Origin of the sequence: Mycobacterium sp. 23 (genome assembly GCF_048287075.1) — a bacterium.
Taxonomy (GTDB): Bacteria; Actinomycetota; Actinomycetes; order Mycobacteriales; family Mycobacteriaceae; genus Mycobacterium; species Mycobacterium gordonae_B.
This window is the reverse complement of the sequence record NZ_JBLVUX010000005.1, coordinates 169910-224994: the sequence shown is the minus strand read 5'-3', so window position 1 is coordinate 224994 and position 55085 is coordinate 169910. Positions and strand designations below refer to the sequence as shown.

At 65.4% G+C, this 55085-nt stretch carries 56 protein-coding genes (1 of these 56 cut by a window edge); 24 read left to right on the top strand and 32 right to left on the bottom strand.

What is annotated here, in order from left to right:
* Nucleotides 1-71, bottom strand: partial view of a hypothetical protein gene (locus tag ACNQS7_RS02465; RefSeq protein WP_418011280.1) — the 5' portion only. Its footprint begins 178 nt before the window's first position; only the first 71 of its 249 coding nucleotides appear in the window; it begins with the start codon at nt 69-71; its stop codon lies off the left edge, out of view.
* A gap of 352 nt (nt 72-423) precedes the next feature.
* Between ACNQS7_RS02465 and ACNQS7_RS02460 the strand changes: the two genes are divergently transcribed.
* Complete coding sequence (locus ACNQS7_RS02460; RefSeq protein WP_418011279.1) at nt 424-735, top strand: DUF4333 domain-containing protein; 312 nt, start codon at nt 424-426, stop codon at nt 733-735.
* On the opposite strand, the gene ACNQS7_RS02455 is transcribed toward ACNQS7_RS02460, so the two are convergent.
* From ACNQS7_RS02455 to ACNQS7_RS02440, 4 genes are read right to left on the bottom strand one after another with little or no spacing between them, the layout of a single operon-like run.
* Nucleotides 728-1666: an NAD(P)H-dependent flavin oxidoreductase gene (locus ACNQS7_RS02455; RefSeq protein ID WP_418011278.1), complete on the bottom strand. Its 939-nt coding sequence runs from the start codon at nt 1664-1666 to the stop codon at nt 728-730. The two genes, ACNQS7_RS02460 and ACNQS7_RS02455, sit on opposite strands and share 8 nt — an antisense overlap.
* Nucleotides 1656-2060: an NYN domain-containing protein gene (locus tag ACNQS7_RS02450; protein WP_418011277.1), complete on the bottom strand. Its 405-nt coding sequence runs from the start codon at nt 2058-2060 to the stop codon at nt 1656-1658. Before ACNQS7_RS02450 ends, ACNQS7_RS02455 begins: the two co-directional genes overlap by 11 nt.
* 32 nt (nt 2061-2092) lie before the next feature.
* Nucleotides 2093-2350 carry a hypothetical protein gene (locus ACNQS7_RS02445; protein WP_418011276.1) on the bottom strand — a complete coding sequence of 86 codons (258 nt, stop codon included), beginning with the start codon at nt 2348-2350 and terminating at the stop codon, nt 2093-2095.
* Between the two features lie 60 nt (nt 2351-2410).
* Entirely contained in the window at nt 2411-3061 is a 651-nt protein-coding gene (locus ACNQS7_RS02440) for a PE domain-containing protein (protein ID WP_418011275.1), read from the bottom strand.
* A gap of 300 nt (nt 3062-3361) precedes the next feature.
* On the opposite strand from ACNQS7_RS02440, the gene ACNQS7_RS02435 reads away from it, so the two are divergent.
* The 3 genes from ACNQS7_RS02435 to ACNQS7_RS02425 are packed head-to-tail and all read left to right on the top strand — an operon-like array spanning nt 3362 to nt 7960.
* Nucleotides 3362-3688: a PE family protein gene (locus tag ACNQS7_RS02435; RefSeq protein ID WP_418011274.1), complete on the top strand. Its 327-nt coding sequence runs from the start codon at nt 3362-3364 to the stop codon at nt 3686-3688.
* A 32-nt stretch (nt 3689-3720) separates the two neighbouring features.
* Nucleotides 3721-5097, top strand: coding sequence for a hypothetical protein (locus tag ACNQS7_RS02430; RefSeq protein WP_418011273.1), 1377 nt, complete (start codon nt 3721-3723; stop codon nt 5095-5097).
* Nucleotide 5098: 1 nt separating this feature from the next.
* Nucleotides 5099-7960 (top strand): RND family transporter, encoded by a 2862-nt coding sequence (locus tag ACNQS7_RS02425; RefSeq protein WP_418011272.1) that lies wholly within the window; start codon nt 5099-5101, stop codon nt 7958-7960.
* A 23-nt stretch (nt 7961-7983) separates the two neighbouring features.
* Here ACNQS7_RS02425 and ACNQS7_RS02420 read toward each other — a convergent pair whose 3' ends face one another.
* Complete coding sequence (locus tag ACNQS7_RS02420) at nt 7984-8664, bottom strand: response regulator (RefSeq protein WP_418011271.1); 681 nt, start codon at nt 8662-8664, stop codon at nt 7984-7986.
* Entirely contained in the window at nt 8646-10349 is a 1704-nt protein-coding gene (locus ACNQS7_RS02415; protein ID WP_418011270.1) for an ATP-binding protein, read from the bottom strand. The genes ACNQS7_RS02420 and ACNQS7_RS02415 overlap by 19 nt, the downstream gene beginning before the upstream one ends.
* 95 nt (nt 10350-10444) lie before the next feature.
* On the opposite strand from ACNQS7_RS02415, the gene ACNQS7_RS02410 reads away from it, so the two are divergent.
* Nucleotides 10445-11350, top strand: coding sequence for an NAD-dependent epimerase/dehydratase family protein (locus ACNQS7_RS02410; RefSeq protein WP_418011269.1), 906 nt, complete (start codon nt 10445-10447; stop codon nt 11348-11350).
* Nucleotides 11351-11360: 10 nt separating this feature from the next.
* Here the strand turns inward: ACNQS7_RS02410 and ACNQS7_RS02405 are convergent, their stop codons facing one another.
* From ACNQS7_RS02405 to ACNQS7_RS02380, 6 genes are all read right to left on the bottom strand, one after another.
* Entirely contained in the window at nt 11361-12107 is a 747-nt protein-coding gene (locus ACNQS7_RS02405; RefSeq protein ID WP_418011268.1) for an SDR family NAD(P)-dependent oxidoreductase, read from the bottom strand.
* On the bottom strand, nt 12107-12928 hold the full coding sequence (locus ACNQS7_RS02400) for a hypothetical protein (protein WP_418011267.1): 822 nt from the start codon (nt 12926-12928) through the stop codon (nt 12107-12109). The genes ACNQS7_RS02405 and ACNQS7_RS02400 overlap by 1 nt, the downstream gene beginning before the upstream one ends.
* Before the next feature lie 71 nt (nt 12929-12999).
* On the bottom strand, nt 13000-13269 hold the full coding sequence (locus ACNQS7_RS02395; protein ID WP_055576633.1) for a hypothetical protein: 270 nt from the start codon (nt 13267-13269) through the stop codon (nt 13000-13002).
* A 90-nt stretch (nt 13270-13359) separates the two neighbouring features.
* Nucleotides 13360-13779: a nitroreductase family deazaflavin-dependent oxidoreductase gene (locus ACNQS7_RS02390; RefSeq protein ID WP_418011266.1), complete on the bottom strand. Its 420-nt coding sequence runs from the start codon at nt 13777-13779 to the stop codon at nt 13360-13362.
* A complete protein-coding gene (locus ACNQS7_RS02385; protein WP_418011265.1) occupies nt 13772-15223 on the bottom strand; it encodes an amino acid permease in 1452 nt (483 codons plus the stop codon). Before ACNQS7_RS02385 ends, ACNQS7_RS02390 begins: the two co-directional genes overlap by 8 nt.
* A 144-nt stretch (nt 15224-15367) precedes the next feature.
* Nucleotides 15368-15637 (bottom strand): EF-Tu/IF-2/RF-3 family GTPase, encoded by a 270-nt coding sequence (locus ACNQS7_RS02380; protein WP_055576717.1) that lies wholly within the window; start codon nt 15635-15637, stop codon nt 15368-15370.
* A 104-nt stretch (nt 15638-15741) separates the two neighbouring features.
* On the opposite strand from ACNQS7_RS02380, the gene ACNQS7_RS02375 reads away from it, so the two are divergent.
* Entirely contained in the window at nt 15742-16110 is a 369-nt protein-coding gene (locus ACNQS7_RS02375) for a hypothetical protein (RefSeq protein ID WP_418011264.1), read from the top strand.
* A 3-nt stretch (nt 16111-16113) separates the two neighbouring features.
* Here the strand turns inward: ACNQS7_RS02375 and ACNQS7_RS02370 are convergent, their stop codons facing one another.
* A complete protein-coding gene (locus ACNQS7_RS02370; RefSeq protein ID WP_418011263.1) occupies nt 16114-17019 on the bottom strand; it encodes a haloalkane dehalogenase in 906 nt (301 codons plus the stop codon).
* Nucleotides 17020-17105: 86 nt separating this feature from the next.
* On the opposite strand from ACNQS7_RS02370, the gene ACNQS7_RS02365 reads away from it, so the two are divergent.
* The gene (locus tag ACNQS7_RS02365; RefSeq protein ID WP_418011262.1) at nt 17106-17717 is read left to right on the top strand and encodes a TetR/AcrR family transcriptional regulator; all 612 of its coding nucleotides are present in this window, start codon (nt 17106-17108) and stop codon (nt 17715-17717) included.
* On the opposite strand, the gene ACNQS7_RS02360 is transcribed toward ACNQS7_RS02365, so the two are convergent.
* Nucleotides 17714-18724: an NADP-dependent oxidoreductase gene (locus ACNQS7_RS02360; protein ID WP_418011261.1), complete on the bottom strand. Its 1011-nt coding sequence runs from the start codon at nt 18722-18724 to the stop codon at nt 17714-17716. The genes ACNQS7_RS02365 and ACNQS7_RS02360 overlap by 4 nt on opposite strands.
* A gap of 44 nt (nt 18725-18768) precedes the next feature.
* Between ACNQS7_RS02360 and ACNQS7_RS02355 the strand changes: the two genes are divergently transcribed.
* Entirely contained in the window at nt 18769-19614 is an 846-nt protein-coding gene (locus ACNQS7_RS02355) for a class I SAM-dependent methyltransferase (protein ID WP_418011260.1), read from the top strand.
* A gap of 518 nt (nt 19615-20132) precedes the next feature.
* Entirely contained in the window at nt 20133-21179 is a 1047-nt protein-coding gene (locus ACNQS7_RS02350; protein WP_418011259.1) for a M48 family metallopeptidase, read from the top strand.
* 7 nt (nt 21180-21186) lie between these two features.
* Here ACNQS7_RS02350 and ACNQS7_RS02345 read toward each other — a convergent pair whose 3' ends face one another.
* The 5 genes from ACNQS7_RS02345 to ACNQS7_RS02325 form a co-directional block, all read right to left on the bottom strand.
* On the bottom strand, nt 21187-22332 hold the full coding sequence (locus ACNQS7_RS02345) for a hypothetical protein (RefSeq protein ID WP_418011258.1): 1146 nt from the start codon (nt 22330-22332) through the stop codon (nt 21187-21189).
* 16 nt (nt 22333-22348) lie between these two features.
* Nucleotides 22349-23158 (bottom strand): family 16 glycosylhydrolase, encoded by an 810-nt coding sequence (locus tag ACNQS7_RS02340; RefSeq protein WP_418011257.1) that lies wholly within the window; start codon nt 23156-23158, stop codon nt 22349-22351.
* 51 nt (nt 23159-23209) lie between these two features.
* Nucleotides 23210-24328: a PPE family protein gene (locus ACNQS7_RS02335; RefSeq protein ID WP_418011256.1), complete on the bottom strand. Its 1119-nt coding sequence runs from the start codon at nt 24326-24328 to the stop codon at nt 23210-23212.
* An 86-nt stretch (nt 24329-24414) separates the two neighbouring features.
* Nucleotides 24415-25602 (bottom strand): PPE family protein, encoded by a 1188-nt coding sequence (locus ACNQS7_RS02330; RefSeq protein ID WP_418011255.1) that lies wholly within the window; start codon nt 25600-25602, stop codon nt 24415-24417.
* 31 nt (nt 25603-25633) lie between these two features.
* Entirely contained in the window at nt 25634-25930 is a 297-nt protein-coding gene (locus ACNQS7_RS02325) for a PE family protein (protein WP_055576646.1), read from the bottom strand.
* Between the two features lie 733 nt (nt 25931-26663).
* On the opposite strand from ACNQS7_RS02325, the gene ACNQS7_RS02320 reads away from it, so the two are divergent.
* On the top strand, nt 26664-26915 hold the full coding sequence (locus ACNQS7_RS02320) for a hypothetical protein (RefSeq protein ID WP_418011254.1): 252 nt from the start codon (nt 26664-26666) through the stop codon (nt 26913-26915).
* Between the two features lie 8 nt (nt 26916-26923).
* Here ACNQS7_RS02320 and ACNQS7_RS02315 read toward each other — a convergent pair whose 3' ends face one another.
* Nucleotides 26924-27619, bottom strand: coding sequence for a cutinase family protein (locus ACNQS7_RS02315; RefSeq protein WP_418011253.1), 696 nt, complete (start codon nt 27617-27619; stop codon nt 26924-26926).
* A 164-nt stretch (nt 27620-27783) separates the two neighbouring features.
* Here ACNQS7_RS02315 and ACNQS7_RS02310 point away from each other — a divergent pair, with 164 nt between their 5' ends.
* From ACNQS7_RS02310 to ACNQS7_RS02300, 3 genes are all read left to right on the top strand, one after another.
* Complete coding sequence (locus ACNQS7_RS02310) at nt 27784-28527, top strand: glycerophosphodiester phosphodiesterase family protein (protein WP_418015854.1); 744 nt, start codon at nt 27784-27786, stop codon at nt 28525-28527.
* A 193-nt stretch (nt 28528-28720) separates the two neighbouring features.
* A complete protein-coding gene (locus ACNQS7_RS02305; protein ID WP_418011252.1) occupies nt 28721-29497 on the top strand; it encodes a DUF1906 domain-containing protein in 777 nt (258 codons plus the stop codon).
* Complete coding sequence (locus ACNQS7_RS02300; protein ID WP_418011251.1) at nt 29479-30231, top strand: C39 family peptidase; 753 nt, start codon at nt 29479-29481, stop codon at nt 30229-30231. Before ACNQS7_RS02305 ends, ACNQS7_RS02300 begins: the two co-directional genes overlap by 19 nt.
* A gap of 88 nt (nt 30232-30319) precedes the next feature.
* On the opposite strand, the gene katG is transcribed toward ACNQS7_RS02300, so the two are convergent.
* A complete protein-coding gene (gene katG, locus ACNQS7_RS02295) occupies nt 30320-32554 on the bottom strand; it encodes a catalase/peroxidase HPI (protein WP_418011250.1) in 2235 nt (744 codons plus the stop codon).
* Between the two features lie 47 nt (nt 32555-32601).
* Nucleotides 32602-33036, bottom strand: coding sequence for a Fur family transcriptional regulator (locus ACNQS7_RS02290; RefSeq protein ID WP_418011249.1), 435 nt, complete (start codon nt 33034-33036; stop codon nt 32602-32604).
* Here ACNQS7_RS02290 and ACNQS7_RS02285 point away from each other — a divergent pair.
* On the top strand, nt 32947-34014 hold the full coding sequence (locus ACNQS7_RS02285) for an alpha/beta fold hydrolase (protein WP_418011248.1): 1068 nt from the start codon (nt 32947-32949) through the stop codon (nt 34012-34014). The genes ACNQS7_RS02290 and ACNQS7_RS02285 overlap by 90 nt on opposite strands.
* On the opposite strand, the gene ACNQS7_RS02280 is transcribed toward ACNQS7_RS02285, so the two are convergent.
* Both ACNQS7_RS02280 and ACNQS7_RS02275 read right to left on the bottom strand, forming a co-directional pair.
* A complete protein-coding gene (locus ACNQS7_RS02280; RefSeq protein WP_418011247.1) occupies nt 33986-34456 on the bottom strand; it encodes an SRPBCC family protein in 471 nt (156 codons plus the stop codon). The two genes, ACNQS7_RS02285 and ACNQS7_RS02280, sit on opposite strands and share 29 nt — an antisense overlap.
* Nucleotides 34449-35141, bottom strand: coding sequence for a DUF899 domain-containing protein (locus ACNQS7_RS02275; RefSeq protein ID WP_310767000.1), 693 nt, complete (start codon nt 35139-35141; stop codon nt 34449-34451). The genes ACNQS7_RS02280 and ACNQS7_RS02275 overlap by 8 nt, the downstream gene beginning before the upstream one ends.
* A 190-nt stretch (nt 35142-35331) precedes the next feature.
* Here ACNQS7_RS02275 and ACNQS7_RS02270 point away from each other — a divergent pair, with 190 nt between their 5' ends.
* From ACNQS7_RS02270 to ACNQS7_RS02260, 3 genes are all read left to right on the top strand, one after another.
* Nucleotides 35332-36195 carry a cyclopropane mycolic acid synthase family methyltransferase gene (locus ACNQS7_RS02270; RefSeq protein WP_055576719.1) on the top strand — a complete coding sequence of 288 codons (864 nt, stop codon included), beginning with the start codon at nt 35332-35334 and terminating at the stop codon, nt 36193-36195.
* 131 nt (nt 36196-36326) lie between these two features.
* Nucleotides 36327-36605 carry a hypothetical protein gene (locus ACNQS7_RS02265; RefSeq protein WP_055576655.1) on the top strand — a complete coding sequence of 93 codons (279 nt, stop codon included), beginning with the start codon at nt 36327-36329 and terminating at the stop codon, nt 36603-36605.
* 117 nt (nt 36606-36722) lie between these two features.
* Nucleotides 36723-37391 carry a class I SAM-dependent methyltransferase gene (locus tag ACNQS7_RS02260; protein ID WP_418011246.1) on the top strand — a complete coding sequence of 223 codons (669 nt, stop codon included), beginning with the start codon at nt 36723-36725 and terminating at the stop codon, nt 37389-37391.
* Here ACNQS7_RS02260 and ACNQS7_RS02255 read toward each other — a convergent pair.
* The 3 genes from ACNQS7_RS02255 to ACNQS7_RS02245 are packed head-to-tail and all read right to left on the bottom strand — an operon-like array spanning nt 37388 to nt 40459.
* Entirely contained in the window at nt 37388-38431 is a 1044-nt protein-coding gene (locus ACNQS7_RS02255; RefSeq protein ID WP_418015853.1) for a prenyltransferase, read from the bottom strand. The genes ACNQS7_RS02260 and ACNQS7_RS02255 overlap by 4 nt on opposite strands.
* Before the next feature lie 22 nt (nt 38432-38453).
* Nucleotides 38454-39212 carry a class I SAM-dependent methyltransferase gene (locus ACNQS7_RS02250; RefSeq protein ID WP_418011245.1) on the bottom strand — a complete coding sequence of 253 codons (759 nt, stop codon included), beginning with the start codon at nt 39210-39212 and terminating at the stop codon, nt 38454-38456.
* Nucleotides 39206-40459: a glycosyltransferase family 4 protein gene (locus ACNQS7_RS02245; protein WP_418011244.1), complete on the bottom strand. Its 1254-nt coding sequence runs from the start codon at nt 40457-40459 to the stop codon at nt 39206-39208. The genes ACNQS7_RS02250 and ACNQS7_RS02245 overlap by 7 nt, the downstream gene beginning before the upstream one ends.
* Nucleotides 40460-40893: 434 nt before the next feature.
* On the opposite strand from ACNQS7_RS02245, the gene ACNQS7_RS02240 reads away from it, so the two are divergent.
* The 3 genes from ACNQS7_RS02240 to ACNQS7_RS02230 all read left to right on the top strand — a co-directional run bounded on the left by ACNQS7_RS02240 (nt 40894) and on the right by ACNQS7_RS02230 (nt 43712).
* Complete coding sequence (locus ACNQS7_RS02240) at nt 40894-41703, top strand: 1-acyl-sn-glycerol-3-phosphate acyltransferase (RefSeq protein WP_418011243.1); 810 nt, start codon at nt 40894-40896, stop codon at nt 41701-41703.
* Nucleotide 41704: 1 nt separating this feature from the next.
* Complete coding sequence (locus ACNQS7_RS02235; protein WP_055576661.1) at nt 41705-42139, top strand: hypothetical protein; 435 nt, start codon at nt 41705-41707, stop codon at nt 42137-42139.
* 220 nt (nt 42140-42359) lie between these two features.
* A complete protein-coding gene (locus ACNQS7_RS02230; protein ID WP_418011242.1) occupies nt 42360-43712 on the top strand; it encodes a PPE family protein, SVP subgroup in 1353 nt (450 codons plus the stop codon).
* 112 nt (nt 43713-43824) lie between these two features.
* Here the strand turns inward: ACNQS7_RS02230 and ACNQS7_RS02225 are convergent, their stop codons facing one another.
* Nucleotides 43825-44472, bottom strand: a complete 648-nt coding sequence (locus ACNQS7_RS02225; RefSeq protein WP_418011241.1) for a cutinase family protein — start codon at nt 44470-44472, stop codon at nt 43825-43827.
* A gap of 78 nt (nt 44473-44550) precedes the next feature.
* A complete protein-coding gene (locus tag ACNQS7_RS02220) occupies nt 44551-45795 on the bottom strand; it encodes a PucR family transcriptional regulator (RefSeq protein WP_418011240.1) in 1245 nt (414 codons plus the stop codon).
* Between the two features lie 220 nt (nt 45796-46015).
* Between ACNQS7_RS02220 and ACNQS7_RS02215 the strand changes: the two genes are divergently transcribed.
* Nucleotides 46016-47848 (top strand): adenylate/guanylate cyclase domain-containing protein, encoded by a 1833-nt coding sequence (locus ACNQS7_RS02215; protein ID WP_418011239.1) that lies wholly within the window; start codon nt 46016-46018, stop codon nt 47846-47848.
* Nucleotides 47849-47875: 27 nt separating this feature from the next.
* Complete coding sequence (locus tag ACNQS7_RS02210) at nt 47876-48196, top strand: hypothetical protein (protein WP_418011238.1); 321 nt, start codon at nt 47876-47878, stop codon at nt 48194-48196.
* On the opposite strand, the gene ACNQS7_RS02205 is transcribed toward ACNQS7_RS02210, so the two are convergent.
* Entirely contained in the window at nt 48197-48658 is a 462-nt protein-coding gene (locus ACNQS7_RS02205; protein WP_418011237.1) for a PPOX class F420-dependent oxidoreductase, read from the bottom strand. It lies immediately after the preceding gene.
* A gap of 35 nt (nt 48659-48693) precedes the next feature.
* Between ACNQS7_RS02205 and hrpA the strand changes: the two genes are divergently transcribed.
* Nucleotides 48694-52608, top strand: coding sequence for an ATP-dependent RNA helicase HrpA (gene hrpA, locus ACNQS7_RS02200; RefSeq protein ID WP_418015852.1), 3915 nt, complete (start codon nt 48694-48696; stop codon nt 52606-52608).
* Between the two features lie 68 nt (nt 52609-52676).
* Nucleotides 52677-54182, top strand: a complete 1506-nt coding sequence (gene zwf, locus ACNQS7_RS02195) for a glucose-6-phosphate dehydrogenase (protein WP_418011236.1) — start codon at nt 52677-52679, stop codon at nt 54180-54182.
* 15 nt (nt 54183-54197) lie between these two features.
* On the opposite strand, the gene ACNQS7_RS02190 is transcribed toward zwf, so the two are convergent.
* Nucleotides 54198-55046: an aldo/keto reductase gene (locus tag ACNQS7_RS02190; RefSeq protein ID WP_418011235.1), complete on the bottom strand. Its 849-nt coding sequence runs from the start codon at nt 55044-55046 to the stop codon at nt 54198-54200.
* Nucleotides 55047-55085 lie beyond the last annotated feature (39 nt).

Here is a 55085-nt window from a genome sequence, read left to right as displayed (position 1 = left end):
GCCGCCCCTTTCCCAACAAGGACATCGCGGACGCTCATGGTGGTCTCGGTGGCATTCCGAGCATCGGTCATCTCTTACCCCACAGGAACTCGGTCACATCATCCAGATCAAGGCCGAAGTCACTCAGACCTGCTCGGGCCACCGCGCCATTGGTCTGACGATCCTCGACCCGGTAGGTACAGACAAATAGTTTGTCGAGAGTGGCGCGCCGAATGGCTACCGCCCGCCCACTTGGATCACGGCCAACACGTTCCACCACCCGGAAAAGCTGTTCGCCCCCGACCCCAACGAAGAAGACGACGAACCCGCTTGACCGTCCGCAGCAAGTCAGAACCCTGGGTTCACAGCTCAGGAACGTTGGCGTGCCGTGACTCCACTACGCTCATCGCAACAACTCGCCGCCAATGCGAAGGAGATTCGCCGATGATAAGCCTTTCCACCCGCGTGGCGGCAGGCCTGCTTGCCGGTCTGACGACACTCTTCTTGGCCGCGTGCAGCAGCAAGTCGACCATCAAACCCGAAGGGGCAGCACAATCGGTCGTCGACGTCGTCGCCAAGCGCAGCGGTTTCCGTCCGACGGACGTGAGCTGCCCGTCGGGCGTGGAAGCCAAAGTGGGCCAACAGTTCGACTGTCACTTCACCGGGCCGGAGGGCAAGCCCTACACCGCGCACATGCGCGTCATCAAAGTTGACGGCGAGCAAGTGCTGTACGACGTCGACTCCCGACCTAGTTAGGCAGCCGATCGGCGGTGGCGGCCAACACCTCCCGGCACCCCGTCCACATCCGCGCGATGATGTCGGCGGCCGGCGGAAGATCGTCGATACGTCCGGCCACCTGACCGGTATTTGCCACGCTGGCGTCCATGTCTCCCTCGAAGTAGAGCCGCTGCACCCGTTGCAGCGCCGCACCGCCTTCCTCGAAAGACCCTGCGGCATCAAGCTTTTCAGCGGCAGCCGTCCGGATCACCCGCATCATCCGTCTACCGTCGAGGGGCAGCAGCACCGTGCCCGTCTCGTCGGCGCGGACCACCGCCTGCTTGAGGTTGCCGTGCACCGGCGAGTCCGCGGAGGCCAGCAAGCGGGTGCCCATCTGCACCCCGTCAGCGCCCAGAACCAACGCGGCGGCCATCGATCGGGCGTCGCAGATGCCGCCCGCCGCCACGATCGGCACGTTGACATGTGCTGCCACCAGCGGCAATAGCACCATCGTCGAGGCTCCGAAGCGGTTCTTGAACCCGCCTCCCTCAACCCCTTCAACCACCACGCCGTCCACGCCGGCGTCCACGGCCTTCCGCGCCGCCACCAACGTGCCGACCACATGAAAAACGGTGATACCGGCGTCATGCAGCCGGGCGGTGAACAGCCCCGGGTCGCCCGCCGACGTGGTGACGAAGCGAATATTGTTGGCAACCAATAGATCTACGACCGCCGGGTCGCGATTGAAGAGCAGCGCGATGTTGGCCCCGACGGGGCGGTCGGTCAATTCGTGCACCCGCTGCACATCGGCACGGCCCTGATCCGAGGTGGTCTCGATGATGCCGAGCGCCCCTGCGTTGGACACCGCCGCCGCCAGTTGCGCACCGGCGATGTAGGTCATCGGCGCCTGGATGATCGGGATGTCGATACCCGCCAACGCACACAACCGGTTGGTCTGATCAATCGGCATGGGGCCCTCCACGTTTGGTGTCCCGCGGGTCGATCAGGTCACGGAAACCCTCAGCGCGGATCACCGACGCGCCGAGGCACCGGACCCGCTCGGTCAGCGCTCTGTCTGATGTCACGACCCGGATGTCACTGGGCCGAGGATCGGCTCGGACCAACCGGACGATCTCGTCATCCGCCGAATTGGCCGCCGCCCTTGGCGCGTACGCCACCTCGATCGTCGACGAGCCGATCGGCGTCGACGGCGGGCGCTCGAACACCACCGTGACGGCTGCCTGCTCAGCCTGAGCCCACCTGTCCAGCCTGTCCGCCAGCACCACCATGGCGCGCTGGCGATCTTTCCACCAGCCGTCCGGACGACTCCCGATCACATTCATCCCGTCGACGATCCACCGCACACCTCACGGTACGACTCTCGATGCGGCGAAGCTCAGAACCACCGACGCCGACGGGTGGTCCTGGCATAGTTCTGGGCGCTTTCCTCCAGAGCCCCCAGCGCGTTGATGATTTCCAGTTGCGACAGGATCATCAGGCCGTTCAGTTGCTTGAGCCGTTCAGGATTGGCGGCAACCGACTCTTCGTCGTCGACGTAGATGAGCAGAAAATCCCGCAGCGCCTGACTGCCCTTCATCCGCTCGGGGACCTTCATCTGCCGCAGGACAGTGGCCATCTCGGGCTCGTCGGTCACAACAGCGCTCCTTCACGTCGAGTGTCACGCGTTAGCGTAGATCCCTCGACGGAGAAAAAGTCAGAGCAGCCGCTGCCCGGCCTGGTCGTCTTCGCCGTCGCGCTGACGGTCATCGTGGTCGTCCGCGGGCGCGGTAGACGACGCCAGACTCGCTTTCGAGGCGCCGCCGGATGCGCCGGCGCCACTCATCCCACTGCCCAGCGGGGCCGCTCCGCTCATCGCTGAGGAGCCGGCGTTGGCGACCGCGGACGTCGTCGCCGGTGACGCCGCCTCAGCCGCTAACCCGGCTACCACGGGATTGCTCGCCGCCGCGCCGAGTTCGCTCTGCAACGCCGCGGCACCCAGGCCGCCACCGCCGATGCTGGCCGCGCTTGCCGACCCGAACCGCGACATGGTGGCGGTGCTGAACGCCAACGCGCCCGCCGCCGAATCGTCGGATTCGCCGTACATTCGCGCGATGTCGGTCAACGTGCTCCCGGCCCGCATCAGTTCTTCCTGAGCCGCGGCGTTCGAGGCGAGCATCGTGGCGGCCTCCTGCGCGAACGCCATGACGGCCTGCATCGAGACCTCTTCACCTCCCGCAGGTATCAGTCCCGACAACACCGACATGGCCGCCGTCGAACCGGCGCTGACGCCCTGGCTGCCCATGTCGACCAGTTGCGAACCGATGTCGCCCGCGGCCGGATCGTGGGACATGGAATCCATTGCCATCTGCGTGCTGCTCCTGTGTTTGTGCGCGGCTACCCGGCGAACCCGCCCGTCCAGCCGCGCTGGACAACATCTCAATTCTAAGGTCCCCGGGGGGGCCCTCGAAGCACTTTCTGACGCGGCCGCACCAACGATGAGCACAATGCGCAAAAGCACGAAATCGTCGCTTACTCCGACTATCGCCCACAACGGCGACACGGCGGCCATCGCGCCCTAGGTTCGCTCTCAACAACGCCGTTGATCACGCGAAATGCGGTCGCAGATCCGGAACCGCACACCCCAGGAGAACAACAGATGCAACCCATGACATTCGATCCGGTGGTCGGCGACATCGGCGCACAGGTGGTGCAGCTCGGAATCAGCAGCCTGCAGGCCGGAGAGCACGCGCAACTGTCGATCACCGGCCTGGCACCCGCCGGCGCCGACGACGTATCAGTGCAGGCCGTGGCCGCTTTCCACCAGGAAGCCGCATCGATGCTGGCGTTGCACCGAGCCGCTCAGGAAGAACTGGTGCGCACCGGCACGGCTTTCACACAGATCGCGCAGACCTACACCGACGCCGACCGGTCGGCGGCTGATTCCCTGGTTATCAATTCGCTTCCGATGTCGAATCCGTGGGCCAGCGAATAAACCCGATATTTCCCAAAAACAAGGAGTCACAAATGCGCAGCCATTGCAATTCCGGCGAAACCGTCGACAACGTTATTGATCTCGCTGACCAAGCCATGTTCCTGGGGGAGCAGGCCACCGGAGCCACCGGCCTCCTGCAGTGCGCGTGGGTCTACCACCGCACGATCGACCTCGATGGACTCCGGACGTTCCATCAGCATCTGCAGCACGGCCGCCTGCGCCGCAGCATCGAACGCTCGCCGTTGCCGTTCGGCCGCCACCGGTGGGTGGCTCCGAAGAAGTTCTCGGACATCGAGATCGCGGCGGCCGCGCGGCCGCGTGCGGAGTTCAATGCCTGGCTCGTCGAGCAGGCTCACACTCCTCTGGACGCCGAGCACGGGCCGCCGTGGCATCTCGCGGTGCTTCCGTTCGCCGAGGGCGGCGCTGGTGTAAGCCTGGTGCTCTCCCATTGCCTGGCCGACGGCCTGGGATTGTGCGAAGCGCTGGCCGACGCCGCTTCCGGCCGCGACGATGCCATCCGCTGGCCCGCGGCCCGGTCACGCCGGCGCTCGCGGGTGCTGCGGGCCGACATTCGGCAAACGGCCCGCGACCTTCCTGCTTCCGCCCGAGCCGTTGGCGCTGTCGCACGGTTAGCGTGGCGGGAACGCGGCGCCGCCGGGCCGGCGTCCACGGGGCGGTCCGTCAAGGACGAACCGATCGCGATGCCGATGACGACGGTATTCCTCGATGGCGACGAGTGGGATGCCCGCGCGCAGGCCATCGGCGGCACCACCAACACGCTGTTCGCCGCGGTGGCGGCCCGGCTCGCGCAGCGGGTGGGACGGGTGGCCGCGGACGGTTCACTGGTGCTGGCCATGCCCGTCAATGAGCGCATCCCCGGCGACACCCGGGCAAACGCGGTGACCAATGCCGACATCCTCGTCCCGCGGGTGCCTCCCGCGAATGACCTGCGCGAGATGCGGACGACGATCAAGGAAGCGCTGATCCGCCACAACGAGGTTCCCAACGAGCGATGGGCCCTGATGCCGTTGGTCCCCTTCCTGCCGAAACGATTGGTCAAGAAATTGGTCGGGGTCGCGGCCGGTACCCCGAGCACCGTCGTCACATCCAACGTCGGCGCGATCGACCCCGCGGTCACCCACGCCGACGGCACGCCGGCCGACTGCTTCGCCATGATGTCGTTGTTCCCCGGTGTGACGACATCGATGATGAGCAGCACGGGAGGACGATTGGCGTTGGCTTCCGGACGAGTGCACGGTCGACTGTTCATCTCGGTGCTTGCCTACCAGCCCGACCGGCTCAATTCGAATGACGTTCTGCGACAGGATATTCTGAGAACACTGCAGGAGTTCGCCCTGACCGCCAGCTGCGACTGGCCACACCCCGGCCCAGTCGACGAGGCCGCCTAGCATGACGATGCTGGGCCGGATGCTGGTGCGCGCGCCGTGGGTTGTGATCGGCGCCTGGCTCGCTGGGCTCGCCGTGTTGCTCGTGGCGTTCCCACCCCTGACCCAAGTGGTGGAAAGCCGCACGGTACAGCCACTTCCACCCAAGGCGATGGCTGCGGCGGAGCAGATGGCCAGAGATTTCGGCGAATCCGCACAGAACACCCTGGTGGTAGTGCTCACCGACGAGCGGGGCCTGCAACCCGGCGACGACAGTGCGTACCGCAAGCTGGCGGCCGCGTTGCGCGACGACACCGCCGACGTCACCGCCGTGCAGGACATGTACAGCGCTCCTGCCCTTCGCCAGGTCATGGTCAGCCCGGATCACAAGGCCTTCTTTCTGGCGGTGACGTTGCGCGCGCCGACCGGCTCACCGCAATCCTCACAGGCCTACCAACGGATTACGCGTATCGCCAAGCAAGCCGGCGCCGGTACTTCGCTGAGCACCGATGTGACCGGACAGCCGGCCGTGCTCGGCGATCTGTCGATCGTCACCGAGCACGACATGCATCTGATCGAGATCGCTACCGCGTTACTGGTGCTGACCATTCTGTTGGTGATCTACCGGCGTCCCGTCACCGTGCTGCTGCCGCTGGTCACCATTGGGATCTCGGTGGTCTGCGCACAGCGGGTCGTGTCCGGACTGAGCGAAATCGGCCTGGGAGTCTCGGCGCTCACGATCGTCATGATGACCGCGGTGATCGCCGGTGCCGGAACCGATTACGCCGTCTTTCTGATCAGCCGGTATCACGAGCACCTGCGGTCGGGCATGGACTCCGATGTCGCCGTTACCACTGCGTTGACTTCGATCGGAAAGGTCATCGCCGCCTCGGCAGCCACCGTCGCCGTCACGTTCTTCTCCATGGTCTTCACCCGACTGCCGGCATTCACGTGCGTCGGCCCGGCGCTTGCGGTTTCGATTGTGGTGTCGTTCGGCGCCGCCGTCACGCTGCTGCCCGCGATTCTGGTGCTGGCAGGCCGGCGAGGATGGGTGGCGTCGCGGCGCCCCCTGACCGACCGGTTGTGGCGACGCTCGGCTGCGCAGATCGTTCGGCGGCCCAAAGTCCATCTTGTGGTGAGCCTTTCGGTTCTCGTCGCATTGGCCGCCTGTGTGACGCTGCTGCGTCCGACCTTCGACGACCGTTCCCAGCTGCCGGCATCGGCGGAGAGCAACCTCGGCTTCGCGGCCATGGAACGTCACTTCGGTGCGAGCACACTACTGCCGCAGTACATTTACGTGCATTCGCCCCGAGACCTGCGTAACCCGCAAGCGTTGGCCGACCTCGAGCAGATGGCGCAACGGGTGTCTGCACTACCGGACATCGCCGCGGTTCGGGGCATCACACGGCCCGCCGGAGCCCCGCTCACCCAAACGGAGCTGAGCTTCCAGGCGGGCGAGGTCGGAACCAGACTGCAGACCGTGTCGACCCAGATCTCCGACCGCAACACCGATCTCACTGCCCTGAGCACCGGCGCTGACGAGCTTGCGAACAATCTGGCCCAGGTCCGTGATCAGGTTCAGGCTGCCGAAGGGCCGGCGACCGCACTCTCCAGCACGCTAAGCCAGGCTCAGCAGCAACTCGACGTCGCCGCCGGACTCTTGAGGACGCTGCGCGGTCTGATCGATTCCGGGCCTGGTACCGAGTCGCTCACCGGAGTGCTGGACGCGACCGGTCCGATGCTGGACGCGCTGAACAACAGCGCTCAGTGCGATGCCGACAGCCGCTGCCGCAGCGGGCGCCGCCAGCTTGAGCAGCTCGTCACCGCCCACAACAGCGGAACGGCGAGACAGACGGTTCCGGTGTTGCAGCAGTTGCAGGCTGCCCTGGACCGGCTGAGCGCCCTGCTGACCCAGGCAACCGGCCCGGTCGGCATCCAGCGCGACATCACCCGGCTACAGGACGGCGCCGGCGCGCTGGCCGCCGGCAGCCAGCGCTTGGCCCTGGGCGTGCGCACACTCGTTGATCAGACCAGGCAAATGGGCATGGGGATGAACCAGGCCGCCGATCTGCTGCTGTCGATGAAGCACGATGCCGTACGACCGTCAATGGCCGGCATGTACATCCCGCCTGCAGTGCTGGCCTCACCGGATTTCGAGAACGCCGCAAGAATGTTCATCTCGCCCGACGGGCATTCGGTGCGCTACCTCGTCGAGTCGAAGTTCGCGCCGTTCAGCGCGGCGGCTATGGATCAGGACACCGCCATCCTCAACGCGGCCCGCAGCGAGCATCACGGCACTTCCCTCGCCGACGCCGCGATCTCGGTGGCCGGCACCACCGCGATGTACGACACGACACGCAGCTACTACCACGGCGACATCCGGCTGGTCGTCATCGTGACGCTGCTGGTGGTGTTCCTGATCCTGGTCGCGGTATTGCGTGCAGTCGTCGCGCCGCTGTACCTCATTGCCTCCGTGGTGATTTCGTACTTGTCAGCGGTCGGGTTGGGTGTGCTGTTCTTCCAGTACGTCTGCCACCAACCCCTGTATTGGAATGTGTCGGCGATCGCCTTCATCATGCTGGTCGCGGTGGGCGCCGACTACAACCTGCTGCTGATCACCCGGATCAAGGAAGAGTCGAGCGTCGGTGTCCGCTCCGGCATCATCCGGGCCGTCCGCTCCACCGGGGGAGTGATCACCTCGGCCGGGGTCATTTTCGCCGCTTCGATGTTCGGGCTGCTGTTCGGCAGCATTTCGATCATGGTGCAGACCGGGTTCATCATCGGCATGGGCTTGCTGATCGACACGTTCGTGGTTCGTACCGTCACGGTGCCCGCTCTGGCTGCGATCATCGGGAAGGCGAACTGGTGGCCGCGATCAACGCCGTGATCGCGCTGCCGGATCACCCGCGATCAACGCCGTGATCGCGCTGCCGGATCACCCGCGGTGAACTCCTGTTCCGGCCGGCCCGTGGTCCCGTACCGCAAACCAACGCTGACCTCCCCGGTGGTGGCCAGCGACGCCAGGTACCGCTGCGCCGTCGCCCGCGATATTCCGATGGCACCGGCCACCTCGGCCGCCGACATCGGCGCCTCCGACGCGTGTAACGCCTGCAACACCAGTTTCTTGGTCGGCGAGGCCACCGTGGTGGGGGACTGAACCGCAACGACTTTCGGGCGCAGCGCATCCAGCGCCGAGTCCACGTCGGCGGCGCTTAGGTTCGGGCCGGAGAGTATCTTCCGGTAGCGCGCGTAGCCCGAAAGCCGGGCGGCCAGTTCGGTAGTCGCGAACGGCTTGACCAGATAGCTGACCGCACCCGCGGCCATGGCGGCCCGGACGGTGTCGGCCTCGGTTGCCGCCGTCAAAACCATGCTGTCACCACGTAATTCACGGACGAAGTCGATGCCGGATCCGTCGGGCAGGTAGACATCGACGAGTGCCAAATCCACGGCCGCGGCCCGGCGTGCGGCGGCAAGGGTGTTGGCGGTGGCGACCACTGTGAAACCCGGCATTGCGTCGACGATGCCGGCGTGCATGTTGGCGACGCGGAAATCGTCGTCGACCACCAGCACAGTCAGGTCTGTTCCACCCATTGCTCCTCCTCAGTCATCACACCCGGCAGGCGGGCGATGAACTCCGCACCCACCAGCCCCCGTTGCGCGGCGGGGTTACCCGGACTCGACAACCGGAGTTCACCGCCGAGCGCTCGGCTGATCTGGCGCGACAATGCAAGTCCGATGCCGCGCCCACCGGGTATCCCGGAGTCGGGCTTGGTGGTGGTGCCCTCGGTGAACAACTGCTCGACGAACTCGGGTGCGACGCCGTCACCGCTGTCTGCCACGGTGACATGCAAGGTCGAATCCTCCTGCAGGAGTTCGATTTCCACCTCCTTGGTGGCACTCCCACCAGTCCGGGCGGCGTCGATCGCGTTGTCGAGCAGATTGCCCACGACGGTGGTGACATCTACGGGCAGCTCGAGTCTGCCGGACACCCAGGTGTTTTCGCCGATCTTGAGCGTCACGCCGGCTTCCCGGGCGGCCGCGGCCTTGGCCCCCAGAAACGCCTGTAGGTGGTTGTCGTGGATGGCATCGATGCCCGGCAGGGCCGAACCCAGTGGACCGGATCCGAGCAACTCCTCCAGGTACTGCAGTCCCTCCTCGACGTGCCCGGTGTGTAACAACCCGTTCAACAGGTGCAACCGGTTGGCGAATTCATGACGCTGGGCACGCAAGGCGGTGCTCATCACCTGCACGGCGTCGAGTTGTCTGGTCAATGACTCGACATCGGTGCGGTCGCGTACCACCAGCACGGTGCCCAGCGGGCGGCCTTCGCGCTGCACTTTGCGGGCCGAGACGACGACGATGCGCTGGCCGACGGTGGCCAGCGCCGACGCCGAATCGGCGGCGTGGAATACATCGCGAACCCTTGGTGTCAAACCGATTTCGTCGACGCGTCCGCCGAGTTCGGTGCTGATCTCCAATAACCGGCAGGCTTCGTCGTTGACGAAGGTGATGCGTCCGGCCTCATCTGCCGCCAGCACACCTTCACCGATGCCGTGCAACACCGCAGCCTGAGTGCGGACCAGTTCGGCCATCTCGGCCGGCCGCAGGCCCAAGGTCATCCCTCGCCACCGCCGGGCCAGCGCTACCGATCCCACCACGCCGATCAGCAGCGCCGCGCCACCCAGCGGAGCCAGCACTCGCAGATTCCGGGAGAACTGTTCGTCGAACTCCTTCGTCGAGATGCCGACGCTGACCATGCCCAGCACCCGGTTCGTCCCCGGTTCCATCACCGGCACCTTAGCGACGATCGACCGTCCCAGGGTGCCCGACTGGTGGACCACCTCCTCCTGACCGCTGAGGGCTTTCGAGGGATCGGTGCTGACCCGCAGACCCAATTCGTCGCGGCGGGGATGGGCGAGTCTGATGCCCTGCGTGTTGGTGATGACGACGAACAGCACATGAGTGCGCTGTTCGACGCGGGAGGCCACCGACTGCAGTGGCCCGGTGGCGAGTTCGTTGGTCAGCGCGGGCGGCGCCGTCACGGTCGGGGTCAGCGGGATGTCCTCATAGCGCCCGATGTTGTTCAGCACGGTCGGCGAAGACGCCACGACGCGGGCGATATCTTTTGCGTGCACGCCGTATTGCAGGTCCAGCCGATGACGGTTGAACTCGGCGAACAACCCGAAAGCCACGATCAGTGTGAGTGTGACCACGACCAGTTGCAGCAACAGCACCCGGCTGGCAAGCCGCAGGTCAATGCGACCCCGGGTGGGCATGCAGGGACCCTACCACGGGGTATGAGCAGAATGCGCAAAACCATCAGCAGCATCTGCCGGACATTGCGACAACAGGGCATGGTTACCATCGGCGCATGCGCGACTCGAAGATCCTGATCACCGGGGTGACCGGACAGGTTGCCACCCCGGTTGCCACCGCACTGGCGGCTGACAACGAAGTCTGGGGCCTCGCCCGATTCACCGACGCCGCGGCGCGTACCGCTCTCGAGCAAGCGGGAGTGCGCTGCGAGACGGTCAACCTCGCCGGCGGGGATTTCCGCGGCTTGCCGTCCGACTTCGACTATGTCCTCAACCTCGCTGTCGCCAAGAGCGGCAAGTGGGACAAGGACCTGGCGGCCAACGCCGACGCGGTAGGTCTGCTGATGGCGCACTGTCGTGGCGCACAGGCCTTTCTGCACTGCTCCTCAGCGGCTGTCTACGATCCGCCCGACGATGAAATCCGTTCTGAGAGCAGCGCGCTGGGGGACAACCACAAGCCGTTGTTCCCCACCTACTCGATCTCCAAGATCGCCGGGGAGGCCGTCGCACGTTCGATGTCGCGCGTGCTGGGAGTACCCACCACGATCGCCCGGCTGAATGTTCCCTACGGCGACAACGGGGGATGGATGTTCTACCACATGGAGATGATGCTCGCTGGGATCCCGATCCCGGTGCCGCCCGGTGATCCGGCTCGCTACAACCCGATCCACCAGGACGACATCATCGCCACCATCCCCAAACTGCTTGCGGTGGCCTCGGTTCCGGCGACGACGGTCAACTGGGCCGGTGACCAGGTCGTCAGCATCCAGGAATGGTGCGCCTACCTCGGCACGCTGATCGGTCGCGAGCCGGTGTTCGACGAGAGCCCGCAGTCGCTGCGCGGCAACCCCGTTGAGGTGAGCCGGCTGCATCAACTCATCGGTACCGGCAGCACTGTCGACTGGCGAGACGGGTTGCGCCGGATGGCCGCCAAGTTCCACCCCGAACTGGTCAGTGCCTGATCTCTGATCGTCACATCACCGCGCCGCCGTTGACGCCGAGCACCTGGCCGGTGATGAAACCCGCCTCTTCCGAGCACAGGAACCCGGCCGCTGCCGCGATGTCGTCGGGAGAACCCATGTGGCCCAACGGTATAAGCTTTGCCAGCTGTTCGGGTGAGCCGAGCCGGCCCGCCGCCTGCGACTGCCGTGACATCGGCGTGTCGATACTCGACGGCGGCACATTATTGACGGTGATCCCATGCGGCGCATATTCGTTGGCGAGCGACTTGGTGAGCGTGATGACCCCGCCCTTGGCCGCCGCATAGTGAGCCATGCGCGGTGATCCCCGTTGCGCGCTCGACGACGAGATCATCACGATCCGTCCCCACCGGGCGGCAACCATATCCGGTAGTGCGACCTGACAACAGTGGAAGGTTCCGGTCAGGTTGATGTCGATGATCTCGGCCCAGGATTCCACGGTGATCTCGGCGAATGGCGAGAACGCCGCCTTTCCCGCGCTGGTCACCAGCACGGCAACAGGCCCCAATTCCTTTCTCACGGTGGCGAAGGCGCGCTCAACACCGGCCCGGTCCCGCACATCCACGTCGATACCTGTCGCAGCGACGCCCGCCGCTGCCAGATCGGCCGCGACCCGCCGTGCCGCTTCGCCGTTGATGTCCAGTACCGCGACACGGTGGCCGCGCCGGCCCAATTCGTGACACGTCGCCTCACCGATCCCCGACGCGCCACCGGTCACCACCGCAACCCGGGCAGGCATCAACTGCCTCCCCGATAGACCGATGCGACCCACGGCTGCGTACACAGCCGCTGTTGGGCAACCGCCGGGTCTATCCCGGCGGCCTGCAGCGCGGCGGTCCGTTGCGCCTTGGCCCCGGGCGGATCGTCGTCCTCGCTCAGCGCGCACAGCACATCGCCGTTGCGCACCCAGGCTCGCGACTCATCGCCCGGAGCTCCGGCCGCCTGGGTGTCCAGCACCGCAACGGTCACCAACTTGTCGTTAGCCCAGCGGTACAGGGTCACGGTTCCCGAGGCGGCACTGGAATGCGCGTAGTTTCCGAAGAAACCCTCGGTCGTCCGGTAGAAGTGCCGGAAGCCGAACATCTCGCCCGCGTGTACAAACCGGGTGCGTGAGGCGTTCAATCGCCACACCGCCATCGGTTCACCGCCGGTCCCGCCGCGGCCGGTGACCACCAGCAACACCGGCGTTGCACTGCCGTCGACGTCCTGCAGCAGCGGCGCGACCCCGGTTTGACCCACTTCCGTGGTGCGCTCCTGGAACTGCTGGAGGAGGTTGTCCCGGTTTCGCAGCGTGAACGACCAGGCCGGATCACTGGACACGTCGAGGGTCAGGTCGTCGATCGCAAGCACGCAGCGCACGTGCTGATCCGCGAGTTTCGGTTGCGCGGCAAGATGCAGGGTATCGCACGCTACCTGCTGTGCCACAACGGAATTAGTGTTGGTAGACACATGCGGTGCCGACTGCTGCGAACTGGCGCAACCGCCGATACCGATCGTCAGTGCTGCGACCAAAGCCGGCCAGACAACTCGTGCCGGCACCCCGAAACGGCTGATCCCCATCCCGGGAGCCTAACGCCCCTCAAACGACGAATGGTCCCGATGACTCGGGACCATTCGATTGCCTCAGCTCGTCAGAGTCGTTCGGCCTCGGCGCCTTTGTGGTAGCGGGTCAGGAAACCAACCGCCCCAACCGCCGCTGCAGCGCCGATCACAAGCGTGAAGACGATGGTCACCACCATGGTGGGTGCGAACGCGCCGAACGCCGCGGAGATGAAGAGCATCCAGACCAACCGGAAGAGGGAACCGGCGGCCGTCAGCGCCAGGCTGACGCCGATCCACAGGCTCCACTGCCGGTCAACACGGTTGATCTGTTCCTGGATGCCGGCGGGGACGATGTTCATGTGCGATTTTCCTTTCGTGGCGCGCCGCCTCGGTGGCGTCGTCGTTGCACGAAGTACACAGCCGCCCCACCGCTACCGATCCCAAGAACCTCAGACGCGCTGCAGTTCGATGACCGGGATCACCCGGTCGGTCTTGGACTGGTAGCCACCGAACCCCGGCGCCTGGTCGACGATCCGCGGGTACACGGCGTCGCGCTCGTCGTCCGGCAGTTCGCGGGCCCGTACGTCGTAGGCGTCGGTTCCGATTTCAATGTGTGCGACCGGGTTCGCGCGCAGGTTGTGCAGCCAGGCGGGGTCGACGTCGGCGCCGGCGTAGGAGCCGACGATCAGCAATTTCCCGTCGAAGTCGAATGTCATCACCGGGTTGATGCGCTCCTTGCCCGACTTGGCGCCCGTGGTGTGCAGCAGCAACAACGGGGCCCCTTCGAACGGACCACCGACCTTTCCGCCGTTGGCGCGAAACTCCTCGATGATCTCGTAATTTCCAGAAACATCAGGACGATCAGCCATGCTCGGGCACTCCTGTCTGCGGGTCGTTCATCTCAGCTTGGAACATCCGATATTGCTCCGCGCGCCCGGGGCGTTTCCGGACCACCAGCCAACCCGCCGCCAGCAGCAGGAACCACGCCGGGAACCAGGCCAGCGCCACGGCGGTTTCCCGATCGGTCGACAGCGTCCAGATGACGAATCCGAAGAATGCCAGGATCGCCCAGCACATCGCTACGCCGCCCGGCATCCGGTAGTGCGAATCGGCGTGCCGCCCGGGATGCCGGCGGCGGTAAACCAGGTAACTGATGACGATCATCGTCCACACGAACATGAACAACAGCGACGCGACCGTGGTGATGACCGTGAACACACCGATCACCGAGACACCCGAATAGAGCAGCGGAACCGAGATCAACAGCAGGGGAGCGGTCAGCAGGACCGCAGACCCCGGTACACCGGAGCGGTTGAGCCGTCGAAACAACGACGGAGCACTGCCCTCGTCGGCCAGCCCGAACAGCATCCGGCCGGTGGAAAAAACCCCCGAATTCGCCGACGAGGCCGCCGAAGTGATCACCACGAAGTTCACCAGTGACGCCGCGGCACCGAGGCCGGCCAGAGCGAACATCGTCACGAACGGAGACTCGCCGCCGGCGAAGTGCCGCCAGGGCACGACGGCCAGGATCGCCAGCAGTGCGCCGATGTAGAAGATCGCCACCCGCATCGGGACGGCGTTGATGGCACGCGGGAGAGTGCGGCGCGGATCAGCGGTCTCCGCCGCGGCGGTGCCGACGAGTTCCACACCCACGAACGCGAAGAACGCGATCTGAAAGCCGCTGACCATTCCCGTCAAACCGGCCGCGAAGAAGCCGCCGTCCTGCCACAGGTTCTCCAGCGCCGCGCGGTCGCCGTGCGGAGAGACGAAGCCCGTTGCCACCAGGGCGATACCGACCACGATCAGTCCCAGGATCGCCGCGACCTTGATCAACGAGAACCAGAACTCGATCTCCCCGAAGTTGCGCACACTGAACACGTTGAAGGCCAACACCAGCAGCACGGTCACCAAGGCCGGGATCCAGTCGGGAAGATCGGGCCACCAGTACTTGGAATAGCCGACGATTGCCACGATCTCGGCGATCCCGGTGACCACCCAGGCGAACCAGTAAGACCATCCGACGAAGAAACCGGCTGCTGGCCCCAGCAAGTCGGCCGCGAAATCGACGAACGACTTGTAGTTCAGATTCGACAGCAGCAATTCACCCATCGCGCGCAACACGAAGAAGACGAAGAATCCGATGACCGCGTAGACCACCAGGACCGCCGGCCCTGCCTGGGTGATCGTGCGGCCCGACCCCATGAAAAGGCCGGTGCCGATCGCGCCGCCGATCGCGATCAGCTGGATCTGGCGGTTCGAGAGGTCGCGATGCAGGTGCCGGACGGCGGCTGCGTCGTGCTCGTCAGCCGACATCGGGGCGCACCATGGTCACGACATTAGGTGCAACGTCCCTGCGCTGCCGGTGTTTTCGCGGGAATGAGGCCGAGTCAGGGCGGATCAGCCAACAGCCTGCCACCGAGATGTGCGCAATGCTGTTGTAACAGTTGATCATTCATGCTAGGCGAGATACACACCGCCGGACGTGAGCACGTCACCCGCGGCCAGATCGGTCTTCGCGAGCTTGCGGAACAGGATCCCGATGTTATCGCCGGTCGCAGCCGTATCGAGCTTCTTGCGGAACGCCTCGATCGCATCGACCCGCACTGACGGCCCGTCGTTGATCCGGACCTCATCACCGACACTCAGTTGCCCGTATTCGACCCGGCCGGTCGCCACGGTCCCACGTCCCTTGATCGAGAACACATCCTGAACGGTCATGCGAAACATGAGGGCACCGTAGTCCATCGGTGCGCGATTTCCCACCAGTTGCCCGGCGGATTATCCAACTCACCTTGGCAACAACTGAATTCACGGTCGCGTACGCTGAGCGCGTGAGTTGGTTCGAGCGAGTCAGGAGAGCCGGCGCGGGCCAGCGGGTCACGCACGCCGACAGGCAACAGGCGGCCGATACGCTGGCCGAGCTCACCGCGCTCAACGCCGAGCGGGAGCGGCTGCTGCGCGACGGGTTAGCGGGCGTCGCCACCATCGTGGGCATCCGCGAGAACGTCGCGACCACCTCGTTGGGCCGTTGGCACGAACTGGAACTTGACGTCCAACTGTCCGGCCAGGACCCATACCGTGCCACCCGTCGCGTCGCCCTCGAACTTTCGTCTGCTCCGCACATCGCGATCAACGCGCAAGTGCCGATACGCGTCGATCCCCGGGACTATTCCAAGGTTCTCGTCGTCGCGCCGCTCTAGCCCTTACGCGCTGTTCACGGCGAGCCGGGAGAGCAGTACCTCCGCGAGTTGCTCACCGCGGTCCTCCTGCAGGAAGTGCGCCGCGCCCTCGATGCGCACCTGCTCACCCGCGGTGGGGATCAGGTCGCAGAACAACTGGCCCGCCCTGGGATACGGGAAGACCGGGTCGGAATCCGAAAAGGCAACTACCGCAGGCTTATTCCAACGCGACAGCTCGTCGCTGACCGCCTGCATCCGGTCCGCGCCCGGCGCGTCCTCGGTGATCGGAACGAGCAAGGGGAACTGCGCCGCGCCGGCTTTGGACTCGGCGGTCGGGAAGGGCGCGTCATAAGCCGCGACGACATCGTCGGAGAGTTGCGTCGTGGTTGCGCCCTGTATCACGAACCCGACCGGCAGATCCGGGTTCTTCTCGGCGAAGTTGCGCCACGCCATGAAGCCCTTGGACACATGGCCGGTGAACAGTCCGGTATTCATGATCATCAGGGCGCCCACCCGGTCGGCGTTCTCGGTTGCCCATCGCAGACCGATCGGGCCGCCCCAGTCCTGAACTACGGCCGTCGCGCCGTGCAGGTCAAGGGCGCCCAGGAGCCGGGCGATCGATTCGCTGTGCCGGTCGAAGGTGTACCACCGGCGGTCGGTCGGCTTGTCGGAGCGGCCGAAGCCGACCAGGTCGGGCACTATCACCCGATGCCCGGCCGCGACCAGTGGCGGCAGCATCTTGCGGTAGAGGTAGGCCCAACTGGGTTCGCCGTGGAAACACACCACCGGCGTGCCCTCGCGAGGACCTTCGTCCAGATAGTGCATCCGCAACCCGTCGACCTCCTGGTAGTTCGGCGCAAAGCCGTACCCCGGCAAGTCCGTGAAACGAGAGTCGGGAGTACGGAAAACTTCTGGGGTGCTCGGGCTCATTTGCCGGGATCTCCGTTCATTCTGCGGGTCGACCTTCAACGTAAGTATTTTTGACCGACCAGTCAACTATCACTTACGATCGAACCATGCCGCGTACCTCGAACGCCCGCGACCGGATTGTGTCGACGGCGGCCCGCCTGTTCCTGGAGCGCAGTTACCACGACGTCGGGGTCGAGGAATTGTGCGCTGTGGCCGACGTCCGCAAAGGCAGCTTCTATCACTACTTCTCATCCAAAGCGGATCTGGCGAAAGCGGTCGTCGACCTGCACCTGGCGGTGTTCGAGGCTCGGTTGACGAGCGGGTCGGGGACGACGGCGGCCGAGCGGCTCTCGGCGATCCCGGAGGCGATCGCCGGTATCCAGTCGGGACTGCACAGTCAGTTCGGCCGGTTCGTGGGATGTCCCTTCGGCAACCTGGCCGCGGAACTGTCAACCACCGACGAGGCGGTGCGCAGCCACCTGGCCGCCCGACTGGTCGCGCTCGAGGAGCAGCTCGCCAGCATCTGCCGAGACGCCGCCGCCGATGGCACGCTGCGCGCCGACGTCGACCCGAACCGACTGGCCCATGCCCTGTTCGCGCACTACCAGGGGTTGATCCTGCTCGCGAAACTGCACGGCTCGACCATTGCCGACCTGGCGCCGGCGCTGCACGAATTCATCGCGGGTTACCTGAGCCACCCCGCCGGTGACCGCTCCTAGGTGACCTTCACCATCAACTTGCCGACGTTCTTACCGTCGAACAGCATGTTGATGGCCGTCGGCAGCTGTTCGAAGCCCTCGACCACGGTCTCGAGCGGCTTGAGCTTGCCCTCGCCGATCAGGCCGGCGATCTCGCCGATCGCCTCCGGTGCGCGGCCGAAGTGGTCGAGCACGATGAAGCCCCGCACCGTGGCGCGCTGAATCAGCAGGTTGCCGAACGCGCGTGGCCCCGGCGGCGGGTCGGCCTCGTTGTAACCGGAGATCAGACCGCAGAGCGCAACGCGCGCATTGATGTTCAGGCGGGCGAAGATCGCGTCCATGATGTCGCCACCGACGTTCTCGAAGTCGACGTCGATGCCGTTGGGAGTGGCCGCGACCAACTGGGCGTGCCAGTCCTGCGCCTTGTGGTCGACGGCCGCGTCGAAGCCGAGTTGCTCGGTCAGCAGCGCACACTTCTCGGGGCCGCCGGCGATCCCGACAACGCGGGCGCCGTCCGCCTTGGCCAGCTGGCCGGCCACCGAACCGACCGCTCCGGCCGCGGCCGAAACCACAACCGTCTCGCCCGGCTTCGGCTTACCGATGTCACGGATGCCGATCCATGCGGTCAGCCCCGTCATACCCAGCGCACCCATGTAGGCGCTGGGCGAGACGCCCTCGGCGACCTGGACCGGCATCAACGGGTTCTGGTCGGATGCCACCACGTATTCCTGCCAGCCGAGCAGGCCCTGCACGATCTGGCCGACCGGGTAATTGGGATTGTTCGACGCGATCACTTCACCGATACCGCCCGCGCGCATGACCTCGCCGATCCCGACCGGGGGGAGGTAAGTCGGCGCCTCGGTGATCCACATGCGGTTGGTCGGGTCCAGTGAGATCCAGTCGACGCGGACCAGCGCCTCACCGTCGGCGATCTCGGGGATCGGTTCCTCGCTGAGTTCGAATGTGCTGGGCCCGATGCGTCCGGTCGGACGTTCGTGCAGGAGAAAGCGGCGGTTTCGGTCAGCCATGAGCGAACCGTACCCCTGTCGGTGGCCGGTGCTATAACGCAGGTATGGCCGGTACCAACCACGTCATCACTCATGTTTCTGACACCGCGCGCTGGACGGCGTTGCACCGGGCGACCGAGTCAGCACGCCCGGACGCGCTCTTCAGGGACCCGCTCGCCAAGCGGCTCGCAGGCGAGCAGGGTCACGCGATCGTCGCCCGGGTGCCACGGTCGACGCGCAACGGCTGGTGGCTGGTCGCGCGCACGAAAATCATCGACGACGCGATTATGCAGGCGATCGGCGACGGTTGTGACCGGGTGCTGAACCTGGCCGCCGGCCTGGACACCCGCCCTTACCGATTGCCGCTGCCGGCTGATCTCACCTGGGTGGAGGCGGACCTGCCACAGCTATTGGAGGAGAAGACGCGTCTGCTCGCCGACCAGGAACCGCGATGCCGGTTGACCCGGACCGCTGTCGACCTCGCCGACCCGAGTGCTCGCGACACCTTCTTCAACGAGGCGCTGGACGGAGCCACCAAGGCGCTGGTGCTCACCGAAGGACTGCTGATGTATCTCGAAGAGGGTGACGTCGCCGCACTTTCGGGCGCACTCAACCGACCCGAGGTGGCCTGGTGGATGCTGGATTTCGCGGGACCCGGCCTCAAGCAGATGATGAACCGCAAGGTGGACGGACTGCTGCAGAATGCGCCGTTCAAATTCGCGCCGGAGAACGGGCTCGCGTATTTCGAAAACCTCGGCTGGCCGGTCGTCGAGGCTGAGTCGCTCTTCGCCGCCGCCCGCCGTTTCCATCGCTTGCCGATGCTGATGCGCGCCGCTGCCTGGCTACCTCAGCCCGATCCGCGGCGGCCCGGCCACAAACCGTGGAGCGCGGTCGCGCTGCTGGCTCGGTGAGCCTGTGTCGGCCATATGTGACGCAGGTCATGGCCCGGTTGCGAATTCACGGCAAATTCTCATCTTGGGACACGGTTAGGTCACAGTTTTGCTGGGCATCCTCAGGAACAGAGCGTCAAACCACATGGTTGTAGCTTTTGCGCAGTAATCGGAGAGGAGTTGACAATCGTGGCGAATGAATCAGAGGCGAACGTAATTTATCTCCAATCCCACCCGAAGTGGACGGCAGCACACCGGCGAGAACGTCAGCTCCAAGAGGCGATGCGCCGGCACCCCGCCTATATCGCCAGGCAGCGTGCCGCGGCCATGGGTGGTTCAGTCTCTACCGACCACCGGGGCTTCGGCCGGTACTCCACCGCCGACGCACCCGCTTGACGTTTTCGCACGACAAACGGTTAATACAGCTCCTGACCCGATCACGAATCACCCGCACGCACCGTCACGGCGTGCGGTTGTTTTGCTGCCCTATTTTCTGAGCGCAGTCCCCTTATCCTGAAACGGACAATGAGGGGACCGACATGTCTCAAACACCTGCCACCACGCGGGCCGTCTTCCCGGAGATCAGTTCACGGGCGTGGGAGCATCCGGCCGACCGGACCGCCCTGTCTGCGCTACGCCGACTCAAGGGTTTCGACCAGATTCTGAAGCTCTTGTCCGGCATGCTGCGCGAGCGCCAACACCGCTTGTTGTACCTGGCCAGCGGTGCGCGGGTGGGCCCGCGCCAGTTCGCCGACCTCGATGCGCTGCTCGAGGAGTGCGTCGACGTACTCGATGCACCGGAAAAGCCGGAACTCTTCGTGACGCAGTCACCGATTGCCAATGCCTACACGATCGGCATGGACCAGCCGTTCATCGTCATCACCTCCGGTCTGTATGACCTGATGACCCATGACGAGATGCGCTTTGTGGTAGGGCACGAACTCGGCCACGCGCTGTCCGGCCACGCCGTATACCGCACGATGATGATGCACCTCATGCGGTTGGCGGACTCCTTCGGATTCATGCCGATCGGTGGTTGGGCTTTGCGTGCAATCGTGGCGGCGCTGCTGGAATGGCAGCGCAAGTCAGAGTTGTCAGGTGACCGCGCCGGGCTGTTGTGCTGTCAGGATCTGGACACTGCGATACGGGTGGAGATGAAGCTCGCGGGCGGAAGCCGATTGGACAAGCTGGACTCGCAGGCTTTTCTCGCTCAGGCTCGTGAGTACGAACGGTCCGGGGACATGCGCGACGGGGTGCTCAAGCTGCTCAATCTGGAGCTCCAGACGCATCCGTTCTCAGTGCTGCGGGCTGCGGCGCTGACGCAGTGGGTGGATACCGGCGGCTACGCCAGGGTGATGTCGGGGGACTACCCGCGACGAGCCGACGACGATGGCGCATCCTTCGTGGACGACCTCAGCGAAGCCGCGCGCCACTACAAGGACGGTTTCGATCAGTCCGACGACCCGCTGATCAAGGGCATGCGCGACGGGCTCGGCGGGATCGTCGACGGGGTGGGCCGCGCGGCGACGAGCGCGGCCGATTCCCTGGGACGCAAGATCAGCGAGTGGCGGCAGAGACCCGAATAGCTTCCGGCTAGGTCGGCGGGCTGGTGTCGACGTCCGCCGGGTCAGCGACCCAGGCCGCGAAGACGGGAACGCCCGCCCACGGATCGCGCCGGCTCCGACCGGGCCGCTTGCCGACGCTGGCGACCACCGCGTACGGATGCCCGAAGCGCAGCACCGCGGTGCGCGAGAGACCCGTCGGCATCATCGCGCTGCGTAGCGCGACCGCGGTGACCGCGGCCGCCTCGAAACCCCACCGGTTGTAGCGCGCGACCGCCGACTGGCGGGCCTGCATGTCCGGTGCCGCCGGCAGCGCTTCGGACAGCGCCCGGCCCAACGCGCCGAAGCCAAGTTCCGGATCGGCCGTGAGGTCGTGATCGGAGGACGCCTTCCAGGCCGGCAGCACCACCCGGACCTGATCCCCACCCGCTCGCCGGTCCTCGGTGATCGTCCAGAACGGACCGTCGCCCAGCGGAAGGTCGGACAGTTTCCGCCGCCGCGGCGACGACCCGGTGGCTTGCGAAATATCGTGTGCGGCCGCAAGAACCGAATCGGCGGGGGCGCTTTCGCGCGCGATCACCGACGTCACCTGCAGGCAGTCACCGCCGACGGCGGTGTGCACCGCAACCGTGCCCAGCCCTGCGACGTCGGTGAAGTACCCGTCGGCACCGCTGAGCGCCTCGGCGACCTGGGTGCTCCAGGGGGACCGCAACTCGGCGGCTCCGGTGACGTCGTAGGGCCGCAGCCAGGCGATGCGGGTGGCCAGCGCGCTGGCCAGCACAGCCGTCATCTCCGAAACATCCACCGGAAAGCGGTCGATCATGCCGTCGGTGTGGTGGGCCGCCCACGCGTCGGCTTGCGCCTGGGTCGGAACCGGACCAGTTTCCACCGCGGCGGGCAGTTCGCCCGGCCAGGCGGGCACGCCCCACACGGCCAATGCGCTGCGAATGACTTCCGGTGGGTCGCTGAGCAACTCATCCAGTGCCCGTCGTGCACGCTTGACATCGATGCCCAGCACGTTCTCGAGGTCGTGGCGGACCGATCCGCTGGCCAGCGGTGCGGCCAGAGCGAGTAACAGCCAGGCGCCCAGCGGCGAGGACACCGAGTGCCGACCGGCATGCAACCGGCAGAAACGCTGGGCGTAACGCGTGATCAGCGGCCCTGGGGCGGCATTCATGCCCGAACTGTAGTAGCTACCAGACCCGCACGTAGTCGACGAGCATCTGCGCGGGATAATGCCCCGGCCCGGGGTCACCGCCACCGGAACCGGCGACCGCCAGGTTCAGAATCGGGAAGACCTGGTAACCGGGGCTGTTGAACGGCCAGTCCGGCAGCGAGTTGGCCGCCACGGTGAAATACGGTTGCGCGCCGTCGGTGTAGTCCTGCCAGAAGCGCATTCCGGCCTCGTCCCACTGAACCCGCCAGGTGTGCCAAGCGCTGTCCAGGGCGAGGTTGTGGGTCTTCCACTCCGAGCCGTTGGCTTTCGCGTGGACGGTTGTTGCCGACGGCCAACTGCCGTTGCCGTACCACTCGACGATGTCGATTTCGCCCTGGGCGTCGCTGGACAGCCAGAACGCGGGCCAGGCGCCGGGGGTCAGACAGTCGAACTTGATGCGGGCTTCCCAGGTGTGTCCGATACCGCCCTGCCACGGGCTGAAGACCTTGCCGCCGTAGTAGGTGGGGCCGTCCTTGGCGGCGCGGATGACAAGGTTCGAGTTTCCGTCGATGAACACGTTCTGCCGGTCGTCACGGTATTGGCCGACGTGTTCGGGCAGTTCCCAGTAGGTCGGGTCCTTGATCGTCTCGCGAGCCTTGGACACCGTCCATTTCGCCGGATCAGGCGCGGAGCCCGCGGGTCCGTCGAATTCGTCGTGGAATATGTACGGGCCTGTTGCACCGCTGGGGGCTGCTTGGGCCTTCGGAGCGGGGGCCGCCCCGAGTGCGGCCGCACCGGTCATCAGGCCCGTCATCAAGAGCATGCGGCGACGATCAATCTCGAGCATTAGCAAGGGACCCTAGCAGCCACGACGAGGCGCGCGGAAATTCACGACCGGCTATCCGGCTGCGGGCGGCCTGGTCATGAACGTCAGCCGATGCCCGTATGCGGGCGTTTTGCGGCCGTTGCCGGCGTTGAAGAACTGCCCGAACGGCGGAGCCACCGGGGTGTTTCCGGCGACAGCGCCTTCGGCCGCGGCCGGGATCGCGGTGGCGTTGCTGATCGCCGTCGCTCCCTGACCCGTCGCGGTGCCGACCGCGGAGGTCCAACTCGCCGGCACCGACAATCCGCTGAGCGGGACGGCCCTGCCCAAACCTGCGGTCACGCTGCCCACCTTCGTCCCGAGGTTGGCACCGGCCGCGCCCGCGGCCTGGGCCGCACCTGCGGCCGCCTTGGCCGCAGGTGCCAGGTTGTTCATGAAGTTGGTGATGGCAATCGAACCGCTACTGGCCTGGCCGAAGGCCTGCCCGGACTGGAATACCGCTGTGATGGCCGAAACGTAGGGCGACAGGTACTTGCTGTACAGCGGAACGATGTCGTCGAGCGGCGTGTTGGCGATCAGCCACTGGTCGATGGCGGTGCTGTTGATCGGCGTCGACAGTGTCTTGAGCACGTCGGCGACCCTGGGGTTGACCTGCCCGGCCATGTTCATCACGTTGCTGAACACGTTGTTGTACTGACCCTTGAACGCTGCGACGGCCTGGTCGGCGAGCTGGTAGGGATCCGCCACGTCGGCCGGCTCGGGCAACTCCCCGAACTGGGTCGCCGCCGCCGCACTGCCCGCGTAGTTGTACATCGCCGCGGCATCCTGAGCCCAGAACTCCGCGTACAACGCCTCGGTCGCAGCAATCGCCGCGGTGTTCTGCCCGAGAAAATTGGTGGCGACCAGCACCGTCAGCAGGGCACGGTTGGCCGCGATCACGGGGGGCGGGATGGATGCCGCGAACGCGGCCTCGTAGGCGGCAGCGGCCGCGAAGGCCTGGCTTGCCGCCTCCTCGGCTTCCGCGGCACTGCCCTCCAGGAAGCTGACGAAGGGCGTAGCGGCCGTGAGCATCGCCGCCGAAGCCGGACCCAGCCAGGGACCGCTGGTCAGCTCCGAAATCACCAACCGATGGCCCGACGCTGCGGCTTGCAGGTCGGCGGCCAGTCCACTCCACGCCGCGGCAGCGGCCAGCATCGGGCCCGCCCCCGGACCGGTATATATGCGGCCCGAATTGACTTCGGGCGGCAAAACGCCGTAGTCGACCATCTTTGCCGCGGCCGTCAACCGGCGGCTGGGGGCTTGGCCATGACAGAGGGCTTGAACCCGTACGTCGGCTGATTGCGGCCATAGCCTCCGTTGACGAACTGCCCGAACGGCGGGGCCATCGGGAAGCTGTTGCCCTCGGCGGCGGCCGGAATCGCGGTGGCAATGCCCGGATTGGTGGTGGCGTGCCACGGCACCCAGTTCGCCGGCGCGGACAGGCCGCCGATCGGGATCGCCTTGCCCAGGCCCGCGGCCACGCCGCCGAGTCCGTTGCCGACGGCTCCCGCGGCGGACTGGCCGGCGCTCGCCGCGGCAGCACCGGCGGCCGATGCGGCGCCCTCGGCTGCCTTTGCCGCCGAAGCCGCGGGCTTGGCGAAGTTGGCCATGGCGGTCAAACCGTTGCTGACCTGGCCGAAGGACTGCGTCGACTGGATCATCGCCGCCAGGGAGTTGACGTAGGGGGAGAGGTACTTGCTGTAGAGCGCCACCACGTCGTCCAGGGGCGTGTTCGCCACCAGGAACTGGTCGATCGCCGTGCCGTTGATCGGCGAAGACAGCGTCTTCAGCACATCGGAGACCCTCGAGTTGACCTGCGACGCCACATTCGTCACGTTGGTGTAGCCCGTGTTGTACTGCGCCTTGAAGACCGCGATGGCCTGGTCGGCCAGTCCGTAGGGGTCGACTACCTCAGCCGGCGCTGGCAGGTCGGCCAGCTTGGTGGCCGCGGCTGCACTGCCCGCGTAGGAGTACATAGCCCCGGAATCCTGAGCCCAGAACTCCCCGTACTGCGCCTCGAGGGTGGAGATCGCCGAACTGTTCTGACCGAGCAGGTTGGATGCGATCAATTCCTGCAACAGGGCACGGTTGGCCGCGATCAACGGCGGAGGAACGCTGGCCGCGAACGCGGTTTCATAGGCGTTCACCGCGGCGGTCGCCTGGCTTGCCGCTTGCGCGGCCTGCTCGGCACTGTTGTCCAGCCACGCGAGGAACGGGCTGACGCTGGCAGTCAACGACGCCGCGGCCGGCCCCAGCCACGGACCGCTGGTCAGCGCGGTGATCACCGATCGGTGACCCGACGCGGCCTCCTGCAGGTCGGCGGCCAGTCCACTCCATGCCGAGGCGGCGGCAAGCAACGAGCCCGCACCCGGGCCGGCGTAGATCAGCCCGGAATTGATCTCAGGCGGCAACAGGCCGTAGTCAACCATTGGTTTGTTCCCCTAAGTCTCTAGTGCAAGCTCAGACGGAAGCCGCGTTGGCTGCTTCGGTTGCCGCGTACGAGCCCGCGCTCGTGCCGAGGGTCGCCGCCAGCGCCGCCTGGATCTGGGCGGCCCGCGCCTGCAACTCCTGGAACCGTGCTGCGTGGGTGGCGAACTGCGCTGCTGTCAGGATGGAAACCTCGTCCGCTGCCGCGGGGACGACGCCGGTCGTGGGAACGGCGGCAGCCGCGTTGCCCACGTTCAGGGCAGCACCGAGCGACTGCAGATTGCTGGCGGCGGCTGCCAGGTGCTCTGGATAGGTGCGTACGAAAGACATAGGTTCCTCCGAACAAGCTGTGGGGCCGGGTTCTCACACGTCAATGTGTTGCCGTTATCTCGGTACGGTATTGACCGTCCCACCGTTCGTTCAATGCGGCTAACAACACTGAATGGGCGCTGATCTTGATGTTTAGCCAACATTCATCTTGATTTTTAGTCACACGATCTTCATAGAATCTGCGCAGCATGCTTGCAGTAAGGGGTCGCGTAATCGCCGCGCCGACCGGACGGCTCCGCGCAGGCGGTGGGCAGGCCCTGCCGGGGCGCTCACCCAAATGCTGTAGTCGGCGCCAAAAGATCTGATTGACAGGGCTTTTCGTATATCGACGCCAGCGCTGGCCAACCGACTCGTTCGCGGCACCCACCCGCCTGAACGTCTCCCGACAGCCAAAAACGGAGCACTGAAAATTTCCGGCCACGCGCACGACCCGCCGCCAACGACCGCTGGACGGGTCCGGCTATCACAACTATCAAGTCCCACTAAATACTATTGCGCTGGCTAATCATATGAATGTCGCCACCCGGCGATTAAATTCACGGTGAACATATCTCTGCGATGTGGAATAACGGAACCCCAAGGTCTTGGTTCCACCCTAATGCTCAGCATGATTTTTATTCGGATCCCGGCGTCGCCGCAGCCCCAGGCAGCTGCCGGCACGTTCGGATTTGGTGGCCGAGGCGTAGCTCTCGCGTGACCGAACCGCGACGGCGGCGAAGCAGGCTCTTCTCTTATGACGGTGCTGATTGGGCTCGCTCTGATAGTGGCCCTGTGCACCGGGTTCCAGCTGGGGCGGCGCAGCGGCTCCCGGCAGCCGTCGTGGCGGAAGCGGACTTCGCGAGTCGCCCTCGGCAGGCTCACCGCCAGCCTGGTCGTGCTGGTGGTAGCCCGCCGGATGCAGCGGATGCTGACTGTGCAACGCGCGCTGCCCGCATTCGCAGCTGTTCGCGGTCGTCCCGCACGGCGGCCGCTGCGGCGCAGGTAGCGCTGTTTTTACAGTCTGCCCGCGACGAAGTCCGCGGCCTGGTTCGCCATTCCGGCCTGAATGTAGGCGCTGGCCAGGTGCTGCGGCCAGTTGTCTTTCCAGGTGTTGGGATCGGCCGGGTTGCAAATCGGGTCGGCCCCATGACACAGCTCGATGGTCCGGTCGTTGTACAGCGGGCTGAAGTTGGTGATGGGCCCGACCCACTGGCTTCCGTTACCGAACAGGGCGACCGCGGCAATGTGCTGATCGGTGCCGTCGGGAAGCGGGCTGTCGAATCCGAACGCGGACAGCGGCACCGCCAGTACGACATCGGTGACCGCCGCGCCGAGCGAATAGCCGCCCAGCACCAGGCGGGTGTTAGGGCAGTTGTTCACCATGTATTGGATGTGCCGGCTCATGTCGTTGGCGCCGATGTCGACCTCGGTGTCGGCCGGGTATTTGACGGCGTAGGTGCCCATGCTCCGACCGCCCATCTTCGAGCTGAGCGAGTTGATGAACGCATTACCGAGCGCGCCGGGGCCTGCCGATTCGAAGCGGCCGCGCGCAAAAACGACCTCCACTTGCGGGCAGTTGGCCGCACCCGCCGATCCGACCGCTCCGGGAGTACCTGGCGGCAACACCACACCGGCGACGAGCAGCACGGCACCGGTCGCGATCGCCGCCAGGCCGCGTCCCACCGACTTCCGGGTAATTAGTTGGCGCACAGCACATCATGGTAGCGAGTGATCCGCAGCCGCGTACCGCGTACAAGTATGTTCGGTCCGGCTCGATGGCAGCTGGTTTTTCGCCGGTCGGCGGCGATACTTACCTGGTGAACGATGACGGGACCCCGGTCGTGGGGTTTCTTCGCGAGAGCGGCCCAATTGCGATGGCGCACCGAGGTTTTACCTCGTTCAAGTTTCCCATGAACAGCATGGCGGCGTTCCGGGAGGCGGTGCGACTCGGTTATCGCTATATCGAGACGGATGTACGCGCGACCCGCGACGGCGTTGCGGTGGTCTTGCATGACCGGCGACTGAGCGACGCCTGGGGCGTGCGGGGTGCGGTCGACGAGTTGGACTGGCGCGAGGTGCGTACGGCGGATCTGGGCTCGGGGGAGCCGATACCCACTCTGGAAGATCTGCTGACCGCTCACCCCACCATTCGGGTCAACATCGATATCAAGGTCGGGTCGGCTGTCGAGCCCACCGTCGATGTCATCGAGCGCACCAACGCTCACGACAGAGTTCTGGTGACATCGTTCTCTGAGCGCCGCCGACGGCGGGCTTTGCGATTACTGTCGAGGCGGGTGGCCAGCGCCGCCGGAACCGGCGCATTTCTGGCGGTGCTGGCGGCGCGGACACCGCGCGATCAGGGATACGCCTGGCGGCGCCTACGGGACAGCGACTGCCTGCAGCTACCGTCACGACTCGGAGTGGTGCCCGTGATCACCCCGGCCCTGATACGCACGGCACACGAGATGGGCCGGCAGGTGCATGCCTGGACAGTCGACGACCCCACGGAGATGGCCGCACTCTTCGATATCGGGGTGGATGGCATCATCACCGATCGCGCCGACCTGCTGCGCGACGTCCTGATGGCTCGAGGTCAGTGGCGACCCGGGCAGGTGTGATCCAGTTGAGCAAAGGCCGGTGCGATCGGTTTGGAAACTGTTTCAGGACAACGTAATACCCCAAGTTTCTACGCTGCTGCACCGATTGGCGAACTGTTCCTCGGTCCCAAGGCTGTGCCCGTGGCCCGGCATTCTGTACCCGGTCAAGTTCAATCCTCGGCGATCGCAAACGCGTGGTTGCTACCATCGCGCCGTGCCCGAATCTGTTACACCCCGCGGACCTCGTCACCTGTCACGGCGCGCAGCGTTCGGCTACGCCCTCGCGCCGGTGTTGCTCGGAGCGCTCGCGGCCACTGCCGAGGCGCCACGAGCGTCAGCCGCCGGTGGTCAACTGATCGACTTCGCACTGCAGCGAATCCCGCCGGAAGAGATCAAGGCGGCCGGCTACGACGGCGTGGTGAACTACGTGTCCGAGTCACGGCCGGGCATGAACTTCGAAGCGAAGCCGATCACCCGTCAGTACGCTGACGCGCTGCGCGCTGCGGGTCTGCATATCGTCAGCAACTTTCAGTACGGTAAGCCGGGCGGATCCGCGCCCTCGGATTTCACCCGCGGCTACGACGGCGGGGTGGCCGATGCGCAAACAGCGCTGTCGCTACACAACGCGGCCGGTGGAAGCGCCTCGGCCCCGATCTTCTTCAGCGTGGACGACAACATCGACCAGGGCACCTGGAACAGCCTTGCGCTGCCGTGGTTTCGGGGAATCAACTCGGTGCTCGGCGTGGGCCGCACGGGGATTTACGGGCATTCCCGCGCATGTTCCTGGGCGGTCAGCGACAACGTGATCGGGCAGTCGACCACGCCCGGTCACCGGTGGGCCTGGCAGACCAGGTCCTGGTCCAACGGGGACCGCGAACCGGCAGCGGTGCTGTACCAGGGCGTGGTCAACGGTCCGCTGCTCGCGGGTGTGCAGATTGACATCGATGATGTCCTCGCAGCCGATTACGGGCAATGGGATCTCGCCCGCTAGCCGCACTGATCGGCTCGGTCGACGTCGTCGCGCTGTCGGCCTGCGGGCCGGCGACTCCGTCGACCAAGGCGTCGCCCCAGGCGCAGGGGAGTACCAGCTCCGCATCCAGCACCACCCCGGCGGCGCAGTCGAACACCACACCGACGACGGTCGGCCGGGCGGGCGTTTACGGCGATCCGGCGGCGGCCGCCAAATACTGGCAACAGCAGTCTCTGGAAGACAATTGCGGGCTGGTTTCGGTGGCCGACGTGGTGGGAGAGATCACCGGGCACGCGCCGACCGAACAGCAGGTGATCGCCCTGGCGGTGAACACCCCGTCCGGGACCAACCCCGGTCCCATCTACGCGCCGGTGAACGACCCGAGCCACGCGAACGGGACGGGTGGCACCGAGATGGCGGACGAAGTGGTGCTGCTCGAGCACTACGGCGTCAAGTCGGTGATGACCGACGCCACAACGCATCCCGATCAGACCGGGCTGCCCGCGCTGGAGCGGTACCTCACCGAAAACCGCAAAATCATTGCGTGGGTGAATTCCGCCGTCATCCGGAACACCAGCGACCAGCGCACCGCCGCCGATCACTTCCTCGTGGTCACCGGTATCGACACCAACGCCGAACTCGTTCACCTCAATGACCCCGGGGCCGACCATGCGGACGAACGGGTCTCGATCACGACCTTCACGACAGCGTGGCAGACCGGGGGAGACTCGATCGTCGTGACTGTGGCTGCTTGAAGGCCGCTTCAAGGCCGCTTCAAGGCCACCTAAGCGACGAACACCCCGCGAGCGCCTGGCTCGCGGGGTGTCGTCAGACCGAAGCGGACTACTTCAAGTCGAACCGGTCGTTGTTCATCACCTTGACCCAGGCCGCCACGAAGTCCTCGACGAACTTGCCGTGGTTGTCATCTTGGGCGTACACCTCGGCGAGCGCGCGCAGCACCGAATTCGAGCCGAACACAAGGTCATTCGCGGTCGCGGTCCACTTGAGCGCACCGGTTGCCCGGTCGTGGCCCTCGTAGACGTTCTCGGAGTTCTTCGACGGCTTCCACTCGGTGCCCATGTCGAGCAGGTTGACGAAGAAGTCGTTCGTCAACACACCGGTCTTGTCCGTGAAGACACCATGCTTACTGCCGCCGTGATTGGCGCCGATGGCGCGCAGACCGCCGATGAGCACCGTCAACTCGGGCCCGGACACGCCCAGCATGTAGGCCCGGTCGAGCAGCAACTGCTCGAGCGGAGCCTTCTCGCCGGGACGGAAGTAGTTGCGGAAACCGTCTGCCCGAGGCTCGAGTACCGCGAACGACTCCACGTCGGTGTGCTCCTGAGTGGCGTCGGTGCGGCCCGGTGCGAAGTGCACCGAGATCTCATACCCGGCGTCCTTGGCCGCCTTCTCCACGGCCGCGGAGCCGGCCAGCACGATCAGGTCGGCCAGCGAGACCTTCTTGCCGCCGGAAGCGGACGCGTTGAAGTCCTGCTGGATCTGGGTGAGAACCGGTAGCACCTTGTCCAGTTCGGACGGCTCGTTGACCTCCCAGTTCTTCTGCGGTTCCAGCCGCAGCCGGGCCCCGTTGGCGCCGCCACGCTTGTCGGTGTTGCGGTAGCTCGCCGCTGATGACCATGCCGTCTTTACCAGCTGTTGAACCGACAACCCCGATCCGAGCACCTTGGCCTTCAGGGACGCGATGTCACTCTCGTCGACCAATTCGTGGTCGACGGCCGGAACCGGGTCCTGCCACAGTTGCGGCTCGGGAATCCACGGGCCGCGGTAGCGGCTGATCGGTCCCATGTCGCGGTGCAGCAACTTGTACCAGGCCTTGGCGAACGCCTCGGACAATTCCTCGGGGTGCTCCAGCCAGCGCTGCGTGATCTGCCGATAGATCGGGTCCTCGCGCAGCGACACGTCGGTGACCAGCATCGTCGGGTTGCGGCCCGGCCCACCGAACGGGTCGGGAATCGTGCCCGCGCCGGCCCCGTCCTTCGCGGTGAACTGCCACGCGCCGCCCGGGCTCTTGGTCAGCTCCCACTCGTAGCCGTACAGGGTCTCCAGGAAGGTGTTGTCCCACTTCGTCGGAGTCGGCGTCCACACCACTTCCAGGCCACTGGTAATGGCGTCCTTGCCGCTGCCGGTGCCGAATGTGCTCTTCCAGCCCAAACCCTGCTGCTCGATCGGGGCTCCCTCCGGCTCGGGGCCCACCGGGTCGGCGCTGGCACCGTGGGTCTTGCCGAAACTGTGGCCGCCCACGATGAGTGCGGCGGTCTCCTCGTCGTTCATCGCCATCCGGCCGAACGTCTCCCGGATGTCGCGCGCCGCGGCGATCGGGTCCGGCTTACCTTCCGGCCCTTCGGGATTGACGTAGATCAGCCCCATCGTCGTGGCGCCGTAGGGCTGCGCGAGGTCCCGCTCACCCGAGTAGCGCTTGTTGGTGCCCAGCCATTCGTCTTCCTCGCCGAAGAGGACTTCCTCCGGCTCCCACACGTCCTCGCGGCCGAAGGCGAAGCCGAACGTCTGGAACCCCATGTCCTCCAGGGCGACATTGCCGGCCAAGACGATCAGGTCGGCCCAGGAGATCTTGTTCCCGTGCTTCTTCTTGACCGGCCACAGCAACCGGCGCGCCTTGTCCAGGCTGGCGTTGTCCGGCCAGCTGTTGAGCGGCGCGAACCGCTGCAAGCCCTGTCCGGCGCCGCCGCGGCCGTCGAAGATGCGGTAGGTGCCGGCCGCGTGCCAGCTCATGCGGATGAAGAAGCCCCCGTAGTGGCCGTAGTCTGCCGGCCACCAGTCCTGCGACGTCGTCATCACCGAGACCAGGTCGGCCTTGAGCGCGTCGACGTCGAGCTTGGCGAACTCGGCCGCGTAGTCGAAATCGTCGCCCAGCGGGTTGGCCTGCGGCGAGTGCGGGTGCAGCCTCGACACATCGACCTGGTTGGGCCACCAGTCCTGGTTGGTTCGCGGCGCGTCTGACTTCGGGGTGGGCGACGGGATGGCCGGGTTCTCGCTCTCACTCTTGCTCGCCGAGTCGCTGGCGTGAGGAGGTCGGCTATCGGATGTATCGGATGACACAGCATTCCTTCCGGGTTATCTGAAACGGGCTGTGATCACGGTTGTGATCAGGAATCAGTTCTCGAGCAGTCGGGGCAGAAGCCCCAATAGATGACTTCGGCCTCATCGAGGACGAACCCATCCAAGACGTTGTCGTCGTCCGACGGCGTCAGACACGGCGTATCGCCGACGGCACAGTCGACGTCTGCGATGATCCCGCAGGATCTGCACACGACGTGATGATGGTTGTCGCCGACCCGCGATTCGTACCGGGCGACCAGACCGGAAGGCTGAATGCGCCGCACCAGGCCGGCGGCGGTCAGCGCATTGAGCACGTCGTACACGGCTTGCCGGGACACATCGGGCAATCCGACTCGCACCGCGGAGAAGATTGTGTCCGTATCGGCGTGGGGATGCGCATGAACCGCTTCCATCACTGCGATCCGTGGCCGCGTTACCCGCAAATCGGCCGTTCGCAACTGCTCGGCGTGATCCGAGGACACACAGCCATCCTGCGCACTTATCTGGAGTCAGTCAAGACTTTGCGGCATCGAATGCGACGCATCGCAGGTATTTTTGAGACCCGCGGCCGACATGCGGGTGGCCGCTTGATTTCGCAGAGGTCCATGGATACCCAACATGTCCGTTGGACGCCGTCGGGCGTCCGGTTGCGTCTGCACCGATGTCACGACGGCGATGTGAATTGGCTCTTCCTGCCGGGCGGCCCGGGCATCGGCTCGGAATCCCTGCGGGAACTCGTCGACACCGTGGCCATGCCGGGATGCTCTTGGCTCGTCGACCTGCCCGGCGACGGATCCAACACCAACGCTCCTGGCGCGCCGGCTGATCCCTACCGCCTGTGGCCAGAGGTGTCGCTCGAAGCGGCTCAGGCTGTCGACCGTCCGGTCTATGTCGGACATTCGACCGGCGGCGAATATCTGCTGGCGACGGCCGCACTGGACGGGATGCTCGAAGGCATCGCCCTGATCAGCACCGCTCCTGACGCGTCGTGGATGCCGGCCTACGAAGAGATGACCATCAACAACCCGTTGCCTGGCGTCGCAGAGGCCACCGCCCGTTACGACGCGGATCCGACCAACGAGAACCTGCGCGAACTCGCCGTGCAATCCGCGCCGTGGAATTTTCCGGCCAGTAGCCTCGCCAAGGGTGCTGAATTACTGGGCAGAATGCCCTACAACATGAGGGCCGCGCAGTGGTCGGACCGTCATTTCGACCGTGACTACGAATTGGCTTGGTGGCCAACCACATTGCCGACTTTGATCGTGAGCGGCTCAGCAGACAGGATCGTCACGCAGACGCTCTGGCAGCCCGACCGCTTTCACACTCACAACGTGATCTGGAGTGTCATACCCGAGGCGGGCCACTTTCCGTGGATAGAGCGAACCGACGCGGTACGGGACGCCTTTGCCCAACTCGCGCAACGCATCGGCATCAACCGGTCACCAACCGCTCCAGACTGACCAGCGAGGCGCCCAGATAATCCTCGGGGAAAGGCGGCATACCGCCGATCTGTTCCCGGAACTCCGGTGACGTGGCTGCCCAGTCATAGGTGAGCGTGACGTCAGTGCGGTCGCCGTTCGGAGCCAGTTCGTAGCGCCAGAACCAGCCGCCCGCAGCATGATTGCCTGCGTCGTCGAGCCGGCCCGGCATCCAGGCGATGGCGTGGTCCTTCTCGAACTCGGTAACCAGGTTGTGGGTGACGTAGTCACCGCCGGCGGCCTCGAGATGCATGTTCATCCTGAAGATCTGGCCGGTCCCGGTGATCGGTCGGGCGTCGACGGCGTCGCGAACCCAGTCGGTGGGCTCGGTGTCGCAATGACGGCTCGGGTCGGCCAACATCGCGAAAATCGTCGTCGGCGGGGCCGCAATGGTTCGGCTGACCGTGAAGCATTCGCTATTCATCGTCGTCCTCTGATCCGTAGGCGCGCGCGATATCGGGCGAGCCGGACCACCCGGAGTAGGTGGGCCGTGACGGCCACCCTGGCGGCGAATCGAGCCATTCCTCCTGCCTCCCCCAGGGCAGGATGTCGATCAGCGCGAAAGTGTGGCTGAGCTGCTCGGTTCCGCGGCCATTAGTGTGCCAGGTGCGGTAGACGCTGTCACCATCGCGCAGGAACACGTTGACAGCGAAGCCGCCACCCGGCGGAGCGTCCATGTCAGCCCCGAACGAGCTGTCCGAAGACGAGTACCACTGCATCTGGTTGCCGACCTTGCGCCGGTACGCGAGCGCCTCGTCGATCGGTCCGTTGGTGACGATCACGAAGCGGGCGTCGTAGTTGTCGAGAAACTCGAGCCGGGTGAACTGCGAGGTGAACCCGGTGCAGCCGGCGCACTGCCACTCAGCTCCGGGCGACCACATGTGGTGGTAGACGATGAGCTGAGAGCGGCTGCCGAACATTTCGGCCAGGCGGACCGGGCCGTCGGCGCCGATCAGCGTGTAGTCGGGCAACCGCACCATCGGCAGGCGGCGCCGCTGGGCGGCGATCGCATCCAATTCCCGGGTCGCGGCCTTCTCGCGCTTGCGCAGCTCGTCGAGCTCCGCGCGCCAGGTCTGCTGATCGACGATCGGCGGCTTTGCTTCAAGCATCGGGTCCACCTTCTCCTGTGATGTGTCCGGTCTCTGGGTATGACCCGCGGCGGTCCCGAAACTCACCGCCGGAGTCCGGTGTGACGGGAGCAGTGTTTTCCCGTGCCGCCGACGGGGAACTAGTCACCCGCCGGCGTATCTCATGCCGGACTCCCGTCTGAGCTCAGGCGCCACGAAAGGCAACACCCGCTTGTCCCAGGAACTCAAGCCGCACTTTGACGATGTGCAGGCACATTACGACCTGTCCGACGATTTCTTCCGGCTGTTTCTGGACCCGACCCAGACATACAGCTGCGCCTACTTCGAGCGCGACGACATGACGCTGGAACAGGCGCAGATCGCCAAGATCGACCTGTCGCTGGGCAAGCTGGGCCTGCAACCCGGAATGACGCTGCTGGACGTCGGTTGCGGCTGGGGCGCGACCATGCGCAGGGCCATCGAGAAATACGACGTCAACGTCGTCGGCCTGACTCTGTCCAAGAACCAGGCCGCGCATGTGCAGCAGACGTTCGACGAAATGGACACGGCACGAAGCCGTCGCGTGCTGTTGCAAGGTTGGGAACAGTTCACCGAGCCGGTGGACCGCATTGTGTCGATCGGCGCGTTCGAGCACTTCGGCCGCGATCGCTACCAGGATTTCTTTTCGCTGGCTTACAAACTGCTGCCGGCCGACGGTGTGATGCTGCTGCACACCATCACCGGATTGACTCGCCAGCAACTGAGCGAGACTGGTTTGCCCATCTCCATGAATCACATCCGGTTCGTGAAATTCATTCTCACGGAGATCTTCCCGGGCGGCCAGTTGCCGGATACGGATATGGTGGCGGGGTTCTCGGAAGCGGCCGGTTTCACGCTGACCAGGCGTCAGTCGTTGCAGCAGCACTACGCGATGACCCTCGATCGGTGGGCCGCAGCGCTCGGGGCAAGGCGCGACGAAGCCGTGGCAATTCAGTCCCAAGAGGTCTATGACCGATATATGAAATACCTGACCGGCTGCGCCGATCATTTCCGCACCGGGTATATAGACGTCAATCAGTTCACCCTGGAAAAATAAGCCTCTGCCCGGTTCGCTTGCCCGGTTTCGCGGTGTGCAATTGGACCCGTGTTTGGGAATGCGCGCTGCGGTGTATAGATAGCTACGTCGTACAGATAGCTACGTCTCCGACCTCAGAAAGGGCTGGTTTAATGAAACCCCTCGCACCTGCCGCAATTGTCATCGCGGCGTTGATGTTCAGCGGCTGTTCGGCTTCAAAGGTCATCAATACCGGTGGCGACACCAAGTGCAAAGACTTCACCACGCAGGACGAGAAGAAGCAGAGCGAGGAAGTCAGCAAGATGCTGAAGGACAAGAACGGCGCTGAGCCCAGCTCGCTGGAGATCAACGCAACCCGCCTCTCGGCGCAGACGTACTGCCAGACGCTGGGCAAGCCGGACAGCAAGATCTCCGAGGCCCCACACGGCTGACCGGGCGGTCCTGCTGGCCGGCCGGACGGCTGTCCAGCAGGACCGGATCCCGCTGCGATCCAGCAAGGACTCTGACCAGGTTGTCGGCAGTACTTCCGCGCCCGATAAGTTCAGCTGATGGGCGATGACGACACCGGTTCCACCGCGCGTCTGTTCGCGCTCGCCGAGCAGGTGCGGGGCTTCATGCCGAGCGACGAAGGACAGGCGCTGTACGACGCCGCACTGCGTTATCTGGACGGCGGCGTAGGCGTGGAGATCGGCACGTATTGCGGCAAGTCGGCGCTGCTGCTCGGCGCAGCTGCGCAGCGGAGCGGCAGCGTGCTCTACACGATCGATCATCATCACGGGTCCGAAGAGCATCAGGCCGGCTGGGAGTTCCACGACTCGTCGCTGGTCGACGAGGTGACCGGGCTTTTCGATACGTTGCCGACGTTCCGTCGCACGCTGGACGCCGCCGGCCTCGACGACCACGTCGTCGCCATCGTCGGCAAGTCACCGGTCGTTGCCCGGGGATGGCGCTCGCCGGTGCAGTTCCTCTTCATCGACGGCGGCCACACCGAGGCCGCCGCTGCCCGCGACTTCGAGGGCTGGGCGAAGTGGGTGGTCCCGGGCGGGAGCCTGGTCATTCACGATGTGTTTCCCGACCCCAACGACGGGGGTCGCGCCCCATACCAGATCTATTGTCGCGCACTAGCCTCCGGTCAATTCCGGGAAATCGGGGCGACTGGTTCGCTGCGGGTGCTGGAACGCACCGGCGGCCAGACCGGCGAGCCGGTCGAGACTTAGCGGCCGGGTCCGGCCGTAACGCACTCGCAGTCGAAGTCGGTCTGCAAACCCACCGGAAGCGCGTGCCCCCGGAATATCCCGCTGCCCGGCGTCGTGCCCGACAACGCGTCGGCGGCCAGGATCATCGCTGCGCCCGTCCACGTGGTGCGCTCCTCGGGCCAGCGCTTACCGTCGGCGAAAACCAAACCGGTCCAATAGGACCCGTCCCTTTCACGCAGGTGCTGCATCGCTCCGAACTGCCGGTGCGCCGCTGACCGGTGACCGATGGCGTCCAACGCCAGCACCAGTTCGCACGTTTCGGCTCCGGTGACCCAGGGCCGGTCCACCACGCACCGTATGCCCAGATCGCCCACCACGAATTCGTCCCACCGTTGCCGGATTCGTGCCGCGGCAGCCGGACCGCGCAACGCACTCCCGAGGATCGGGTAGTACCAATCCATCGAGTAGCGGTCTTTTTCGGTGAACGCCTCGGGATGGGCGACGATCGCGTGGCCTAACCGGCCCAACGCCAGTTCCCATTCCGGCTGGGGTTCGCCGATCGTTGCGGCGAGCGCCAGCGCGCACCGGATGCTGTGGAATATGCTGGCGCAACCGGTCAGCAGCGCCTCCGGCAGCGGCCCGGCTTGGCTTCGGGCCCAACAAATTTCACCGTAACCGACCTGCAGGTCGATGACGAAGTCGATCGCCTTCTGCACTACCGGCCACATCACGGCGGCGAACCTCTGGTCGCCGGTGATGAGCACGTGGTGCCAGACACCGGTCGCGATGTAAGCGCAGAAGTTGCTGTCGCTGTTGGCGTCTTCGACGACGCCGGCGCGAATCTGGATCGGCCAGGAGCCGTCCGGGCGCTGCATGCGACGGCACCAGTCGAAGGCGGCGCGCGCCGGTTCCAACAGACCCGCCGCCGTCAGAGCCATGGCGTTTTCTACGTGATCCCACGGATCGGTGTGCCCCCCGGCAAACCAGGGGATCGCCCCCGATGATTCTTGGGCGGCCGCTATGGACTTCGCGGTCTGCCGGCACTGCTCGGGGGTCAGCACACCGGCGACACCGGGCGCGTTGTTATCCCGAGGCAACTGAATACCTCTGGGCCGGACTGAGCTGAGCCGACTCGGGTTTGGTGAAGTACATGGCTACGCTCTTGCCCAGCAGTGGATTCAGGGCGTGCTCGGCAAGCTGAGTGATCTTCGGCCGTTGCATCAGATCCCACACCAGCAACTTATGGTAGGCGCTGACCGCAGGGTGGTCGTTATTCGACGGTCCCACAGCGCATTTGAGCCACCAGAACGGCGAGTGCAGGGCGTGGGCGTGGTGAGTGTGCGTCAATTCCATTCCGCGACCGGCGATCTTGTCACGCAGTGCACTGGCCCGGTAAATCCTCACGTGGCCGCCCTCATTGCTGTGGTACTCCTCGGAAAGTAACCAGCAGACCCGCTCCGGCAGCCACCGCGGCACGCTGACCGCCAGGGTGCCACCGACTTTGAGCACCCGGATCAGTTCGGCGATGGCGGCATCGTCCTCGGGTATGTGCTCGAGGATCTCCGACGCGATCACGCAGTCGAAAGTCTGGTCGGCGTAGGGCAGATTGAGCGCGTCGCCACGAACGACTTTCGCAGAGGCCGACTGCGGCGCCTCGCCGGTCTCGGCCATCGCACGCAGCAAGGTGTCCACCGACCGGAGTTCGGCGGCGTCCTGGTCGAAGGCGACGACATCCGCACCTCGCCGATAGGCTTCGAAGGCGTGCCGGCCGGCGCCACAACCCACGTCGATAACCTTGGCTGCAGGTCCGATCCCGAGCCGCTCGAAATCCACCGTCAGCATCGCGGCCCGCCCTCGGCGGTCCGTCGCTCAATCGCCCGTTGGTAGATCCGCACGGTTTGAGCGGCCACCGCGTCCCAGCTGAACACGTTGACCGCCCGACTCCGCCCGGCCTCGCCCAGGCTGCGGCGCCGCTCCGGCGAATCCAGGAGCTCGCCGATCGCATGTGTGAGGGCATCGACGTCGGCGGGCGCCACCAGCTCGGCGCAAGCACCGTCTGTCCCGAGTACTTCGGGCAGCGCACCGACACGGCTGGCGACGATCGGGGTCCCGCTAGCCATTGCTTCCACCGCGGGTAACGAAAAGCCTTCGTAGAGAGAGGGAATGCACGCGACTTCGGCCGAGGCGAACAGGGCGGCGAGCTCGGCGTCGGGCAGGCCGCTGGCAATGTGGACGATGTCCGAGATCCCCAACTCGGCGATGAGCTTATGGGTCGGACCGTTGGTTTCCACCTTGGCGACCAACCGCAACTCGAGGTCTCGGCTGGTGCGCAGTTTGGCGACGGCGTGCAACAAGGTGCTGACGCCCTTGAGGGGGGTGTCCGCGCTGGCGATCGCCATCACCCGGCCGGGTCGCCGCGGTGACGAACCCGGCCTGAACAGTTCGGTATTGACCCCCAACGGCACCACATGCAGTTGATCGGGGGAGACGCCGAAATCCGCGACAATGTCGGTGGCCGACGACGACGACACGGTAAGCAGGTCAGGGATCTGCCGGGCCACCTGCTTCTGCATGCTGGAGAACCCATACCACCTGTGTACCAACGGCTTTCGCCACCATCGGGCGGCAGCGAGATCGAGTGACCGGTCACGCGTGATCGGGTGGTGCACGGTGGCCACGACCGGCATGCCGGAACTTGCGATGGTGAGCAGTCCCGATCCCAGGCTCTGATTGTCGTGCACGACGTCGAAGTCGGCCTTCCGGTCCGCCAGTAAGCGCGCCACCCGCAGTGTGAAGGTTCTGGGTTCGGGGAACCCGGCCGTCCACATGGTGGCCAACTCGAGCAGGTCGATCGAGTCACGAATCTCGCTCGGCCGGGGCACCCGGAATGGGTCCGGCTCGCGGTACAGGTCGAGGCTCGGGACCTTCGTCAGGCGAACACGGGGATCGAGCAGCTCGGGATACGGCTGCCCGGAGAACACCTCCACCTCGTGACCGAGGTCGACCAGCCCACGGCTGAGATGCCGCACATAGACACCCTGTCCGCCGCAGTGGTCCTTACTCCGATAGGACAGCAGAGCAATTCGCATTCTCAACCCTTCGGCGCCAGCGATCGACCAGGAAAAGGGGGGAAGGGCGCCAATCTCATTGCTGTCAACGCACCCGCGAACGACGGGACAGCAAACTGGACATGTGTCCAGATTATAGTTCGATCAGCTAATTGACGCAAACGCACCCCCACCAGATCACTGCTTCCCGCTGTCGCGGTGCGCATCGAACCCCAGACCGATCGGGGAGCTGAGTACGGCGCGGCACCCGCGCATGCAACGCTCCCGATTCGAGCTCGGTACCGGCTGCTCTGCTGAACCGGTCGAAGCTACGACAATCCCGTCTCAAGCTACGACAACCGCGGCAGCAGCGCGAACCCACCCGCTCCGATCGCTACACCGGTGAATGCCGCGCGGGAATCCGGTTTAGCTGACACTGCGGTTAAAACGCGCCAAATCGGTTTAGTCTCATCGAGATGACTCGGCAACGTCTTCCCAAAGAGCTTCGCCATCGCGATCCGGAGTTCATTCGCGCCGTGCTACCCCCGCTGTGGTTGGCCTCGACCGTCTGGTTCCGGGCCGAGGTACTCGGCTTCGAGAACGTGCCGGATGAGCCGGTGCTGTTCGTGGGCAACCACAGCGGCGGGGGCGCAACCCCGGACACTTTCGTCTTCCTGCTGGCCTACAACACCTACTTCACCGTCGAGGGCCGTCCGCTCTACGCGCTGGCGCACGACACGGTCACCGCCGCGCCGGTCATCGGCGGGCTGACCCGCAAGCTGGGTGTCGTCCCGGCGGCCAATTCCTTTGCCGAGCGCATTTTCGACAGCGGAGGCTCGGCGCTGGTCTATCCGGGCGGCGACGTGGAAGCCCTGCGCCCGTGGCGGGATCGCAATAAGATCGTCTTCTCCGGCCGTAAAGGCTTTCTGCGGCTGGCGCACAAGTGCAATGTGAAGATCGTGCCGGTGGTTGCGACCGGCGGCCATGACACCTTGATCGTGCTGAACGACGGTCGGCGTACCGCGCAATTGCTGCGATTGGACAAATTGGCGCGGGTGAAGAGCATGCCCATGACCCTGAGCATTCCGTGGGGACTGTCGCCGCTCCCGCTGCCGCACTTTCCCCTTCCGGCGAAGATCCGCATGCAGGTGCTCGAGCCGATCGATGTGAGAGCCAGGTTCGGCGAGGATCCGGACTGGAATCGCGCATTGGCCTACGTGACCAGCGTCATGCAGGTTGGCTTGTCGAAGCTGGCCAGCAAGACCATCGTCCCGATGGTCCGGTGAGATGACCCAGACCGTCACCGTCGCCCGCCATATCGACTGCCCACTCGAAACGAGCGGCGGCTTCATCACCGACCCGCACACTCTTTTTCCCCAGGTATCCACATTCAGCCGGTGTCGCTTCGTCAAATCGCGCGATGACGGCGAATTGTGGGATGTCTACATGGACAGTGGCACCATCCAGCTCGGCGGCCGGGTGCTGATCACACCTCCGACAGGCAGCCTGCTGAAGTGGCGGGCAGTCCAGGGAACGCGGCACTCGTTCGCGGCGCTCATCGAACCGGACGGCGAGGGCAGCCGCCTCACCCTGACCCTGACGTTCTCCACCACCGGCCTGGGTGTCGCACGGCTCAGCGAATGGCTGGGACGTGGTCTGGTCTCTCGTAACCTCGAGGCGGCGGCCGAGGAAATACGGCACTATCTCGAATTCGAGAGATAGCACTGCGGGGTGCCGTTCTGGCGGGCCGGCATTTCAGTCGCGGGCTGAATATGTGCTTTATTGGTAAAGGCTGTGCAAACAGCAGGCAACGAGCTGTTGTCTGGCGTAATGCTACGAGGTGATGTCCGCCACAGGCTCCGACGGAGGATCCGGGCCGAGCGTGCATTCAGCGTCACCGGAGTGCGGCTGCCAGCCGACCATACCGATCGGAGGAAGCGTGATGGACTTCGCGTTGCTGCCGCCAGAGATCAACTCGGCGCTGATGTATGCCGGCCCTGGCTCCGGACCGATGCTGGGGGCTGCCGCCGCGTGGGACGCGTTGTCCGCCGAGATGTACGCAACCGCCAGTTCCTACCAGTCAGTGATCACGAGCCTGACCGCCGGACCGTGGATCGGTCCGGCGTCAGCTGCCATGGCTGCCGCGGCCACCCCCTACGTAGCGTGGCTGAAAGTCACCGCGCTGCAGGCTGAGCACACCGCCGACCAGGCCAAAGCTGCGGCTCTGGCGTACGAGACCGCGTTCGCCGAGACGGTTCCACCGCCGGTGGTCGCCGCCAACCGCAGCCTGCTGATGATGCTGATAGCGACGAACTTCTTCGGCCAGAACACGCCACTGATCGCACTCACCGAAACCCAGTACGCCGATATGTGGGCACAGGACACCGCGGCCATGCAAAGCTACGCGGCGTCGTCGGCAGCGGCGACCACGTTGACGCCGTTCGCCGAGCCCTCTTCCATCACCGATTCGAGCGGGTTGCCGGCGCAGGCGGCCGCGGTCAGCCAGGCCACCGGGACCGCCGCCGGAGAGGTGCAGAGCCTCGTCTCATCGGCGCAGCAGGCACTGTCCGCGGTGCCGGCCGCGCTGGCCGGTCTGGCAACCCCTGCTCCCGCCGCGGCCGTTTCGCCGTTCGACATCGTCACACTGCTCGACTTCGGCGCGGGTCTCATCAGCGGCACCTTGGACGGAATCGTCGGGACGACTGCCCTTCCTTACGACATCGGCGGTTACCACATCGGGGTTCACACCGATGACATTGTCAGTGGCTGGGCGGGCATCGAGAGCTGGCCCGGGTCGGCACCGGTGCCCCCGACCCAATTTCCGGTCATCACCAACCTCGGCTCCCCGGTGTCGGCGGGCTTGGGTGAAGCCGGGTCCGTCGGCGGACTGTCGGTACCGCCGGGTTGGACGACCGCCGCGCCGGGCTTCCGGTTGGCGGCACTGACGTCGCCGGCCGCCAGTGTCGGGGCTGCGGCGGAGGCTTCCGCGGACGGGGCCGGAGCGTTGTTCAGCCAGATGGCCGTGGCGGGCATGGCCGGGCGGGCCATGGCCGGCACGGTCGGCACGGGCGGGTCCGGGGGGGCCCGCACCAAAGAGCGGGTCGGGGTGGCCAAGCGCGGCACGCCGGCCGCCGCTGAGACCAGCGAGGAGTCCGCTAAGCAGCCGCCAGTACTGCCCGGCGGCCCAATTACCAGCATTGCCGCCGAACTGCGTGAACTGGCCTCGCTGCGCGATGCGGGGATCCTCACCGAGCAGGAGTTCACCGAGCAGAAGCAACGCCTGCTCCCGCAGTAGGGTCGCCTACCTGGCGCGAAGGTGGCGCGAAGGTGGCGCGAGCAGACACAAAAGCGCCCTGGAACGCGTGTTCCAGGGCGCTTTTGTGTCTGCTCGCCGGTGAGCGGCGGCGCTACTTGACGCGGTTGGCAGCGAAGGTCGCGGCCTGGGTCGTCATTCCGTTCTCGATGTAGGAGACGTGCGCCATGATGTTGCCGCCACCGGTGCAGATCGGGTCATCTGTGGCGCACAGGCTGATCAACTTGCCGCTGTAGAGCGGGCTGATCGTCGGCAGTGGGCCACCGCCCCACAGTGCGCTGGAGAATCCGCTGGACGGCTCGCCGAAATAGGCGACCGCGGCGACGTGGTCGGCAACCGGGGCCGGCATCTGGGTGCTGGCCAGGTTGATCACGGTGGCGCCCTGCGAATATCCGCCCATCACGATCTTGGTGCTGGGGCAACTGGTCACAGTGCCCTGGACGTGGGCACTCGCGTCGTCAGCGCCGCTGGTCGCGCTGTTGTGGTAGTCGTCGTTGGCGGGGTAATTGACCGCATACACCTCCACCGAGCGGCCGGCCAACTGCGACGTGAGCGAGTCGACGAACGCCTGGCCGACATTGCCCAGCCCCGGTTCCTGGTGGGTGCCGCGGGCGTAGACGATCGACACGTCGGCGCAGGGATCGGCCGAGGCGTTGCCCGGACTGGCGATGGGCACGCTCAGCAGAGCCCACGTCGTCATGACGAGGACACTGGCGATACGTGCAAGGCTGCGTGCAGTCATGCCCCAGATCCTGACATACCGGCGGCGACGGCGTAGCCGGCGGCTCGGATACCCACCGGCTCGCCCGCCCGGCGCAGTTCAATCAGCCATCGAGCCGGCTTCCTGATCGTGGTTGCCGAACCATTTCAAGGCCTCGAGTGCAACCGCGACGCGAACGGTGGTGCGTTCCAAAGGCCGCGGCAGCAGTCGTTGCGCGGCATCGAGCCGACTCAACAGTGTGTTGCGATGGATATACAGCTGTTGAGCCGCACGGGCGGCATTGCACTGCTCGTTGATGTAGGTAAGCAAGGTGTCCCGCAACACCGAGCCGGCCGAGGCGAAGGACCCGAGGGTGTGATTGATGAAATCGTGTGCCTGCTCTTGTTTTTGGGTGAGTAGCGCCACCATCTGAATGTCCTCGAAGAATGCGAGCTGCTGCCGTGCCCGCAGCCGCACCATCATGTGTTGGGCAGTCAGGGCCTGCTCGTAACTGGTGCGGAAACCGTCGATGCCTCGACCACTGGCTCCAATTGCGATGCGTACCTTGGGCGTTTCCTCGAGCACGCGACGGACCTGTTCGCTGTCGACATCGGCGATGTCCTTGAGCCATAACCATCGGGTCGCCTCGCTGGCGGTCACGGTGAAGGGCTGCGGGCATCCGACGGCGTGGCCCAAGCTGACGACGGCCCGGTCAAGCAGCCGGTTGTCGCCGTCGTCCTCGTCGCACCACAGAATGGCGGCGGTGTGAGATCCACTGAGCGCGTAGCCCAGTCGCACTTCCGCTCGCTTGAGATTCATCGACTCGCCCTCGAGGATCAATTCAACGATCTTGCGTCGCTCGACTACGGCTCCCTGAGCCAGCTCGTTGTGCTCCAACTTCATCTGGCGGGAGATGGCGGCAAGAGTGACGTCGACGAAATCACTGGCCGAGCGGGTGACCACATTGAGTAGTTCGCGCAACTCGTGGGGATCGGACGTGAGGTCGAAGACGATGTCCGTCCACCGTTGTAAGGCCACGTTCTGGCCGATGCGGTAGACCTCGAGCGCCGATGCGCCGAGGCCGCGGCGCACCAGAATGCGGGCCATGCGCAGCGGCTCCGGCCCCAGGTACGGGGACACCACGCCACCGGGGTCCCGCAGGTGGCTGGTGGCGAAATGCACCAGGCTCGCACGGTTGGAGGAACTGACCGCCGCTGCCAGGGTGGGATCCCCGATGATCGCGGAGCTGCTGGCCACGGTGGCGCGATCGAGCTCCTCGAGCCATTCCGGTGACGGGTTGAGAGCGATCCAGGCACCTTGGCGGATCAGCTCACGGACTTGAGGCGACAATTTGCTATCTACCACGGAAAACCATTCGGTCGTAGGCGCACTTTGCACTTTCATCGAGTTCTCTCGGTGAGTTGGGGGGAGGGTTCGTATCGACGCGGGTGGGCCCCATGCGTAACAAAAGGCTACATCAGCGTATCGTATACAGTCAAGCATTATATACTCGAATGTATGCGTTGGCGATGAACTGGCCTTTTGCGGTCCCTCAGTCCGACCGTCCGGTCTAAAGTTCCAATCCATGCGTCGCGCGTGGACCTGGACATTCGACCTGCCACCAGATCAGCTCTGGCAGGTGCTGGCCGACACGAACCGGTTCAACGAAGCCCTGGGCCTGCCGCCGTACACGCTCGACGAAACACCGCAACCCAACGGCACGGTCCTGCGCCGGGGTCGGGGCAAAGCCGCCGGTTTTGCGCTCGAATGGGAGGAGAAGCCGTACGAGTGGGTCACCGGTCGGCACTTTCGCCAGTCCAGGGTCTTCAGCAAGGGGCCGTTCCGTCGCTTCGGCCCGGTCTTCGAAGTCGAGCCGGACGGACGCGGAGGCTCGCGGGTCTCCTACGCGCTGGAGTGGGAGCCACTGAACATGGCGGGCCGCCTGTTCGGCGCGCGACTTGCGGCGCAGGCGGGGGAGAACGTGCGCCGGCGAGTCCTGGAGGCGGTCGCGTTCGTCCGGGGCGACCAGGGTCCTGACCGCGTGACACCGTTCGTGCTTCCAGAGCCGATACTGCCCCACGGCGCACGCGAACGGGCCACCGCGATGGCGCGTCAGATCGACAGCAGCCCCTACGGCAACGGACTCGGCGACCGGATCGCCGACCAGGTGCTGCACGCCATGGCCGCCGATCTGCAGCGCATGCGGCCCAAAGTCCTGGCGAACCAGCTCGGGGTACCGCCGCGCGCCGTGACCGAGGCATGTTTCACCGCGGTCCAGACCGGCCTGCTGTGCATGAGATGGGATCTGTTGTGCCCCAACTGTCGCGGAGCCAAGGTGAGTGTGCCGTCGCTTGCCGACCTCCCGCACGGCGCGCACTGCTCATCGTGCAACATCGACTACGACCGTGAATTCGAACGCAATGTGGAGCTGACGTTCGCGCCCTCGCCGACCGTGCGCCCCCTGCGCGAAGGCGACTTCTGCCTGTCTGGGCCGATGAGCACCCAGCATGTGGCGGTGCAAGTCCTGCTGAGTCCGGGGGAGCGACGCACGATTGCCGTCGACCTGCCTGCCGGTCCCTACCGCGTGCGCACCTTGCACCCGGGCGTCCCCGTCGATGTCGAGCACACGGGCGGCGCGTTTCCCGGTCTGCGCGTCACAGGGTCCGGTGTAGACCTGCTCGCGGCGCCGGATCGGGACGTCGAACCGGGAACGGTGACATTCGTCAACGATGCCGGCTTCGAACTGGCGGCGTTGATCGAGGAACGGCTGTGGACACGCCAGGCCCTGACCGCACCGGAAGTCATTTCACTGCAAGCCTTTCGCGATATGTTCGCCGAGGCGACGCTGCGGCCCGGCGACGATGCCGGCGTCAGCCAGGTCGCCTTGCTGTTCACCGATCTCCGGGGTTCAACTGAGCTTTACGAACGGGTCGGCGACGCCACCGCCTACAACCTGGTCCGCGAGCACTTCACCTTGCTTGCCGCGGTCGTGCGCGAGCATGACGGCGCGGTCGTCAAGACGATTGGTGACGCGGTGATGGCGTCGTTCGACGATCCCGCGCAGGCGGTACGCGCGGCCCTGGCGATGCAGGCCCGGATCGCCTCGTCGACGCACGGAACCGAGCAACTGGTGTTGAAAGTGGGCGTGCATGCCGGCCCCAGCGTCGTCGTGACGCTGAATGACCGCCTCGACTATTTCGGCTCGACCGTGAATATGGCTGCGCGCCTGCAAGGGCAGAGTTGCGGTGCGGACATCGTGCTGTCCGAAGCGATCGCATCCGATCCGGCGGTGCGCGAAATAGTGGATAACGTACCCCAACGCCGTGAAACGGTATCGCTCAAAGGGTTCACCGAGCCGGTCGGTTTCCTCCGATTAGTGAGTTTGGGATCTCCCTCGAAAGGGGAAGACGGGCTTTGAGTTCGCTCGCGTGATACGAGGTGTGAAATGTGGACGATCATCTGTCGGCTGATATCCGTCGCCGCCATGGTGTTGGCACCCATGGCGGTCGTGACGATCGCGACACCCGCCGTCAGTTCGGCGCAGTGCGCAGACGGCGAATGGTGGGATCCCACCGGTAAAGTCTGCCGCCCCTTGGGTGTTGGGCCGCAACCGCTCGACTGCGAGGCGGGTCAGTGGTGGGATCCGACGGCCAACGTATGTCGCCCCCTGGGCGTCGGGCCGCAGCCACTCAATTGCGAAAACGGTTGGTGGTGGGACCCGGCGGCCAACGTTTGCCGGCCGCCCGTCATACCATCAGCCGGGTAGTCACCGCTGCTGCGGCGGGAAGCCACCCGTGGCTACCGGCCCCCACCGGCGCACAATCACGCGCAACAGACATTTCTTCTGGTCACGCATCGCCCGGCGGTACTCATCCCAGTCCGGGTGCTCGCCGGCGACCGCTCGGTAATAGTCGACCAGGGGTTCAACCGCGGCGGGCCCGTCGATCACCTCAGCGTCACCGTCGAGCTGAACGTAGGCACCGTTGAACTCCTCGGACAACACCACGACGCTCGCTCTGCCGGTCCTGCGAATGTTGACGCTCTTGGCACGCTGGGGATAGCTCGCGATCACCACCCTGCCCTCCGCGTCAACTCCACCGGTGACCGGCGAACTCTGCAGCGAACCGTCAGCGCGAAACGTGGTCAATATCATCCGGTGTCGGGTGCGGATGAAATCCAGCAACTCGGAAAAGCCCACTACGTCCGCTGTCGCTATCTTCGGAGCCATCAGACCAACCTAGCCCGGTTCCGGCGCCCATTACTCTGGCCCGAGTGGCCGATCCGACCGTCAGCGAGTTGCGCAGGCGCCTCGATGAGCTGACGATCCGCGACGCCGCCCGCCTGCGCAGGCGCCTGCAGAATCTTCGCGGCGGCGCCAGGCCCGAGAAACTCCAACAACTCGCCGCGCAGATGGCCACCGCAGAGTCGCTGGTGGCTGCCCGACGGGCCGCGGTGCCGACGATCGGCTACCCCGACCTCCCTGTCACAGAGCGGCGCCAGGAGATCGGCGAAGCGATACTCAGGCACCAGGTGATCATCGTCGCCGGCGAGACCGGTTCCGGCAAGACCACCCAACTGCCGAAGATCTGCCTCGATGTCGGCCGGGGAGTGCGCGGCACCATCGGCCACACCCAGCCCCGCCGGCTGGCCGCTCGGACGGTCGCGCAACGTATCGCCGACGAACTGCACACCCCACTCGGTGACGTTGTCGGCTACACCGTCCGTTTCACCGACCAGGTCAGCGACCGCACCCTGATCAAGCTGATGACCGACGGCATCCTGCTCGCCGAGATTCAGCGCGACCGCCGCCTGCAGCAGTACGACACACTCATCCTCGACGAAGCCCACGAACGCAGCTTGAACATCGACTTCCTGCTCGGATACCTGCGCGAGCTGCTGCCCCGCCGGCCCGACCTGAAGGTGATCGTCACCTCGGCGACCATCGAACCGCAACGCTTCGCAGCGCATTTCGCCGGAGCACCGATTGTCGAAGTATCCGGGCGGACCTATCCGGTGGAAATCCGCTACCGGCCCCTGGAGTTGCCCGTTTCCTCTGGTGCACAGGATGATCCAGACGACCCGGATCATGAGGTCATCCGCACGGAAACGCGTGATGAGATCGAGGCGATCGCCGACGCCATCGCAGAACTGGAGACAGAGCCACCTGGCGACGTTCTGGTGTTTCTCTCCGGTGAGCGCGAAATCCGGGATACCGCAGAAGCATTGGCCGGGCTGAAACATACAGAAGTGCTTCCGCTCTACGCCCGGCTGCCCACCGCCGAGCAGCAGAAGGTTTTCGCGCCGCACACCGGACGCCGGGTGGTGCTGGCGACCAATGTCGCCGAAACATCGCTGACCGTGCCCGGGATCCGCTACGTCGTCGACCCGGGCAACGCCCGGATCTCGCGCTACAGCCGCCGATTGAAGGTTCAGCGACTACCCATCGAATCAATCTCGCAGGCCTCCGCCGCGCAGCGCGCCGGACGATGCGGGAGGGTCGCGCCCGGGGTGTGTATCCGCCTCTACTCCGAGGAGGACTTCTCCCTCCGTCCCCGCTACACCGAACCGGAAATCCTGCGGACCAACCTCGCTTCGGTGATATTGCAGATGGCAGCACTACAACTCGGGGACATCGAGCGGTTCCCCTTTCTGGACCCGCCGGATCGGCGCAGCATCCGTGACGGGGTGCAGCTGTTGCAGGAACTCGGTGCTTTCGACGAGCAGGGCGTGATCACCGACCTCGGCCGTCGACTCGCGAGGCTGCCCCTCGACCCCCGGCTGGGCCGGATGATCCTGCAGGCCGACGCCGAAGGCTGCGTGCGCGAAATCCTGGTACTGGCAGCCGCATTGACGATTCCCGACCCACGCGAACGGCCAGTCGACCGTGAGGAGGCGGCTCGCCAGAGCCATGCCCGCTTCGCTGACGAACACTCCGACTTCGTTGCCTACCTCAACCTCTGGCGATATCTGCGAAGTCAGCGGAAAGAGTTGTCTGGCAGTGCTTTTCGCCGGATGTGCCGAAAGGAGTTTCTGCACTATCTGCGCATCCGGGAGTGGCAGGATCTGGTCGGGCAACTGCGCACCATCGCCCGCGATCTGGGAATCGTGGAGTCCGACGAACCGGCCGATCCGGCCCGGGTTCACGCGGCGCTGCTCGCCGGGCTGCTGTCGCATGTGGGTATGCGCCGGGAGGACACGCGCGAGTACCTGGGCGCACGCAACGCACGTTTCGTGCTCGCGCCGGGCTCGGTGCTGACCAAGCGTCCTCCGCAGTGGGTCGTGGCGGCCGAACTGGTGGAAACGAGCCGCCTGTACGGCCGCACCGCCGCGCGCATCCAGCCCGAGATCGTCGAGCGCGTCGCAGGCCAGCTTGTGCAGCGCACCTACAGCGAACCGCACTGGGACGCCAAACGCGGCGAGGTGCTGGCCTATGAGCGGGTCACGCTCTACGGGCTGCCGCTGGTGGCGCGCCGCAGAGTCGGGTATGCCGGGGTGGAACCGGCGCTGGCGCGAGAATTGTTCATCCGGCACGCGCTCGTGGAAGGCGACTGGCAGACCCGTCACCACTTCTTCCGCGACAACGCGCGGCTCCGTACGGAACTCGAGGAGCTGGAGGAGCGGGCCCGCCGCCGCGACCTGCTCATCGGTGACGACGAGATCTATGCGTGGTACGACGCCCGCATCCCCGCTGACGTCGTGTCCGCGCGGCACTTCGACGGGTGGTGGAAGAAACAACGGCACCGGACGCCGGAGTTGCTGACCTTCAGCCGCGAGGATTTGTTGCGCGCCAACGACAACGGCACCGACGACGATCGTCCGGACACCTGGAGCACCGGCGACGCCGCGCTCGCGTTGACCTACCGCTTCGAACCGGGTGCCACCGACGACGGTGTCACCGTGCACGTCCCGATCGACGTGTTGGCCCGCCTCGGTGGTGACGAATTCGCCTGGCAGGTGCCCGCATTGCGGGAGGAACTGGTGACGGCCCTTATCCGCTCACTGCCAAAAGATCTGCGGCGCAACTTTGTTCCCGCTCCCGACACTGCCCGGGCGGTACTGGCCGGCATCAACCCAGCCGGCGAGCCGTTACTCACGGCGTTACAGCGCGAGTTGCGCAGGCGTACCGGTGTTGTGGTGCCGATCGAGGCCTTCGACCCGGAGAAGCTGCCCGCCCATCTGCGAGTGACATTCGCCGTGGAGTCCGCGGACGGCACCGAGGTCGCACGCGGAAAGGATCTGCACGTGCTGCAGGAGCGACTTGCGGCGCCGGCGCGTCAAGCCGTCGCGCACGCGGTCGCCGGCGAGTTGGAACGGACCGGGTTGCGTTCCTGGCCCGAGGAGATGGCAGAACTGCCCCGGGTCGTCGAGCGTGTCGTCGACGGACGCTCCGTACGTGGCTTTCCCGCCTTTGTCGACGCGGGCACTGCCGTCGACCTGCGCGTGTTCACCAGCACCGTCGAGCAGGACAGCGCGATGGGTCCCGGTCTCCGCCGACTGGTTCGGCTCAGTGTGCCGTCACCGATCAAATCGGTTGAACGCCAGATCGATCCACGGACCCGGCTGATCCTGGGAACGAACCCGGACGGGTCGCTGTCCGCACTGCTCGACGACTGTGCCGACGCGGCGGCCGATGCCTTGACGCCGCAGCCGGTGTGGACGCGCGATGCGTTCACCGCGCTGCGGGAGCGGGTGGCGGCGGACCTGGTGCGGACGACCGTTGCCATCGTAGGGCGTAGCGCCAAGGTCTTAGCGGCCGCGCAGGAGATTCAACTGCGGCTGCCCGATGAGCCGCCGGCAGCACAGTCCGAAGCAATTTCTGACGTGTGCGCGCAACTCGATCGGCTTCTGCCACCTGGCTGGGTCACAGCCACCGGCGCCCCATATCTTGATGACCTGGCCCGCTACCTGACGGCAATCAACCGTCGGTTGGAAAAGCTGCCGCAGGCACTACAGGGGGACCGGGATCGGATGCGGCGGGTGCACGGCGTACAGGACGCCTTCGATGAACTGCTACGTACCTTGCCCGCCGGCCGGGCGACGGCGACCGACGTCCGCGATATCGGCCGCCAGATCGAGGAGCTGCGGGTGAGCATGTGGGCTCAGCAGCTCGGTACCCCCCGTCCGGTGAGCGAACAACGCATCTATCGAGCGATTCAGGCTGCCCGTGAGCGGTCCTGACAGCAGATCTGCGCCGCCACCCGGACCGCCGCGTGCGCATCGCGCTGCGCGATGGAAGTATCGCGTAAGTGGCCACCAAAAAACCGCAGACCATCTCGTACCCGGCGCCCGAAGCGCGTCCGCACCGTCACGACAATGCACCGCTGGAACCTCACGTCATCGTGTTGTTCGGCGCGACAGGGGATCTGGCTAAACGCAAGTTGATCCCCGGGCTTGCGCACCTGGACCAGTCGGATCTCGCTCCGAATATTCAGATAATCGCGACGTCACTCGAAGATCTGTCCGACGACGAATTCCGCGAGATCGCAAAAGGTGCGATCGACGAGTTCGGGTCCCACAAACTGACGCCCGAGCAATGGGAAGAATTCGCCAAGATACTCACCTATGTCCCGCAAGATGCCGGAGCCGAGGCACTTGCGAGTGCCGTGGCGAAAGCCGAGGAAACTCTTGGCGACAACGCGCGAAGGCTCCACTACCTTTCGGTTCCTCCCAAAGCGGCGCACGACGTCATCGACATGCTGCGCGAAGCCGGCCTCGTCGACCGCTCGAGAGTGGTGATGGAGAAACCGTTTGGCACCGACTTCGACAGCGCGGTGGCACTCAACGACTTCGTGCACGAAACCTTCGACGAGTCCCAGATTTTCCGCATCGACCATTTTCTCGGGAAAGAGGCAGCCCAGAATATCCTGGCGTTTCGCTTCGCCAACGGGTTGTTCGAGCCGATCTGGAACCGCAACTTCATCGACCACATTCAGATCGACATTCCGGAAACCCTTGGCCTGGACCAGCGGGCAAACTTTTACGAAAACACCGGTGCCTTCCGGGATATGGTTGTCACACATCTGCTCCAGGTGATGGCGTTCGTCGTGATGGAACCGCCGACGGCCCTGGAACCGCGCGCGATCAGCGAAGAGAAGAACAAGGTCTTTCGGTCGATGCTGCCGATCAAGACCTCGAATGTGGTGCGTGGTCAGTACAGCGGATACCGCCAAGAAGACGGCGTCTCAAAAGATTCCGACACCGAAACCTTCATTGCGCTCAAGGTGGGGGTCGACAACTGGCGCTGGGCGGGGGTGCCGATCTACCTGCGCACGGGCAAGAAGATGGCCGAAGGGATCCGCATCATCTCGATCGCGTTCAAAGAAGCGCCACGAACCATGTTCCCGCCCGGGTCCGGAGTAGGAACACAAGGTCCCGATCACCTCACGTTCGATCTCGCCGACAACTCGAAAGTGTCGCTGTCCTTCTACGGAAAGCGGCCGGGCCCGGGAATGAAGCTCGACAAGCTCTCGATGCAGTTTTCCACGCAGGAAATCGACTCCGCGGCAGATGTGTTGGAGGCCTACGAGCGGCTCATCCTGGATGCGATGCGCGGTGACCACACCCTGTTCACCACTGCCGAAGGCATCGAATCTCTTTGGGAGCGCTCGCAGGACCTGCTCGACGACCCGCCGCCGGCCAAGCTGTACCAGCCCGGCACCTGGGGTCCCAATGCCATCCACCAGTTGATCGCGCCAAACGCGTGGCGTCTGCCGTTCGAACGGGAGTGGCGCGAACGCCGAACCGAGGCTTGAGCGATTCGGGTCCGTTCAGTCGGGGATGTAATCGAATTTGTCCGGATGGGGCCCGGTGCGTCCGTTCTCGCCTTGATCCAGCGCGCTGATCGAAGCGACATGCTGATCGGAGAGTTCGAAGTCGAAGAGCTCGAAGTTCGACCTCACCCGGTCGGCGGAAACAGACTTCGGAAAAACGATGTCACCACGTTGAATGTGCCAGCGCAACACGACCTGGGCAGGGGTCTTGCCCAACGCCTTGGCGATGCCTGTAATGATCTCGTCGTCGAGGACCTTGCCCTGGGCGATCGGAGACCATGCCTCAGTTGCGATGTTGTGCGCTGTGCCGTAAGACCGCACGTCCTCGTTGGTGAAGTACGGGTGCACTTCGATCTGATTGACGGCGGGTACGGTCTGTGAGCCGTCCGCAAGCCGATCCAGATGGGCCGGTTGGAAATTCGAGACGCCGATGCTGCGGGCGCGTCCGTCGGCGGCGAATTCCTCGAGTGTCTTCCAGGTCGACAGGAAGTCACCGTCGTACAGCGTCGGCAACGGCCAGTGGATGAGGAAGAGGTCCACGTAGTCTGACCCGAGCGCCGACAGCGTCGCCTCGAACGCCTTGCGCGCATCGTCGGGCCGGTGAAAACCATTGTTGAGCTTGCTGGTGATGAACACCTCACCGCGGTCGAGGCCGGCGTCACGGATACCCTGGCCGACCTCCTTTTCGTTGCCGTACATTTCGGCGGTGTCGATGTGCCGGTAACCGACCTCGAGTGCGGCTCGCACTGCCGCGGCCGTCTGATCCGGCTCGATCTGGAAGACACCGAACCCCAATTGCGGGATCGAGTTCCCGTCGTTGAGCGTGATTGACGGGACAGTGCTCATGCTCCAGCCTCCTGGTCTCTCGGGTGATCGCTGGAGGGG

What these genes read in the sequence shown, in the direction of transcription:
- ACNQS7_RS02265 (WP_055576655.1), top strand. Translation starts at nt 36,327, where the DNA reads ATGAAACCCCTCGCACCTGCCGCAATTGTCATCGCGGCGTTGATGTTC.
- ACNQS7_RS02370 (WP_418011263.1), bottom strand. Translation starts at nt 17,019, where the DNA reads ATGAGCCCGAGCACCCCAGAAGTTTTCCGTACTCCCGACTCTCGTTTC.
- ACNQS7_RS02210 (WP_418011238.1), top strand. Translation starts at nt 47,876, where the DNA reads ATGTGGACGATCATCTGTCGGCTGATATCCGTCGCCGCCATGGTGTTG.
- ACNQS7_RS02230 (WP_418011242.1), top strand. Translation starts at nt 42,360, where the DNA reads ATGGACTTCGCGTTGCTGCCGCCAGAGATCAACTCGGCGCTGATGTAT.
- ACNQS7_RS02325 (WP_055576646.1), bottom strand. Translation starts at nt 25,930, where the DNA reads ATGTCTTTCGTACGCACCTATCCAGAGCACCTGGCAGCCGCCGCCAGC.
- ACNQS7_RS02455 (WP_418011278.1), bottom strand. Translation starts at nt 1,666, where the DNA reads ATGCCGATTGATCAGACCAACCGGTTGTGTGCGTTGGCGGGTATCGAC.
- ACNQS7_RS02285 (WP_418011248.1), top strand. Translation starts at nt 32,947, where the DNA reads ATGCGCATGAACCGCTTCCATCACTGCGATCCGTGGCCGCGTTACCCG.
- ACNQS7_RS02410 (WP_418011269.1), top strand. Translation starts at nt 10,445, where the DNA reads ATGCGCGACTCGAAGATCCTGATCACCGGGGTGACCGGACAGGTTGCC.
- ACNQS7_RS02275 (WP_310767000.1), bottom strand. Translation starts at nt 35,141, where the DNA reads ATGCTTGAAGCAAAGCCGCCGATCGTCGATCAGCAGACCTGGCGCGCG.
- ACNQS7_RS02250 (WP_418011245.1), bottom strand. Translation starts at nt 39,212, where the DNA reads ATGCTGACGGTGGATTTCGAGCGGCTCGGGATCGGACCTGCAGCCAAG.
- ACNQS7_RS02320 (WP_418011254.1), top strand. Translation starts at nt 26,664, where the DNA reads ATGACGGTGCTGATTGGGCTCGCTCTGATAGTGGCCCTGTGCACCGGG.
- ACNQS7_RS02460 (WP_418011279.1), top strand. Translation starts at nt 424, where the DNA reads ATGATAAGCCTTTCCACCCGCGTGGCGGCAGGCCTGCTTGCCGGTCTG.
- ACNQS7_RS02420 (WP_418011271.1), bottom strand. Translation starts at nt 8,664, where the DNA reads ATGGGTGGAACAGACCTGACTGTGCTGGTGGTCGACGACGATTTCCGC.
- ACNQS7_RS02330 (WP_418011255.1), bottom strand. Translation starts at nt 25,602, where the DNA reads ATGGTTGACTACGGCCTGTTGCCGCCTGAGATCAATTCCGGGCTGATC.
- ACNQS7_RS02350 (WP_418011259.1), top strand. Translation starts at nt 20,133, where the DNA reads ATGTCTCAAACACCTGCCACCACGCGGGCCGTCTTCCCGGAGATCAGT.
- ACNQS7_RS02235 (WP_055576661.1), top strand. Translation starts at nt 41,705, where the DNA reads ATGACCCAGACCGTCACCGTCGCCCGCCATATCGACTGCCCACTCGAA.
- ACNQS7_RS02435 (WP_418011274.1), top strand. Translation starts at nt 3,362, where the DNA reads ATGACATTCGATCCGGTGGTCGGCGACATCGGCGCACAGGTGGTGCAG.
- ACNQS7_RS02225 (WP_418011241.1), bottom strand. Translation starts at nt 44,472, where the DNA reads ATGACTGCACGCAGCCTTGCACGTATCGCCAGTGTCCTCGTCATGACG.
- ACNQS7_RS02205 (WP_418011237.1), bottom strand. Translation starts at nt 48,658, where the DNA reads ATGGCTCCGAAGATAGCGACAGCGGACGTAGTGGGCTTTTCCGAGTTG.
- ACNQS7_RS02440 (WP_418011275.1), bottom strand. Translation starts at nt 3,061, where the DNA reads ATGGCAATGGATTCCATGTCCCACGATCCGGCCGCGGGCGACATCGGT.
- ACNQS7_RS02245 (WP_418011244.1), bottom strand. Translation starts at nt 40,459, where the DNA reads ATGCGAATTGCTCTGCTGTCCTATCGGAGTAAGGACCACTGCGGCGGA.
- ACNQS7_RS02405 (WP_418011268.1), bottom strand. Translation starts at nt 12,107, where the DNA reads ATGCCTGCCCGGGTTGCGGTGGTGACCGGTGGCGCGTCGGGGATCGGT.
- ACNQS7_RS02215 (WP_418011239.1), top strand. Translation starts at nt 46,016, where the DNA reads ATGCGTCGCGCGTGGACCTGGACATTCGACCTGCCACCAGATCAGCTC.
- ACNQS7_RS02400 (WP_418011267.1), bottom strand. Translation starts at nt 12,928, where the DNA reads ATGGGGATCAGCCGTTTCGGGGTGCCGGCACGAGTTGTCTGGCCGGCT.
- ACNQS7_RS02300 (WP_418011251.1), top strand. Translation starts at nt 29,479, where the DNA reads ATGGGATCTCGCCCGCTAGCCGCACTGATCGGCTCGGTCGACGTCGTC.
- ACNQS7_RS02260 (WP_418011246.1), top strand. Translation starts at nt 36,723, where the DNA reads ATGGGCGATGACGACACCGGTTCCACCGCGCGTCTGTTCGCGCTCGCC.
- ACNQS7_RS02190 (WP_418011235.1), bottom strand. Translation starts at nt 55,046, where the DNA reads ATGAGCACTGTCCCGTCAATCACGCTCAACGACGGGAACTCGATCCCG.
- ACNQS7_RS02310 (WP_418015854.1), top strand. Translation starts at nt 27,784, where the DNA reads ATGGCGCACCGAGGTTTTACCTCGTTCAAGTTTCCCATGAACAGCATG.
- ACNQS7_RS02365 (WP_418011262.1), top strand. Translation starts at nt 17,106, where the DNA reads ATGCCGCGTACCTCGAACGCCCGCGACCGGATTGTGTCGACGGCGGCC.
- ACNQS7_RS02395 (WP_055576633.1), bottom strand. Translation starts at nt 13,269, where the DNA reads ATGAACATCGTCCCCGCCGGCATCCAGGAACAGATCAACCGTGTTGAC.
- ACNQS7_RS02355 (WP_418011260.1), top strand. Translation starts at nt 18,769, where the DNA reads ATGGCCGGTACCAACCACGTCATCACTCATGTTTCTGACACCGCGCGC.
- ACNQS7_RS02390 (WP_418011266.1), bottom strand. Translation starts at nt 13,779, where the DNA reads ATGGCTGATCGTCCTGATGTTTCTGGAAATTACGAGATCATCGAGGAG.
- ACNQS7_RS02280 (WP_418011247.1), bottom strand. Translation starts at nt 34,456, where the DNA reads ATGAATAGCGAATGCTTCACGGTCAGCCGAACCATTGCGGCCCCGCCG.
- ACNQS7_RS02240 (WP_418011243.1), top strand. Translation starts at nt 40,894, where the DNA reads ATGACTCGGCAACGTCTTCCCAAAGAGCTTCGCCATCGCGATCCGGAG.
- ACNQS7_RS02345 (WP_418011258.1), bottom strand. Translation starts at nt 22,332, where the DNA reads ATGAATGCCGCCCCAGGGCCGCTGATCACGCGTTACGCCCAGCGTTTC.
- ACNQS7_RS02335 (WP_418011256.1), bottom strand. Translation starts at nt 24,328, where the DNA reads ATGCTGGCCGCTGCCGCGGCGTGGAGTGGACTGGCCGCCGACCTGCAA.
- ACNQS7_RS02425 (WP_418011272.1), top strand. Translation starts at nt 5,099, where the DNA reads ATGACGATGCTGGGCCGGATGCTGGTGCGCGCGCCGTGGGTTGTGATC.
- ACNQS7_RS02415 (WP_418011270.1), bottom strand. Translation starts at nt 10,349, where the DNA reads ATGCCCACCCGGGGTCGCATTGACCTGCGGCTTGCCAGCCGGGTGCTG.
- ACNQS7_RS02430 (WP_418011273.1), top strand. Translation starts at nt 3,721, where the DNA reads ATGCGCAGCCATTGCAATTCCGGCGAAACCGTCGACAACGTTATTGAT.
- ACNQS7_RS02360 (WP_418011261.1), bottom strand. Translation starts at nt 18,724, where the DNA reads ATGGCTGACCGAAACCGCCGCTTTCTCCTGCACGAACGTCCGACCGGA.
- ACNQS7_RS02340 (WP_418011257.1), bottom strand. Translation starts at nt 23,158, where the DNA reads ATGCTCGAGATTGATCGTCGCCGCATGCTCTTGATGACGGGCCTGATG.
- ACNQS7_RS02380 (WP_055576717.1), bottom strand. Translation starts at nt 15,637, where the DNA reads ATGTTTCGCATGACCGTTCAGGATGTGTTCTCGATCAAGGGACGTGGG.
- ACNQS7_RS02385 (WP_418011265.1), bottom strand. Translation starts at nt 15,223, where the DNA reads ATGTCGGCTGACGAGCACGACGCAGCCGCCGTCCGGCACCTGCATCGC.